This is a genomic window from Mycobacterium aquaticum (assembly GCF_002086485.1).
GTDB classification, from domain to species: Bacteria; Actinomycetota; Actinomycetes; order Mycobacteriales; family Mycobacteriaceae; genus Mycobacterium; species Mycobacterium aquaticum.
In genome coordinates, this window is sequence record NZ_MVHF01000008.1 from 170,991 (window position 1) to 219,431 (window position 48,441).

The 48,441-nt window shown below is 67.1% G+C and carries 41 protein-coding genes, 2 tRNA genes and 1 pseudogene (1 of these 44 cut by a window edge); 23 read left to right on the plus strand and 21 right to left on the minus strand.

Annotated elements, in window-relative coordinates; genetic code table 11:
* Together BST13_RS11385 and BST13_RS11390 are read left to right on the plus strand one after the other, a co-directional pair.
* On the plus strand, positions 1 to 346 hold the 3' portion of the coding sequence (locus BST13_RS11385; RefSeq protein ID WP_425437009.1) for a twin-arginine translocation pathway signal. Its footprint begins 173 nt before the window's first position; 346 of the gene's 519 nt are visible here — the last part of the coding sequence; the start codon falls outside the window, past its left edge; it ends in the stop codon at positions 344 to 346.
* A gap of 76 nt (positions 347 to 422) precedes the next feature.
* Positions 423 to 1,694, plus strand: a complete 1,272-nt coding sequence (locus tag BST13_RS11390; RefSeq protein WP_083163772.1) for a low temperature requirement protein A — start codon at positions 423 to 425, stop codon at positions 1,692 to 1,694.
* Here the strand turns inward: BST13_RS11390 and BST13_RS11395 are convergent.
* Positions 1,679 to 2,947: an MFS transporter gene (locus tag BST13_RS11395; RefSeq protein ID WP_083163774.1), complete on the minus strand. Its 1,269-nt coding sequence runs from the start codon at positions 2,945 to 2,947 to the stop codon at positions 1,679 to 1,681. The two genes, BST13_RS11390 and BST13_RS11395, sit on opposite strands and share 16 nt — an antisense overlap.
* A gap of 323 nt (positions 2,948 to 3,270) precedes the next feature.
* On the opposite strand from BST13_RS11395, the gene BST13_RS11400 reads away from it, so the two are divergent.
* On the plus strand, positions 3,271 to 3,864 hold the full coding sequence (locus tag BST13_RS11400) for a MerR family transcriptional regulator (RefSeq protein ID WP_083163777.1): 594 nt from the start codon (positions 3,271 to 3,273) through the stop codon (positions 3,862 to 3,864).
* Positions 3,865 to 3,867: 3 nt separating this feature from the next.
* Here the strand turns inward: BST13_RS11400 and BST13_RS11405 are convergent, their stop codons facing one another.
* From BST13_RS11405 to BST13_RS11420, 4 genes are read right to left on the minus strand one after another with little or no spacing between them, the layout of a single operon-like run.
* Positions 3,868 to 4,668, minus strand: a complete 801-nt coding sequence (locus BST13_RS11405) for an ABC transporter permease (protein ID WP_083163779.1) — start codon at positions 4,666 to 4,668, stop codon at positions 3,868 to 3,870.
* Entirely contained in the window at positions 4,668 to 5,507 is an 840-nt protein-coding gene (locus BST13_RS11410) for an ABC transporter permease (RefSeq protein WP_083163782.1), read from the minus strand. The genes BST13_RS11405 and BST13_RS11410 overlap by 1 nt, the downstream gene beginning before the upstream one ends.
* Entirely contained in the window at positions 5,486 to 6,685 is a 1,200-nt protein-coding gene (locus BST13_RS11415; RefSeq protein ID WP_083163784.1) for an ABC transporter substrate-binding protein, read from the minus strand. The genes BST13_RS11410 and BST13_RS11415 overlap by 22 nt, the downstream gene beginning before the upstream one ends.
* Positions 6,686 to 6,708: 23 nt before the next feature.
* On the minus strand, positions 6,709 to 7,797 hold the full coding sequence (locus tag BST13_RS11420) for an ABC transporter ATP-binding protein (RefSeq protein ID WP_083163787.1): 1,089 nt from the start codon (positions 7,795 to 7,797) through the stop codon (positions 6,709 to 6,711).
* A gap of 172 nt (positions 7,798 to 7,969) precedes the next feature.
* On the opposite strand from BST13_RS11420, the gene BST13_RS11425 reads away from it, so the two are divergent.
* From BST13_RS11425 to BST13_RS11440, 4 genes and pseudogenes are all read left to right on the plus strand, one after another.
* Complete coding sequence (locus BST13_RS11425) at positions 7,970 to 8,683, plus strand: DUF1906 domain-containing protein (protein WP_170064276.1); 714 nt, start codon at positions 7,970 to 7,972, stop codon at positions 8,681 to 8,683.
* A 514-nt stretch (positions 8,684 to 9,197) separates the two neighbouring features.
* On the plus strand, positions 9,198 to 18,422 hold the full coding sequence (locus BST13_RS11430) for a type I polyketide synthase (RefSeq protein ID WP_083163789.1): 9,225 nt from the start codon (positions 9,198 to 9,200) through the stop codon (positions 18,420 to 18,422).
* Positions 18,423 to 18,431: 9 nt separating this feature from the next.
* Entirely contained in the window at positions 18,432 to 18,824 is a 393-nt protein-coding gene (gene acpS / locus BST13_RS11435; protein WP_029371973.1) for a holo-ACP synthase AcpS, read from the plus strand.
* Positions 18,825 to 18,926: 102 nt separating this feature from the next.
* Positions 18,927 to 20,278, plus strand: a pseudogene (locus tag BST13_RS11440) (M20/M25/M40 family metallo-hydrolase); the annotation flags it as partial.
* Here BST13_RS11440 and bcp read toward each other — a convergent pair.
* Positions 20,253 to 20,726, minus strand: coding sequence for a thioredoxin-dependent thiol peroxidase (bcp, locus tag BST13_RS11445; protein WP_083163795.1), 474 nt, complete (start codon positions 20,724 to 20,726; stop codon positions 20,253 to 20,255). The pseudogene BST13_RS11440 and the gene bcp overlap by 26 nt on opposite strands.
* Before the next feature lie 104 nt (positions 20,727 to 20,830).
* Between bcp and BST13_RS11450 the strand changes: the two genes are divergently transcribed.
* From BST13_RS11450 to BST13_RS38240, 3 genes are all read left to right on the plus strand, one after another.
* On the plus strand, positions 20,831 to 21,058 hold the full coding sequence (locus tag BST13_RS11450) for a DUF3618 domain-containing protein (RefSeq protein WP_029371977.1): 228 nt from the start codon (positions 20,831 to 20,833) through the stop codon (positions 21,056 to 21,058).
* 850 nt (positions 21,059 to 21,908) lie between these two features.
* A complete protein-coding gene (locus BST13_RS11455; protein ID WP_083163797.1) occupies positions 21,909 to 22,610 on the plus strand; it encodes an LGFP repeat-containing protein in 702 nt (233 codons plus the stop codon).
* Positions 22,611 to 22,697: 87 nt separating this feature from the next.
* Positions 22,698 to 22,868: a hypothetical protein gene (locus BST13_RS38240; protein ID WP_170064277.1), complete on the plus strand. Its 171-nt coding sequence runs from the start codon at positions 22,698 to 22,700 to the stop codon at positions 22,866 to 22,868.
* 47 nt (positions 22,869 to 22,915) lie between these two features.
* On the opposite strand, the gene BST13_RS11460 is transcribed toward BST13_RS38240, so the two are convergent.
* Positions 22,916 to 22,988: transfer RNA gene (locus tag BST13_RS11460), tRNA-Lys, on the minus strand.
* 153 nt (positions 22,989 to 23,141) lie between these two features.
* On the opposite strand from BST13_RS11460, the gene BST13_RS11465 reads away from it, so the two are divergent.
* Entirely contained in the window at positions 23,142 to 24,362 is a 1,221-nt protein-coding gene (locus tag BST13_RS11465; protein WP_083163800.1) for a L,D-transpeptidase, read from the plus strand.
* Position 24,363: 1 nt separating this feature from the next.
* Here BST13_RS11465 and BST13_RS11470 read toward each other — a convergent pair whose 3' ends face one another.
* Both BST13_RS11470 and BST13_RS11475 read right to left on the minus strand, forming a co-directional pair.
* Positions 24,364 to 24,831 (minus strand): SRPBCC family protein, encoded by a 468-nt coding sequence (locus BST13_RS11470; protein WP_083163802.1) that lies wholly within the window; start codon positions 24,829 to 24,831, stop codon positions 24,364 to 24,366.
* A complete protein-coding gene (locus tag BST13_RS11475; protein WP_083163804.1) occupies positions 24,828 to 25,514 on the minus strand; it encodes a DUF899 domain-containing protein in 687 nt (228 codons plus the stop codon). The genes BST13_RS11470 and BST13_RS11475 overlap by 4 nt, the downstream gene beginning before the upstream one ends.
* A gap of 141 nt (positions 25,515 to 25,655) precedes the next feature.
* On the opposite strand from BST13_RS11475, the gene BST13_RS11480 reads away from it, so the two are divergent.
* A complete protein-coding gene (locus tag BST13_RS11480; RefSeq protein WP_083163806.1) occupies positions 25,656 to 26,432 on the plus strand; it encodes an SDR family oxidoreductase in 777 nt (258 codons plus the stop codon).
* 3 nt (positions 26,433 to 26,435) lie between these two features.
* On the opposite strand, the gene BST13_RS11485 is transcribed toward BST13_RS11480, so the two are convergent.
* The 3 genes from BST13_RS11485 to orn all read right to left on the minus strand — a co-directional run bounded on the left by BST13_RS11485 (position 26,436) and on the right by orn (position 27,884).
* Positions 26,436 to 27,032, minus strand: coding sequence for a class I SAM-dependent methyltransferase (locus BST13_RS11485; protein ID WP_083163808.1), 597 nt, complete (start codon positions 27,030 to 27,032; stop codon positions 26,436 to 26,438).
* Positions 27,033 to 27,121: 89 nt separating this feature from the next.
* Positions 27,122 to 27,194: transfer RNA gene (locus tag BST13_RS11490), tRNA-His, on the minus strand.
* 42 nt (positions 27,195 to 27,236) lie between these two features.
* Positions 27,237 to 27,884, minus strand: a complete 648-nt coding sequence (gene orn / locus BST13_RS11495) for an oligoribonuclease (protein WP_083163917.1) — start codon at positions 27,882 to 27,884, stop codon at positions 27,237 to 27,239.
* Between the two features lie 117 nt (positions 27,885 to 28,001).
* Here orn and BST13_RS11500 point away from each other — a divergent pair, with 117 nt between their 5' ends.
* Complete coding sequence (locus BST13_RS11500; RefSeq protein WP_083163810.1) at positions 28,002 to 29,579, plus strand: helicase HerA-like domain-containing protein; 1,578 nt, start codon at positions 28,002 to 28,004, stop codon at positions 29,577 to 29,579.
* A 78-nt stretch (positions 29,580 to 29,657) separates the two neighbouring features.
* Here BST13_RS11500 and cmrA read toward each other — a convergent pair whose 3' ends face one another.
* On the minus strand, positions 29,658 to 30,464 hold the full coding sequence (gene cmrA, locus BST13_RS11505; protein ID WP_083163921.1) for a mycolate reductase: 807 nt from the start codon (positions 30,462 to 30,464) through the stop codon (positions 29,658 to 29,660).
* 43 nt (positions 30,465 to 30,507) lie between these two features.
* On the opposite strand from cmrA, the gene BST13_RS11510 reads away from it, so the two are divergent.
* Positions 30,508 to 31,803 carry an MFS transporter gene (locus BST13_RS11510; RefSeq protein WP_083163812.1) on the plus strand — a complete coding sequence of 432 codons (1,296 nt, stop codon included), beginning with the start codon at positions 30,508 to 30,510 and terminating at the stop codon, positions 31,801 to 31,803.
* 9 nt (positions 31,804 to 31,812) lie between these two features.
* On the opposite strand, the gene BST13_RS11515 is transcribed toward BST13_RS11510, so the two are convergent.
* On the minus strand, positions 31,813 to 32,589 hold the full coding sequence (locus tag BST13_RS11515; protein ID WP_083163923.1) for an MmpS family transport accessory protein: 777 nt from the start codon (positions 32,587 to 32,589) through the stop codon (positions 31,813 to 31,815).
* Between the two features lie 78 nt (positions 32,590 to 32,667).
* Here BST13_RS11515 and BST13_RS11520 point away from each other — a divergent pair, with 78 nt between their 5' ends.
* The gene (locus BST13_RS11520) at positions 32,668 to 34,524 is read left to right on the plus strand and encodes an alpha/beta hydrolase family protein (protein ID WP_211296065.1); all 1,857 of its coding nucleotides are present in this window, start codon (positions 32,668 to 32,670) and stop codon (positions 34,522 to 34,524) included.
* Here the strand turns inward: BST13_RS11520 and BST13_RS11525 are convergent.
* Positions 34,521 to 35,117, minus strand: coding sequence for an SACE_7040 family transcriptional regulator (locus BST13_RS11525; protein ID WP_083163814.1), 597 nt, complete (start codon positions 35,115 to 35,117; stop codon positions 34,521 to 34,523). The genes BST13_RS11520 and BST13_RS11525 overlap by 4 nt on opposite strands.
* Positions 35,118 to 35,176: 59 nt before the next feature.
* Here BST13_RS11525 and BST13_RS11530 point away from each other — a divergent pair, with 59 nt between their 5' ends.
* The 8 genes from BST13_RS11530 (at position 35,177) to BST13_RS11565 (ending at position 44,861) form a co-directional block, all read left to right on the plus strand.
* The gene (locus tag BST13_RS11530; protein WP_211296068.1) at positions 35,177 to 36,739 is read left to right on the plus strand and encodes a carboxyl transferase domain-containing protein; all 1,563 of its coding nucleotides are present in this window, start codon (positions 35,177 to 35,179) and stop codon (positions 36,737 to 36,739) included.
* A 7-nt stretch (positions 36,740 to 36,746) separates the two neighbouring features.
* Positions 36,747 to 38,738 carry an acetyl/propionyl/methylcrotonyl-CoA carboxylase subunit alpha gene (locus BST13_RS11535; RefSeq protein ID WP_083163818.1) on the plus strand — a complete coding sequence of 664 codons (1,992 nt, stop codon included), beginning with the start codon at positions 36,747 to 36,749 and terminating at the stop codon, positions 38,736 to 38,738.
* Positions 38,735 to 39,898, plus strand: coding sequence for an acyl-CoA dehydrogenase family protein (locus BST13_RS11540; protein WP_083163820.1), 1,164 nt, complete (start codon positions 38,735 to 38,737; stop codon positions 39,896 to 39,898). Before BST13_RS11535 ends, BST13_RS11540 begins: the two co-directional genes overlap by 4 nt.
* Entirely contained in the window at positions 39,895 to 40,386 is a 492-nt protein-coding gene (locus BST13_RS11545; protein WP_083163822.1) for a MaoC family dehydratase, read from the plus strand. Before BST13_RS11540 ends, BST13_RS11545 begins: the two co-directional genes overlap by 4 nt.
* 25 nt (positions 40,387 to 40,411) lie before the next feature.
* Positions 40,412 to 41,218, plus strand: coding sequence for an HpcH/HpaI aldolase/citrate lyase family protein (locus BST13_RS11550; protein ID WP_083163824.1), 807 nt, complete (start codon positions 40,412 to 40,414; stop codon positions 41,216 to 41,218).
* 256 nt (positions 41,219 to 41,474) lie between these two features.
* Positions 41,475 to 42,566 (plus strand): pyruvate dehydrogenase (acetyl-transferring) E1 component subunit alpha, encoded by a 1,092-nt coding sequence (gene pdhA / locus BST13_RS11555; RefSeq protein ID WP_083163827.1) that lies wholly within the window; start codon positions 41,475 to 41,477, stop codon positions 42,564 to 42,566.
* A 52-nt stretch (positions 42,567 to 42,618) separates the two neighbouring features.
* Complete coding sequence (locus BST13_RS11560; RefSeq protein WP_083163829.1) at positions 42,619 to 43,677, plus strand: alpha-ketoacid dehydrogenase subunit beta; 1,059 nt, start codon at positions 42,619 to 42,621, stop codon at positions 43,675 to 43,677.
* Positions 43,674 to 44,861: a dihydrolipoamide acetyltransferase family protein gene (locus tag BST13_RS11565; protein ID WP_083163832.1), complete on the plus strand. Its 1,188-nt coding sequence runs from the start codon at positions 43,674 to 43,676 to the stop codon at positions 44,859 to 44,861. Before BST13_RS11560 ends, BST13_RS11565 begins: the two co-directional genes overlap by 4 nt.
* A gap of 6 nt (positions 44,862 to 44,867) precedes the next feature.
* Here the strand turns inward: BST13_RS11565 and BST13_RS11570 are convergent, their stop codons facing one another.
* The 6 genes from BST13_RS11570 to BST13_RS11595 form a co-directional block, all read right to left on the minus strand.
* Positions 44,868 to 45,620: an enoyl-CoA hydratase gene (locus tag BST13_RS11570; RefSeq protein ID WP_083163851.1), complete on the minus strand. Its 753-nt coding sequence runs from the start codon at positions 45,618 to 45,620 to the stop codon at positions 44,868 to 44,870.
* A gap of 133 nt (positions 45,621 to 45,753) precedes the next feature.
* Positions 45,754 to 46,098: a hypothetical protein gene (locus tag BST13_RS11575; protein WP_083163854.1), complete on the minus strand. Its 345-nt coding sequence runs from the start codon at positions 46,096 to 46,098 to the stop codon at positions 45,754 to 45,756.
* A 36-nt stretch (positions 46,099 to 46,134) separates the two neighbouring features.
* Positions 46,135 to 46,476, minus strand: a complete 342-nt coding sequence (locus BST13_RS11580) for a hypothetical protein (protein WP_083163856.1) — start codon at positions 46,474 to 46,476, stop codon at positions 46,135 to 46,137.
* A 91-nt stretch (positions 46,477 to 46,567) separates the two neighbouring features.
* Complete coding sequence (locus BST13_RS11585; RefSeq protein ID WP_083163858.1) at positions 46,568 to 47,155, minus strand: hypothetical protein; 588 nt, start codon at positions 47,153 to 47,155, stop codon at positions 46,568 to 46,570.
* Between the two features lie 29 nt (positions 47,156 to 47,184).
* Positions 47,185 to 47,790, minus strand: a complete 606-nt coding sequence (locus BST13_RS11590; RefSeq protein WP_083163860.1) for an MspA family porin — start codon at positions 47,788 to 47,790, stop codon at positions 47,185 to 47,187.
* 81 nt (positions 47,791 to 47,871) lie between these two features.
* Complete coding sequence (locus tag BST13_RS11595; RefSeq protein WP_083163863.1) at positions 47,872 to 48,420, minus strand: MspA family porin; 549 nt, start codon at positions 48,418 to 48,420, stop codon at positions 47,872 to 47,874.
* Positions 48,421 to 48,441: the final 21 nt, after the last annotated feature.

The following is a 48,441-nucleotide window of genomic DNA, read 5'->3' on the forward strand; positions in this document are numbered from 1 at the left end:
GACGGACGGCACCGTGGCGTTGCTGTCGTACAAGCCGGACAGCCTCGATCACGACTTCACCACCGCCAAGGCGCATCTCACCGGTGACTTCTTGTCGTATTACAACAAGTTCACCCAGGAGATCGTCACGCCCGCCGCCAAACAGAAGGCGGTGTCCACCTCAGCGGCCGTGGTACGCAGCGCGGTGATGGAGATGCACCCTGATTCGGCGGTGGTGATGGTCTTCGTCAATCAAGCGACCACGAGTAACCAGAACCCGGACGGCAGCTTTGCGGCCAGCACGGTCAAGGTAGGGCTGACCGAGGTCGACGGTAGCTGGCTGATCTCGTCCTTCGACCCGGTCTGACCGGCGCCGCCAAGCGGTGGAAAGCCTGCCGCCCCGGTACCGTCAGCGTCGACACCGACCGGGAGGACGCTACGACGTGACCGAGGGCGATTCGAATTCGCCGGTGCAGACCCACCGGATCCGCCGGATGTCGGGACGCGATCCCCATGAACGGCACCGGGTGTCCTCGCCGCTGGAGTTGTTGTTCGACCTGACGTTCGCGATCGCGTTCGGGGTGGCGGCCTCACAGTTTGCTCATCTGCTGGCCGAGGGACACGTGGGCGACGGGCTGCTGGGGTTCGGCTTCGCGGCGTTCGCCATCTGGTGGGCATGGATGAACTTCAGTTGGTTCGCGTCGGCATACGACACCGACGACTGGATCTACCGGCTGACGACCATGGTGCAGATGGTCGGGGTCATCATCTTGGCTCTGGGGCTCCCGCAGACGTTCGCCTCCATCGAGCACGGCGGCCACGTGAACAACAGCGTCATGGTCGCCGGGTATGTGGTCATGCGAATTGCCATGGTGGCGCAGTGGTTACGGGCCGCACGTCAGGATCCGGCTCGGCGTGCCGCCTGCCTGACGTATGCCACCGTCATCGTCGTCGCGCAAATCGGCTGGATCACCCAAATCTTGGTGAGCACGTCGGTGGGGGTCTTCGCGGCGGGCGCACTGGTGCTGATGGCACTGGAGATGTCCGGGCCGTTCTTCGCCGAGCGCCGCATGGGTGGCACGCCCTGGCATGCCCACCACATCGCCGAGCGGTACAGCCTGCTGGCCATCATCGCGCTCGGCGAGGGTGTGGTCGGGACGGTGGCATCGCTGTCGGCCGCGGTCGGTGAACACGGCTGGTCCGCCGACGCTGTCGTGCTCGCCGTGGCAGGCACGGGGCTCACCTTCGGCATGTGGTGGGTGTACTTCCTGGTGCCCGCGGCGGAGTTGCTGCACGCCCACCGCGAGGTCTCGTTCCTGTACGGGTATCTGCACCTGTTCGTGTTCGGCGCGATCGTGGCGACCGGCGCCGGGCTGCACGTCGCCGCGTTCTACGTCGAAGAGCAGTCCGAGTTGAGCACCGTGGCCACCGTGCTTTCGGTCGCGATCCCGGTCGCCGTCTACATCACCGCGATGTTCGTCATCTACACAATGTTGGTCGGCACGGTCGACGTCTTCCACACCGGACTGCTGGTGGGGGCGGGCGCGGTACTGGCCGCCGCGGTGGCGATGGCCGCTGCCGACATTCCGCTGGCGCCGTGCCTGCTGGTCGTGACGGCGGCGCCGATGGTGATCGTGGCCGGCTTCGAACTCGTGGGCCACCGGCACGCCAGGAAGATCGTCGCCAGACGGCTGGCCGATCAGCGCGGCGGGTGAGCCTCGAAGCCTTCCAGCAACATTCGCTCCTGCTCGACCCGCATCAGCTTTCTGGCCTTGCTGCGGGTGATGAGAATGCCGACGGTGGCCAGCACCCAGACTGCGTACTGAACAGCCCAGGCGACCCGGAACGAGGCGGCCGAATAGTCGCCGGCATGAGCCAGGATCAGCCCCATGGACTGCATGACCAGCAGCGCCGCCAGGAAACCGCCCATGTTCACCATGCCCTGAGCCGTCCCCAGCGTGGCGCTCGGGTTGAAGGTACGGGCGAAGTCGAAACCGACCATCGAACCAGGCCCGCCCACCGAGATGATCACGACGAGCGTCACCAACAGCCACAGCGGGGCGCGGCCGGGCAGCGCGAGCACGACCGTCCAGATCAAGGCATTGCTGCCGACGATGGCAAGCACCAACCGCGATCGTCGGTGCGGGTGGCGGCCCGTGAAGATCCCGATCGCAATGCCCGCGGTGATCGCGACGACGACCGAAAGCGTCAGCAGAGAACCGGCGACGGCGGTGGAGAGGCCCTGCGCGACGGTCAGATAGGGCACGCCCCACATCAGCGCGAACACCGTCACCGAGAACTGGGTGCCCATGTGGGTGAAGAAGCCCAGCCTGGTGCCGGGGCGCAGCCACACCGTCTTCACGCTCGCCAGGATGTCGTGGACGGTGGTGGTCTCGGCGGCGACGACCCGGCCGTGCGGGGTGTTGCGGACCAGCGCGAAGGCCAGTGCCATCGCAACCACTCCGAACACGGCGACGGACAGATAAGCCGGTGTCCAGCCGGAGCCGGTGAGCAGCGCGAGGAAGGGCACCGCGGACAACACCTGGCCGAGCTGCCCGCAGATGCCGGTCAACTGGGTGACCAACGGGACCTGTGACGGCTTGAACCAGTGCGGCACCAGCCGGAGCACCGATATGAATGTCACCGCGTCGCCGAGGCCGACGACGGCGCGGGCCGCGAAGGCCGCGGGCAGCGATTCGCTCAGTGCCAGTACCAGCTGTCCCGTGGCCATCAGCCCCGCGCCGGAGACGATGAGTATGCGCGAGCCGAAGCGATCGAGCAGCAGCCCGGCGGGCACCTGCGCGCCGGCGTAGACGATCACCTGCAGCACGACGAAGCTCGACAGCACACTCGGATTGGCGGCAAACCGGTCAGCGGCCTGCAAACCGGAAACGCCGAGAGTGGTGCGGTCGAGTACCGCGACGATGTACGCGAGCAGTCCGGTGGCCCAGACGATCCAGGGACGCACTCGCGGCCTTTCGTCGAACGGATTGTCTCAATGTCGTGCAACATGGTCGCGCACCTGGGCTGTCGCTTTCCAATTCTGGCCGGGTGAATTGACTCACCGCGTCCCGACATCGACATATGCCTAGTTGGCTGTGATTGCAGGGGCAGGTGTGGGTTCTTGTCGCCCGAACGACATACCTGCAGATGAAAGCTTTGATAGCTCATTCAACAAATGACTCTGTGACGACAGCGAAACTTCGCTCGGAGCTGATTGGCCGGGGTAGGGTGGAGCAATGTATCGCTGTCCGGTCCGGTGCGGGGACGGCCAGATTGACTGAGTATCGGTTGGATGATCTGGCGCGCATCTCAGGGATCAGCGCCCGGAACATCCGCGCCTACCGTGAGCGCGGCCTGCTCGATCCGCCCCGTCGTGTCGGTCGTTCGGCCTACTACGGGGATGCCCACCTGGCGCAACTGGCGGCCATCAGCCAGCTTCTCGGCAAAGGATTCAGCTCGGCACACATCGCCGAGTTTTTCGACGGGCTGCGCGGCGGCCGCAGCCTGGTCGACGTGCTGGGTATTCCACCGACAGCGGTGGGCCAACAGATTCGTCGGCTGCAGATCGCCCCGTCACATCCCGACGTCGGCACCCTCGTATCGCGCGGGCTGGCGCGCATCGTCGACGGCGCCGTGGCGCTGACCGACCCGGCGCTCGCCGAGATCGTCGACCAGGTAGCCGATCAGCCGCTCTGGGTCCACACCATCGCGCAGGTGGTCGCGGCGACCGATGCGGCCATCGATGCACTTGCTGCATCGGCGGTCGGCACGGTCGCCGAGAACTTGACCGCCCAGCCCAAGTCGGACAACCGCGAGTTGGCGCGTGCCGTGCTGTCGGGCGTGCTCGACCAGGCCGTCAAAGAGGCTGCCGCGATCGCGTGAGCGTCACACCCGCGACGTGGCGGGATCACCCCCGAAGCGCCCGGCCAGCCACACCGGGATGATGGCCAGCACGGTCAGGGCGGCGGCGACCACATTGATCACCGGAGCCTGATTCGGCCGGAACAAGTTCGCGAAGATCCAGATCGGCAGTGTCTGCACCGTCGGGCCCGCCGTGAACGTGGTGACGACGATCTCGTCGAACGACAGCGCGAAAGCCAGGATCGCCCCGGCCAGCAGCGCCCCGCGCATCAGCGGGAAGGTGACGAGCAGGAACGTCTGCCAGTCCGAGGCGCCGAGGTCCGCTGACGCGTCTTCGAGGTTGGTGCCCATCTGACGCAGCCTGGCCTGAACGTTGTTGAACACTATGACGATGCAGAACGTGGCGTGACCGATGATCACCGTCGCCAGCCCGAGCGTCATCGCCAAGGTCGAGGTGAACGTCGCGTTCAGCGCGATGCCGGTGACGATACCGGGCAGCGTGATCGGCAGGACCACAAGGAAACTCACCGTGTTGCGGCCGAAGAACCGGTAGCGCTGGACGGCGAACGCCACCATGGTGCCGAGCACCAGGGCGATGACCGTCGCGACCAGGCCGACCACGACGGAGTTGGCGAGCGCCTGCCACATGCCCGTGCTGTGTGCCGCTGCCGACCACCACGCCAGGGTGAAACCGCTCGGAGGGAACGCGAACGTGCGTGAGGCGTTGAACGCGTTGATGACCACCAGAACCAGTGGGGTGTACAGGAACACCATGACCACGACTGTCCAGATGCGAAGCCCGCGTCGTCCTGCGTTGGAGAACATCACACGTTCTCCAACGCACCGGTGCGCCGCATCGCCAGCAGGTAGGCGACGATGGCGACCAGCGGGATGGCCGACAGCGCCGCGGCCAGCGGCTGGTTGTTGGCGGTGACGAGCTGCCCGTAGATGATGTTGCCGAGCATCTGGGTCTTGCCGCCGACGATGGTGACCGCGATGTAGTCGCCCAGTGACAGGGAGAAGGTGAAGATCGAACCCGCCGCGATGCCGGGGAACACCAAGGGCGCCAAGATCAGTCGCAACGTGGTCAGGTCGGAGGAGCCGAGATCGGAGCTGGCGTCGATCAGCGAGTCCGGGACACGTTCGAACGCCGCATACACCGGCATCACCATGTACGGCAACCACAGGTAGGTCAGCGTGATGACAGTGGCCACCAGCCCGTAGCCAGGGGTGAAGCCCGTCGCCCACGACAACGGGCCTGCCGGCGACAGCAGCATGCGCCAGGCGTAGGCCTTCACGAGGTAGCTCGCCCACAGCGGAGTGGTGACGGCGACCACCAGGGCCAACCGCACGCGGCGAGAGGCGACCTTGGCCATGTAGAGCGCCAGCGGTACGGCCAGGGCCGCGCAGCACACCGTGACCGTGGCCGCCACGGCCAGGGTGCGCAACGTCGCGATCCGGAACACCTCGTCGGTCAGCACCCGCACGATGTTGTCGACGGTGAAAGTGCGCACCACCGCGCCGGTGAACTCGTCGGTGCTCCAGAACGCCGAAACCAGAAGAACGGCAAGCGAACCCAGATAGGCCACCACCAGCCAGGTGAGCGGCGGCGCCAGCAGGAACGCCAGCCGCACCCGACGGGTCAGCCCTTGACCTGTTGCCACTTGTCGACCCACTGGCTGTAGGCCGTGCAGTTGTTGCCGCTGCCGTCGACACACTGCGTCTGCGGTGTGGTCCAGTAGTGGATCTGTGCCGCGTAATCCGCGTCGGTGGCGTGGTAGATGTCGCAGAAATCCTTCTGGGTGGTGTGCTCGCACGCCTTCGTCTGCGCCGGCGCCTCACCGAAGTACTCCGCCACCTGGGCGTTGACCTCCGGCGAGGTGATCCAGTTCATCCACTTGTACATGCAGTTGGGGTGGGCGGCTTTCGACGAGATCATCCAGGTGTCCGACCAGCCCGTGGACCCTTCCTTGGGCAGTACGGTGTTGACCTGAACCTTGTTGTCACCGCCGATGGTGTTGGCGATCACCTGCCACGTGGTGCCGATGACCGTGGTGCCGGATTCGAAGGCCTGTACCTCCTTGGTGTAATCCGACCAGTACTCGCCGATGTTCTCGCGTTGGGCCTTGAGCAGATCTGTTGCGGCGTCGAGTTGTTCGGTGGTCAGCGAGTACGGGTCTTTGATGCCCAGCTCCGGTTTGGTCTTGGACAGGTACAGCGCGGCGTCGGCGATGTAGATCGGGTTGTCATAGGCGGTCACCTTGCCCTTGTATTTACCTGCGTCGGTGAACACCGCGGCCCACGAGTTGGGTGCGTCGCGCACGGCATCGATGTTGTACATCAACAGGTTTGCGCCCCAGCCGTGCGGGATCCCGTACATCTGCTTGTTCACGGAATTCCACGGCTTGTCCTTGAGGAACGGCGAGATCGTGGCGTAGTTGGGCACCAGGTCGGTGTTCACCGGCGACACGTCACCGGCGTAGATGAGCCGCAGCGTGGCATCTCCGGACGCCGAGACGCCGTCGTACTGGCCGCTGCGCATCAACTGCACCATCTCGTCGGAGGTGTTGCCGATCTTGACGTTGACCTGGCAGCCGGTCTGCTGCTGGAACGGCGTGACCCAGTCGACTTTCTTGTCGTTCGAGCCGTTTTCGGCGTAGCCGGCCCATGCGATGAGGTTCAACTGCCCCTCGCCGTTGCCGACCGAACTCAGCGGTTCGAGCTTCGGTGGCGCGTTACCGGTGGTTCCCGGGGTCTTGGACCCGGAGCATGCGGCGATCAGCGTCACGCACGCGGCGATCACCAATCCCGCACGCAGAGCTCGGATTCTCTGAGTTCTCATCGTCGGCTCCTTGATCTCGTGACTCAACCGTCGAGGTGGTGGACTGCGGATTGCGGCCAGGTCAGGGTGATGGCCGAACCGTGCGCCAGATCGCCGGGCAGGCCGGCGCTGGCCGTGAGGACGTTGGCCGCCAACGAGACTCCGGTGGCGGTTCGTGCCGCGACGCGGGTCAGCGGACCGGCATAGATGATCTCGGTCACCGTGGCATCGACGGCGCGGTGCCCCTCTGCCACGGGTGTGTTGTTGTGCTGCACAGAGATTCGTTCCGGTCGCACCGCGAGCGTCCCTGACCTGCCGAACACCGTCTCGGCGTCGGTGCCCTCGAGGACGTTGGAGGTGCCGACGAAGTCGGCGACGAACCGGTTGGCGGGCCGGTCATAGACCTCGCGCGCGGCGCCCACCTGTTCGATGCGGCCTGCGTTGAACACCGCGAGCCGGTCGCACAGGGTGAGGGCCTCGTCCTGGTCGTGGGTGACGATGACGAAGGTGATGCCGACCTCACGCTGGATCGCCTTCAGCTCGACCTGCATCTGCTCGCGCAGCTTGAGATCCAGCGCACCGAGCGGCTCGTCGAGCAGCAACACGCGCGGCCGACCGACCAGGGCCCGGGCCAGCGCCACCCGCTGACGCTGACCGCCGGACAACTGGGCAGGCCGACGCGGCGCCTGGTCGGTCAACCGCACCATGTCCAGCGCGTCGGCGGTGCGCTTGCGTCGTTCTGCCTTGGGCACGCCCTTGACCCGCAGTCCGTATTCGACGTTCTGGGCGACGGTCAGGTGGGGGAACAGGGCGTATTCCTGGAAAACGGTGTTGACGTCGCGTTTTCGTGCGGGCACCGATGTGACGTCGAGACCGCCGAGCCTGATGGTGCCCGCGGTGGGTTCCTCGAAGCCGGCGATCATCCGCAACACGGTGGATTTCCCCGATCCGGACGGGCCGAGGATCGCGAACAGTTCACCGTCGGCGATCGACAGGTCGGCCGACTCGACCGCGACCACGGGATGCCGGGCATCGCCGAAAACCTTGCGCACGCCGACGAGTTCGATGCGCGGTTGGATACCGGAGGGCGCGCCGGGGGTATCGGGCGGTGAGCTGACCATCCCCGAGGACATGGTGGGTCATCGTAGGGATTCGTCGGTCGTGGCGGGGCGCCATTGCCGATTTCGTACTGCGGAGCCGTTGTCGCGACGGATTCGGTGCCCTCGACGCCGGTGTGAATCCTGATAGCTATGTGACCAGTGGCGTTGATGTGAATATTGGGACAACTGTCGTAATCTGAGCCTCGTGTCGATGTCCCGGCGCGAGCTGCTCAGATGCGCCGCCGCTGCACCCGCGCTGCTCGGGCTGGGTGAGCTGGCTGCCGCGCCGCCCGCTGCCGCCGCGCCGCTGGGCGTCCTGCTCGATTACGCCGCAGGCGTCATCAAGGCCTCCGACGTCCGATCGGCGGGCGCGCTCGGTGCCATCCGCTACGTGTCCGATCGCCGGCCCGGCGGGGCCTGGATGCTCGGCAAGCCGATCCAGCTTTCCGAGGCCAGGGATCTTTATCAGAGCGGTTTGAAGATCGTGTCCTGCTATCAGTACGGCAAGCAGGACAGCGCCGACTGGTTGGGCGGGCAGGCCGCCGGCGTGCAGCATGCCAAACGGGGGTGGGAGCTCCACGTTGCTGCGGGCGGTTCTTACGGCGCGCCGATCTACGCGTCCATCGACGACGATCCGACACCCGAGCAGTACAAACAGCAGGTCGCGCCGTATCTCCGAGGCTGGGAATCGGTGATCGGCCACCAGCGCACCGGGGTCTACGCGAATTCCAAGACCATCGAGTGGGCGTTGCAGGATGGGCTCGGCTCGTACTTCTGGCAGCACAACTGGGGGTCGCCGGGAGGCGTCGCGCACCCGGCGGCACATCTCCATCAGATCGAGATCGACAAGCGCAGCGTCGGGGGAGTTGGTGTCGACATCAACAACATCCTCAAGCCCCAGTTCGGCCAGTGGGACTAAACATTACTGACTGGTAAGGTTTTCCAGCAAACTTTTTCGCGTCAGCCGTACGCTTCGCTTGACACTTTTGGTGCCATTGTCGACTGGCAACATGCCGTTCGACGGCGCCTCGGGAGACGCAAAATTTAGATAACGATTTGGTAACAATACTGCTTTGATCTGCACTGTTGGCCCTACTCGGCCGTAACCACCTGCCAGCAGGATGTTTGTACCGAATACGTTCTGCCGCTGTCGAACGCGGTGTTACGTTGGTGACGGTTACCCACGCGTAGAACTCGCCAGTAACCAATCTGCGGAGAATTTGCCCGCCAGTTCTTATGACAGTCTTAGTACGGCAGGGATGCACGCCCACCGTCCGGTCCGAACCGGATGGGAGGCCATCCTTGGCCGGATTCGACGCTGAATCGCCGATGGCCTGACGCCCGGGGGACACCCTCTGGGACCCCGACAGACATGGCAGGCATACGGCCACCCGTACGCGACAACACCCCAGCAGCACCGAGGAGAAGCGCCAGTGACGATCTACGAACACGACCGAGTGTCCGCCGACCGGAACGACGAATCCGGATCCAACGGACGGGCGGCCGATTCCGCTCAGGCCCTCGTCGACCGCCTCAACGCTGGCGAGCCCTACGCGGTCGCCTTCGGCGGCCAGGGCAGCGCGTGGCTGGAGACCCTCGAAGAGCTGGTGTCCTCGGCTGGTATCGAGGCCGAGTTGGCGACCCTGGCCGGCGAGGCTGAGCTGATGCTCGAGCCGATTGCCGCCGAATTGGTCGTCGTCCGCCCCATCGGCTTCGAGCCGTTGCAGTGGGTCCGCGCGCTGGCCTCCGAGGAGCCGGTGCCTTCGGCCAAGCAGCTGACCTCGGCCGCGGTATCCGTGCCGGGCGTCCTGCTGACCCAGATGGCCGCCATCCGTGCGCTGGCCCGTCAGGGTATGGACCTGACCGCCACGCCGCCTGTAGCGGTTGTGGGGCACTCCCAGGGCGTGCTGGCCGTCGAGGCCCTCAAGGCCGCCGGCGCCAAGGACGTCGAACTGCTGGCACTGGCTCAGCTGATCGGTGCCGCGGGCACGCTCGTGGCCCGCCGTCGCGGTATCACCGTGCTCGGCGACCGTCCGCCGATGGTCTCGGTCACCAATGCCGAGCCCGAGCGCATCTACGAACTGCTCGAAGAGTTCTCCCAGGACGTCCGCACGGTGCTGCCGCCGGTGCTTTCCATCCGCAACGGCCGTCGTTCGGTCGTCATCACCGGCACGCCAGAGCAGCTGTCCCGGTTCGAGCTCTACTGCACCCAGATCGCCGAGAAGGAAGAGGCGGAGCGCAAGAGCAAAGTCCGCGGCGGCGCGGTCTTCGCGCCGATCTTCGATCCGGTTCAGGTCGAGGTCGGCTTCCACACCCCGCGGCTGTCCGACGGCATCGAGATCGTCGGTCGCTGGGCCGAGACCGTCGGCCTCGACGTCACGCTCGCCAAGGCGATGACCGAGGCGATCCTGGTCGAGCAGGTGGACTGGGTCGACGAGATCACCGAGGTGCACGAGGCAGGCGCCCGCTGGATCCTCGACCTGGGTCCCGGCGACATCCTCACCCGCCTCACCGCCCCCGTCATCCGCGGGCTCGGGGTGGGCATCGTGCCCGCCGCCACCCGTGGCGGCCAGCGCAACCTCTTCACCATCGGCGCGGTGCCCGAGGTGGCCCGCCCGTGGTCCAGCTACACCCCGACCCTGGTGACGCTGCCCGACGGCTCGGTCAAGCTGGAGACCAAGTTCACCCGGCTCACCGGACGCTCGCCGATCCTGCTCGCCGGTATGACCCCGACGACCGTCGACGCCAAGATCGTCGCGGCCGCCGCCAACGCAGGCCACTGGGCCGAGCTGGCCGGTGGTGGTCAGGTCACCGAGCCCATCTTCAACGACCGCGTGGCCGAGCTCACCACGCTGCTGGAGCCCGGCCGCGCGATCCAGTTCAACACCCTGTTCCTCGACCCGTACCTGTGGAAGCTTCAGGTCGGCGGCAAGCGGCTGGTTCAGAAGGCCCGGCAGTCCGGCGCCCCGATCGACGGCGTGGTCGTCAGCGCGGGCATCCCCGATCTGGAAGAGGCCGTCGAGCTGATCGACGAGCTCAACGACGCGGGCATCAGCCACGTGGTCTTCAAGCCCGGCACCGTCGAGCAGATCCGCTCGGTGATCCGCATCGCCGCCGAGGCACCCACCAAGCCGGTGATCGTGCACATCGAGGGCGGTCGCGCCGGTGGTCACCACTCGTGGGAGGACCTCGACGACCTCCTGCTGACCACCTACTCCGAGCTGCGCAGCCGCTCGAACATCACCATCTGCGTCGGCGGCGGCATCGGCACGCCTGAGCAGGCCGCCGAGTACCTGTCCGGCCGTTGGTCCGCCGGCCACGGCTACCCGCTGATGCCGGTCGACGGCATCCTCGTCGGCACCGCCGCGATGGCCGCTCTCGAGGCCACCACCAGCCCGCAGGTCAAGGAGCTGCTGGTCGCCACGCAGGGCACCGATCAGTGGGTCGGCGCCGGAAAGGCCCAGGGCGGCATGGCTTCCGGGCGCAGCCAGCTCGGTGCCGACATCCACGAGATCGACAACACCGCATCGCGTTGCGGCCGGCTGCTCGACGAGGTCGCCGGTGACGCCGACGCCGTCGCGGCCCGTCGCGACGAGATCATCGCGGCCATGGCCAACACCGCCAAGCCGTACTTCGGCGATGTTGCGGAGATGACCTACCTGCAGTGGCTGCGCCGCTACGTGGAGCTGGCCATCGGTGACGGCAACAGCACCGCCGACACCAAGCGCGAGCACTCGCCGTGGCTCGACATCACCTGGCGGGACCGCTTCGAGCAGATGCTCAAGCGGGCCGAGGCGCGTTTGCACGAACAGGATTTCGGCCCGATCGAGACGCTGTTCGACAACGAGGCGCTGCTGGAGGATCCCAAGGCCGCGCTGGCCGCTCTGGTCGGCGCCTACCCGGATGCCGCGTCGGTGCAACTGCACCCCGCCGACGTCCCGTTCTTCACCGAGCTGTGCAAGACGCTGGGCAAGCCGGTCAACTTCGTCCCGGTCATCGACAAGGACGTGCGCCGCTGGTGGCGCAGTGACTCGCTGTGGCAGGCACATGACGCCCGCTACTCGGCCGATCAGGTCTGCGTCATCCCCGGCACCGCCGCCGTCGCGGGTATCACCCGCGTCGACGAGCCCGTCGGTGAGCTGCTGGACCGCTTCGAGCAGGCCGCCGTCGACGAGGCGCTGACCGCTGGAGTCCAGCCGGTGCCGGTGCTGTCCCGTCGTGCCCATCGGGCCGGCGTCAGCGGCCCGCTCGCTGTGCTGCTCGACGCCCCCGACGTGCTGTGGGCCGGGCGTACCGCCACCAACCCGGTGCACCGCATCGCCCCGCCCGCCGACTGGCAGGTCAATGAGAATCGTTCGGCGACAAACGCTTCGACCGGAGCCCGGCTCGAGGTGCTCGACGAGACGCACGTCGTGCTCTCGGTGCCGCTCTCAGGCACCTGGATCGAGATCAAGTTCAGCCTGACCGACGCCGTGCGCAGCGGCGGCGCCCCGATCGTCTCCGTCGAGGACGCCTCGACCGCCATGCGGTCGGTGCTGGCCATCGCTGCCGGGGTCAGTGGCCCCGACGCGCTACCGCCGGTGGTCGACTCGACCGCCACCGTGACCGTCACCTGGGATCCCGAGCAGGTCGCCGATCACACCGGTGTGACCGCCACCTTCGGTGCCCCGCTGGCCCCGACGCTGACGGTGGTTCCCGACGCGCTGGTCGGCCGGTGCTGGCCCGCGGTGTTCGCCGCCATCGGTTCGGCGGTGACCGAGGACGGGTTCCCGGTCGTCGAGGGTCTGCTGAGCCTGGTGCATCTGGACCACGCCGCGCAGCTGCTCGCTCCGCTGCCAACCGAGAACGCCGAATTGACCGTCTCCGCAACGGCTTCGGCTGCCCACGACACCGAGGTCGGCCGGGTTGTCCCGGTTTCGGTGGTCGTCAAATCGGCTGACGGGACCGTCCTGGCCACGCTCGAAGAGCGTTTCGCCATCCGCGGTCGCACCGGCGATGCCGAGCTGACGGACCCGATCAAGGCCGGTGGCGCGATCTCCGACAACGCCACCGACACCCCGCGCCGTCGTCGCCGCGACGTCACCATCGGAGCACCGGTCGACATGCGGCCGTTTGCCGTGGTCTCCGGTGACCACAACCCGATCCACACCGATCGGGCCGCCGCCCTGCTCGCCGGGCTGGAATCGCCCATCGTGCACGGCATGTGGCTCTCGGCCGCGGCTCAGCACGTGGCCACCGCGACCGACGGCAAGCCGGCTCCGCCTGCCAAGCTGGTCGGCTGGACCGCCCGCTTCCTGGGCATGGTCAAGCCCGGTGACCAGGTCGACTTCCGCGTCGACCGCGTCGGAATCGACGTCGGCGCAGAGGTTCTCGAAGTGCAGGCGCGCATCGGCTCCGATCTGGTGATGTCGGCGACGGCTCGGCTGGCCGCACCCAAGACCGTCTACGCGTTTCCCGGCCAGGGCATTCAGCACAAGGGCATGGGCATGGAGGTCCGAGCCCGGTCCAAGGCGGCCCGCAAGGTGTGGGATTCGGCGGACAAGTTCACCCGCCAGACCCTCGGCTTCTCGGTGCTGCACGTGGTGCGGGACAACCCGACCAGCCTGATCGCCTCCGGCGTGCACTACCACCACCCGGACGGCGTGCTGTTCCTGACGCAGTTCACCCAGGTCGCCATGGCCACGGTGGCGGCGGCGCAGGTCGCCGAGATGCGTGAGCAGGGCGCCTTCGTCGAGGGTGCGATCGCCTGCGGTCACTCCGTCGGTGAGTACACCGCGCTGGCCTGCGTGTCCGGCGTGTACGAGCTCGAAGCGCTGCTCGAGGTGGTGTTCGCCCGCGGCGGCAAGATGCACGACATCGTCGAGCGTGACGCACAGGGCCGGTCGGACTACCGACTGGCCGCGATCCGGCCGTCGCAGATCGACCTCGACGACGCGGACGTCAAGGACTTCGTCGCCGAGATCGCCGAGCGCACAGGTGAATTCCTGCAGATCGTGAACTTCAACCTGCGTGGCTCGCAGTACGCGATCGCCGGTACGGTGCGCGGCCTGGAAGCGCTGGAGGAAGAGGTCGAGCGGCGTCGCGAGCTCTCGGGCGGTCGCCGGTCGTTCATCCTGGTGCCCGGCATCGACGTGCCGTTCCACTCCAGCGTGCTGCGGGTGGGCGTCGATGACTTCCGTCGCAGCCTCGAGCGCGTGATGCCCAGCGACAAGGATCCGTCGCTGATCGTCGGCAAGTACATCCCGAACCTGGTGCCCCGGCCGTTCACCCTGGACAAGGACTTCATCCAGGAGATCCGCGATCTGGTCCCGGCCGAGCCGCTCGACGAGATCCTCGCCGACTACGACACCTGGCGGAACGAGAAGCCCAAGGAGCTGTGCCGCAAGATCGTCATCGAGCTGCTGGCCTGGCAGTTCGCCAGCCCGGTGCGCTGGATCGAGACGCAGGACCTGCTGTTCATCGAGGAGGCCGCAGGCGGTCTCGGTGTCGAGCGGTTCGTCGAGATCGGCGTGAAGTCGGCCCCGACGGTCGCAGGCCTGGCCACCAACACGCTCAAGCTGCCCGAGTACTCGCACAGCACTGTCGAGGTGCTCAACAGCGAGCGGGACGCGGCCGTGCTGTTCGCCACCGACACCGATCCGGAACCGGAACCTGAGGTGGACGAGGCCCCCGCGGCTCCCGCCGCCGAAGCCGCTCCTGCGGCCGCTGCGGCAGCCCCGGCCCCGGTCGCCGCATCCGGTGGTCCGCGACCCGACGACATCACGTTCGATGCCGCCGACGCGACCGTGGCGCTCATCGCGCTCTCGGCCAAGATGCGCATCGACCAGATCGAGGCGCTGGACTCCATCGAGCACATCACCGACGGTGCCTCGTCACGCCGCAACCAGTTGCTGGTCGACCTGGGCTCCGAGCTGAACCTCGGCGCCATCGACGGTGCCGCGGAAGCCGATCTGGGCGCGCTGAAGGGACAGGTGAGCAAGCTCGCCCGTACCTACAAGCCGTTCGGTCCGGTGCTCTCGGATGCCATCAACGACCAGCTGCGGACCGTGTTCGGGCCGTCGGGCAAGCGTCCGGCCTACATCACCGAGCGCGTCACCAAGACCTGGGAGCTGGGTGCCGGTTGGGCCAAGCACGTCACTGTCGAGGTCGCGCTGGGAACCCGTGAGGGCAGCAGCGTGCGCGGTGGCGACCTGGGTGGTCTGCACCCGGGTGCACTGGCCGACGCTGCCAGCGTCGACAAGGTGATCGACGCGGCCGTGGCCGCGGTCGGCGCCCGACGCGGTGTGCCGGTGTCCCTGCCGTCGGCCGGCGGTGCCGGTGGCGGCGTGGTGGACTCGGCCGCGCTCAGCGAGTTCGCGGAGAAGGTCACCGGACGTGACGGCGTGCTGGCCGCGACGGCCCGGACCATCCTGGGGCAGCTCGGGCTCGACAACGCCGTCACCGCCCCTGAGGCGGCCACCGACGCCGAGCTGATCGACCTCGTGACCAGCGAACTCGGTTCGGACTGGCCGCGACTCGTGGCCCCGGCGTTCGACGCCAAGAAGGCCGTCGTGTTCGACGACCGGTGGGCCAGCGCCCGTGAGGACCTCGTCAAGCTGTGGCTGGCCGACGAGAACGAGATCGATGCGGATTGGCCGCGACTGTCCGAGCGCTTCGAAGGTGCCGGGCATGTGGTTGGTACGCAGGCGAATTGGTGGCAGGGCAAGGCTCTTGCCGCGGGTCGCAACGTGCATGCGTCGCTGTTCGGTCGCATCGCGGCCGGCGCCGAGAACCCGGGCACGGGCCGTTACCGCGACGAGATCGCGGTCGTGACCGGTGCGTCGAAGGGTTCGATCGCCTCCGCGGTGGTCGGGCAGCTGCTCGACGGCGGTGCCACCGTCATCGCCACCACCTCGCGCCTGGACGACGACCGGTTGGCCTTCTATAAGAAGCTCTATCGCGACAACGCCCGCTTCGGTGCCACGCTGTGGGTGGTCCCGGCCAACATGGCGTCCTACTCCGACATCGACAAGCTGGTGGAGTGGGTCGGTAGCGATCAGGTCGAAAGCCTTGGGCCGCAATCTATCCACCTCAAGGACGCGCAGACCCCGACGCTGCTGTTCCCGTTCGCCGCGCCCCGTGTTGCCGGTGATCTGTCGGAGGCCGGTTCGCGGTCCGAGATGGAGATGAAGGTGCTGCTGTGGGCCGTGCAGCGGCTCATCGGTGGGCTCTCCACGATCGGTGCCGAGCGGGACATCGCCTCGCGCCTGCACGTGGTGCTGCCGGGCTCGCCCAACCGTGGCATGTTCGGCGGTGACGGTGCCTACGGCGAGTCCAAGGCGGCACTCGACGCGCTGGTCAACCGCTGGAGCGCCGAGGCGTCGTGGGCCGAGCGGGTCACCCTGGCGCATGCGCTGATCGGTTGGACCAAGGGCACGGGCCTGATGGGTCACAACGACGCCATCGTCAGCGCCGTCGAAGAGGCGGGCGTGACCACCTACACCTCAGCGGAGATGGCAGCGATGCTGCTGGACCTGTGCACGGTGGAATCCAAGGTGGCCGCGGCGAATTCGCCGATCAAGGTGGACCTGACCGGTGGTCTGGGCGACATCAAGATCGACATGGCCGAGCTGGCGGCCAAGGCCCGCGAGGAAATGACCTCTGCGGCTGCGGATTCCGACGACGACACGGATGAGGGCATCATCGCCGCACTGCCGTCGCCGCCGCGCGGATACGCTCCGGCACCCGCGCCGGTCTTCGAAGACCTCGACGTGGACCCGGCCGATCTGGTGGTCATCGTCGGCGGTGCCGAACTCGGCCCGTACGGCTCGTCGCGTACCCGCTACGAGATGGAGGTCTCCGGCGAGCTGTCGGCGGCCGGTGTGCTGGAGCTGGCGTGGACGACCGGACTGGTCAAGTGGGAGGACGATCCCAAGGCCGGTTGGTACGACACCCAAACCGGTGAGCTGGTCGACGAATCGGAGATCGTGGAGCGTTACCACGACACCGTCGTCGAGCGCTGCGGCATCCGCGAGTTCGTCGACGACGGTGCGATCGATCCCGATCACGCCTCGCCGCTGCTGGTCAGCGTCTTCCTGGACAAGGACTTCTCGTTCGTCGTGTCCAGCGAGGCCGACGCCCGGGCGTTCGTGTCCTTCGACCCCGAGCACACCGTGGCCCGGCCGGTGCCGGACTCCGGCGACTGGCAGGTGATCCGCAAGGCGGGCACCGAGATTCGCGTTCCGCGTAAGACCAAGCTGTCGCGGACCGTCGGCGCCCAGATCCCCACCGGGTTCGACCCGACGGTGTGGGGCATCACCCCGGACATGGCGAGCTCCATCGACCGGGTGGCGCTGTGGAACATCGTGGCGACCGTGGATGCGTTCCTGTCCTCGGGCTTCACGCCGACCGAGCTGATGCGCTGGGTGCACCCGAGCCTGGTGGCCTCCACGCAGGGCACCGGCATGGGCGGCATGACCTCGATGCAGACCATGTACCACGGCAACCTGCTGGGCCGGGCCAAGCCGAACGACATCCTGCAGGAGGTGCTGCCGAACGTCGTTGCGGCACACGTCATGCAGTCCTACGTCGGCGGCTACGGCGCGATGGTCCACCCGGTCGGCGCCTGCGCCACCGCGGCCGTCTCGGTCGAGGAAGGTGTGGACAAGATCCGCCTCGGCAAGGCCGACCTGGTGGTGGCCGGCGGCTTCGACGATCTGACCCTGGAAGCCATCATCGGCTTCGGTGACATGGCGGCCACCGCCGACACCGAGATGATGCGGGCCAAGGGCATCAGCGACTCGAAGTTCTCCCGCGCCAACGACCGGCGCAGGCTCGGGTTCCTCGAGGCGCAGGGTGGTGGCACCATCCTGCTGGCTCGCGGTGACCTCGCCGCCAAGATGGGTCTGCCGGTGCTGGCCGTGGTCGGCTACGCGCAGAGCTTCGCCGACGGTGTGCACACCTCGATCCCGGCCCCTGGCCTGGGTGCCCTGGGTGCCGGCCGTGGCGGCAAGGACTCGGCGCTGTCGCGTTCGCTGGCCAAGCTGGGTGTGGGTGCCGACGACATCGCGGTGATCTCCAAGCACGACACCTCGACGCTGGCAAACGATCCCAACGAGACCGAGCTGCACGAGCGGCTGGCCGATTCGATGGGCCGCTCGGCGGGTGCGCCGCTGTTCATCGTCAGCCAGAAGTCGCTGACCGGGCACGCCAAGGGCGGCGCGGCCGTGTTCCAGATGATGGGTCTGTGCCAGATCCTGCGCGACGGCATCATCCCGCCGAACCGCAGCCTGGACTGCGTCGACGACGAGCTGGCCACCTCCGGCCACTTCGTCTGGGTGCGCGAGCCCCTGGACCTGCGCGGCAAGTTCCCGCTCAAGGCCGGCCTGGTGACCAGCCTCGGGTTCGGTCACGTGTCGGGTCTGGTCGCGCTGGTGCATCCGGAGGCGTTCATCGCGTCGCTGGATCCCGCTGAGCGGGAGGACTACCGCAAGCGGGCCGAGCAGCGCACGCTGGCCGGTCAGCGCCGGTTGGCCTCGGCCATCGCAGGTGGGCGTCCGATGTACGAGAAGCCTGCCGACCGCCGATTCGACCACGACGGGCCGGAGAAGCCTCAGGAAGCGGCCATGCTGCTCGACGCGGATGCCCGGCTCGGCGAAGGCGATCTGTATGTCCGCTAAGGTCGCTGCGTGGCGATAGTCGGAGTAGGCATCGATCTGGTTTCCATACCGGATTTCGCCGAGCAGGTTGATCGGCCAGGCACGGTTTTCGCCGAGACGTTCACGCCGGGTGAGCGCCGGGACGCCGCGGACAAGAGTTCGTCGGCGGCCCGGCACCTGGCGGCCCGGTGGGCCGCCAAAGAGGCGGTGATCAAGGCCTGGTCGGGCTCGCGGTTCTCCAAGCGTCCGGTGTTGCCGGAGGACATCCACCGCGACATCGAGGTGGTCACCGACATGTGGGGCCGCCCGAAGGTCCGGCTGTCGGGTGAGATCGCCCGGCACCTGGAGAACACCACCATCCATGTGTCGCTCACGCACGAGGCGGACACCGCTGCCGCCGTCGCGATCATCGAGGAGCCCTAGCCGTAGCTCCGCGAGTGTGCGCGCCTGCTGCCCGACACGCCGTGTCTGGTCAGCATTTCGCGCACGCTCGCTGGGCTTCACGGTGACGCTAGTGTCATCACCATGACTGACGTGGTGCAGCGGGTACAGCAGGTATTGCCGTCGGTGCGGGCCGATCTGGAGGATCTGGTTCGCATCCCCTCGGTGTGGGCCGACCCGGCCCGCCGCGACGAGGTGGCGCGCAGCGCCGAAGCCGTCGCAAAGTTGTTGTCCGATGCGGGTTTTCCCGATGTCAAGATCGTCAGCGAAGGCGGCGCGCCTGCCGTCATCGCGCACTACCCGGCCCCGCCGGGAGCGCCCACGGTCCTGCTGTACGCCCACCACGACGTGCAGCCCGAAGGCGATCCCGCTCAATGGAATTCCGCACCGTTCGAACCGCAGGAGCGCGACGGCCGGCTCTACGGTCGCGGCACCGCCGACGACAAGGCGGGTATCGCAACGCATCTGGCCGCGATCAGGGCTTTCGACGGCACGCCGCCGGTCGGAGTGACGGTGTTCGTCGAAGGGGAAGAAGAATCCGGTTCCCCGTCATTGGGGGCACTGTTGGACGCCCACCGTGATGCCTTGGCCGCCGACGTCATCGTCATCGCCGATTCGGACAACTGGAGCACCGAAACACCGGCGCTGACGGTGTCACTGCGAGGGCTCGCGGATTGCGTCGTCGAGGTCGCCACCCTGGACCACGGATTGCATTCGGGCCTGTGGGGCGGAGTGGTGCCGGACGCGCTGACCGTGTTGGTGCGGCTGCTGGCCAGCCTGCACGACGACGCGGGCAACGTCGCGGTCGCAGGCTTGCACGAGGCGTCCGCCGCAGACGTCGACCGCGGCGAGGGCTGGGTCCGCCAGGAATCCGGACTGCTCGACGGCGTGTCCGAAATCGGTTCGGGCTCAGTGGTCCAACGCATGTGGGCCAAGCCCGCCATCACGGTGATCGGTATCGACACCACGCCGATCGACAAGTCCTCGAACACCCTCATCCCGCGCGCCCGCGCCAAGATCAGCATGCGGGTGGCACCCGGCGGCGACGCTCGTGCGCACCTCGAGGCGCTGACGCGTCATCTCCAGGAACACACTCCATGGGGTGCGCAGGTGACGGTGACGCCTGGCGACGTCGGGCAGCCGTACGCGATCGACGCCAGCGGCCCGGTGTACGACGCGGCCCGCGCCGCGTTCCGGCAGGCCTGGGGCACCGATCCGGTCGACATGGGCATGGGTGGCTCGATCCCGTTCATCGCCGAGTTCGCCGCGGCGTTCCCCGCCGCGACGATCCTCGTGACCGGCGTCGAAGACCCCGCAACCCAGGCCCACAGCATCAACGAGAGCCTGCACCTCGGCGTGTTCGAGAAGGCGGCAACCGCCGAGGCGCTGCTTCTGGAGCGGCTCGGACAGCTAGACCGATAGGTCGCGGCGCAGCTTCGCGACGTGGCCGGTGGCCCGCACGTTGTACTGCGCGACGGCGATCTTGCCCTTCTCGTCGACGACGAAGGTCGAGCGGATCACGCCCTGAACGGTCTTGCCGTACATGGTCTTTTCGCCGTACGCGCCCCATTCGGTCAGCACCTTGCGGTCCGGATCCGACAGCAACGGGAACGTGAGGCCTTCGTTGTCGCGGAACTTCGCGAGCTTCTCGGGCTTGTCCGGCGAGATCCCGATCACGTCGAGACCGGCGCCGTTGAGTTCGGCGAGGCTGTCGCGGAAATCGCAGGCCTGCTTGGTGCAGCCCGGCGTGGACGCGGCAGGGTAGAAGTACACGATGACCTTGCGGCCCTTGTAGTCGGAAAGCTTGACGATGTTGCCATCGGCGTCAGGCAGGCTGAACGCGGGGGCGGTGGCACCCACCTCGAGACGCGGGGTTGGCGGCATGCGCGAAAATTCCCTTCTGGTCGACCGGTGCCGTTCAAACAGAGCAGGCTGATCTAGGGTAGTTCGGCAGGGCAGCACGACACGGAGCGGCTTGGAGGAGCACAGTGGCGAACCGGGACCCGGAGAGCATCAAGCGCGAGATCGATCAGGCTCGCGATCAGTTGGCGCTGACCGTCGACTCCCTGGCCGAGCGTGCGAATCCGCAACGGCTCGCCGACGACGCCAAGGCCGCGGTGATCGGATTCCTGCGCAAGCCCGCCGTGACGGCTTCGCTGGCCGGGGCAGGCCTGCTGGTGGTCTTCGTCGTCATCCGCCGAGTCAAGAACCGCTGACGGGCCGCACTGCGGTCCATCTGACGCGCCGCAATGCGGTGCGGGGTGATTCGCCGCTCAGCGGCGGCGGCCCGGCAGGAGCCAGTCTGCCAACGAGAAACCCGGCGGATTGGCGGTGCGGCCGAGGCGACTGCAGCTATGCACCATCAGCGGCCGTTGCGCAGCAACATCGGAACGATGCGAGGGGTGAGCATTGTCCGCACCGGCACTCGGGGGCATAGCTAACACCTCGCTTTCTCGCAATCAGCGCCGATGTCTCGTGATCTCGGCAGTTCAGCTAATTGCAGAGTATCAGCATTCTCACCCTCTGACCAGCGAATCAATGCACTGACGGTCGCCGAACAGTAACTATCGTCAGCGTCAACCAATTGTGGTACGGCCTGCCGCAAGGTGATGTTCGTCGTCCGTTAGCACAGTTTCGATGCCGGGCGATGAATCCGATCGAGGCTGGATGTACGCGGCTATTCGCAATCGCCAGCCGATTGCTGACAATGGGCAGTCGGGCGCCAGGTGTGGTTCGGCCACCGTTTCGCCCATCGTGATCGATTTTGCTGTGAGATTGCTCTGGGTCTGATGCTCGAGTTCAGAATTCTTCGTCCAGCTACATGAATCAGCGGCGTCAATTTGCATTTCCGCTGTTGCGCAAGGTAATTCCGCTGACTCTCCGGCGAACGGTGCCCGAAGCTCCGAGTGAATCCCGGGTGGGTCGTGAACGGCTGTTATTGCTCAAGTGGTTGCTACCGGGTGGGTCGCCAGCTAAGGTCAAATGCGAATCTTGGCCGGGGGAGACGCGCCGGGATTCGAGCGGAATCGCAACACGGGCCTGCCGTGTGACAAGGGGAGATCTGCAATGCAGCAAACATATTTGAGATTTGCCGGCATCATCGCAGTTGCCGCTACTGGCGCTCTTGGCGTCGGGTGTTCGAACAATTCCACGGGGTCGGGGAGCGAGACCAGCCGACCTGCCAGCGAAGCCACCACCGGAGCGGAATCCGGTACCGCGGCCCCGGGTGAGTCACATGCTCCTGGTGCCGAAGGAACCGCCACCCCTGGTGCGTCCGCCGAACCAGGCGCGCCCGGCAACGCAGGAACGCCGGGTGCCCCAGGCGCTCCCGGTGAGCCGGGCGCCCCGGGTGCACCGGGCGCTCCCGGCGGCCCCGCACCCGGCGCGCCGAATACCGGCCCTGCGGACAGCACCACGATCGTCACGCCCAACGGCTCATTCGTCGTGCAGGGCATCATCCTGCAGAAGTACAACGCGACCGGCGGCGCGAGCAGCCCGCTCGGCCTGCCGACAGCGAGTGAGGCGCCCGCACCCAACGGTGGTCAGTTCAGCACCTTCAACGGCGGTGCGATCTACTGGACGCCGCAGACCGGGGCGCACATCGTATGGGGCGGTATCCGGGACGCCTGGGAGCGCGACGGCGGCGCAGGCGGCCGCCTGGGGTACCCCACGTCGGACGAGGAGACGATCCCCGGCGGATGGCAGTCGCAGTTCCAACACGGAACCATCACCTACACCGACGGTCAGGCCAAGGTCGAGGCTCGCTGACCCGCTTCTGACATCTTCCGACGACTCGCATCGGTGCGCCAGTGGTGCCGGTGCGAGTCGCCGTTCACCCACCCATCTGGAGGTCACATGGCGCACGTGAGTGACGAAACCCTCAACGAGCTACGCCGAGAGCTCAACCGTTTCAAAAGTGAGCAGTACCGCGACCGCGGCTATGCCGCAGCCCATCTCGCCGGCGCTGTGGAAATGCTGCTGGAGGAAGCCGAGCAGAGTGTCGGCGAGCGCTATCACGCCGGTTGACGTCCGCAAACGAAAAAAGCCCCAGGGTTACTGGGGCTTTTCGTTTGTGCGCCGTCAGGGTTTCGAACCCCGGACCCGCTGATTAAGAGTCAGCTGCTCTACCAACTGAGCTAACGGCGCGCGCATGGAACGATAACAGGCCATGCGCCCAAGGTGAAATCCGCTGGTCCTGCTGGCTTGTTCGGGACCGTGCGTAAGCCGTCGATCGGACATTCCCTTAGACTATTGCCAGAATTCGTCGGTTTGCTGACGTCATGCGAGGTGGAGCGAGAAATGTGGCAGGTGCAGGCATTGACCCGGCCGGGGCGAAAACGGCTCCGCCGCGCGGCCGTTGCCCTGGCTCCGGCTGTGATCTTCGGCATATCGGCGTGCACGGGTGCCGTCTCGGCGCCGCCACCGCCCGTGATCGCCGACAAGGGCACGCCATTCGGCGATCTGCTGGTGCCGAGGGTGAATGCCTCGGTGACCGACGGAGCGGTCGGCGTGGCGGTCGACGCCCCGGTGACCGTCAGTGCGGAGAACGGCGTGCTGGGCAGCGTCAGCATGGCCGACGCCAACGGCACCCCGGTGGCGGGCAAGCTCAGCGCAGACGGCCTGACGTGGTCCAGTACTGATCCGCTCGACTTCAACGAGCGCTACACCCTCAGCGCTCAATCACTGGGTCTCGGTGGGGTGGCCAACCGGCGCATCACCTTCCAGACGCATTCCCCGGCGAACTTGACCATGCCCTATGTGCTGCCCAATGACGGCGAGGTCGTCGGCATCGGCCAACCCATCGCGGTGAGGTTCGACGAGAACATCACCGACCGGCTGGCCGCGCAGCGTGCCATCACCGTCAAGACCGAGCCGCCCGTCGAGGGCGCCTTCTACTGGCTGAGCAATCGTGAAGTGCGTTGGCGCCCAGCCACGTACTGGAAGCCCGGCACGGCGGTGGACGTGACCGTCAACACCTACGGTGTGCGGTTGGGGGATGGGCTGTTCGGACAGAAGAACGTCGCCAACCACTTCACCATCGGTGACGAGGTCATCGCGACCGCGGACGACAACACCAAGACGCTGACCATTCGGCGCAACGGCCAGGTCGTCAAGACCATGCCGATCTCGATGGGCAAGAACAGCACGCCGACCAACAACGGCACCTACATCATCGGCGATCGCTTCAGTCACCTGATCATGGATTCGTCGACCTACGGCGTTCCGGTCAACTCGCCCAACGGGTATCGCACCGAGGTCGACTTCGCCACCCAGATGTCCTACAGCGGCATCTATGTGCACGCGGCACCGTGGTCGGTGGGCAGCCAGGGCTACAGCAACACCAGCCACGGATGCTTGAACGTGAGCACCGCCAACGCCCGCTGGTTCTACGAGAACACCAAGCGGGGCGACATTGTCGAGGTGGCCAACACCGTCGGTCCGGTGTTGCCGGGCACCGAAGGCCTGGGCGACTGGAACATCCCCTGGGACCAATGGCGCGCCGGCAACGCCGGAACGTGACCTACTTGACCGAACGGTCCAGCGCGGCAAGCGATTCGACGAGGAAATCCTTGCCGAACGGGGGCATGCCGACCTGGTCACGGAAGCTCTGCGGCGTACCGGTCCAGTCGTAGGTCAGGGTGACGTCGGTGGCGTCGCCGTTGGGGGCCAGGTCATAGCGCCACCACCAGCCGCCCGGATTGTGCTTTCCGGCTTCGTCGAGCTGACCGGGAAACCACGCGATGGTGCGGTCCTTGTCGAATTCGCTGACCAGGTTGTGCATGATGTAATGCCCGCCGGCCTGCGGCAGGAACATGTTGATCGCGAAGATCTGCCCGGTGCCGGTGATGGGCTTCGGATCGATCGCGTCGCGCACCCAGTCCCCGGGCTCGGTGTCCTTGTGCCGGGCCGGATCCGACAGCACGGCGAAGACCGCCGTGGGTGCGGCGGCGATGGTGTGGGTGACGACGTAGCGCTCGGGTTCGGTCACTGGGATTCCTTTCCGTAGAAGCGGGCGATATCCGGGCTGTCGAGCCACCCCGAATAGGTGGGCCGTTTCGGCCACCCCTCGGGGGAGTCCTGCCACTGTTCCTGCCTGCCCCACGGCAGCAGGTCGATGAGCGCGAAGCTGTGGCTGAGCTGTTCGGTGCCGCGGCCGTTGGTGTGCCAGGTCCGGTAGACGGTATCCCCGTCGCGCAGAAACACATTCACGGCGAAGCCATCACCGGGAGCAGCATCCATATCGGTGCCGAACGAACTCTCCGACGACGAGTACCACTGCATCTTGTTGCCGACCTTGTCCCGGTAGGCCAGAGCCTCCTCGATGGGCCCGTTGGTGACAATGACGAAGCGGGCATCGTAGTTGTCGAGAAACTCCAACCGGGTGAACTGGGAGGTGAACCCTGTGCAGCCGCCGCACTGCCATTCGGCGCCGTCGGTCCACATGTGGTGGTAGGTGATGAGTTGCGAACGGCCCGCGAACACGTCGGCGAGCCGGACAGGTCCCTCGGCGCCGACGAGCGTGTATTCGGGCAGTTCGACCATGGGCAGGCGACGCCGCTCGGCGGCGATCGCGTCCAGTTCCCGGGTGGCGGCCTTCTCGCGGCGACGCAGGTCGCCCAGCGCAGCGCGCCAGGTCTGCTCGTCGACCACCGGTGGCATGGCTGTCGTCATCGGATGCTCCTTTGCTACGTGCTTTACACGACGCGGGTCTCTCGTATTGACCCGCCGCGCGTCCGGAACTCATCGCGCACGGTACTGTCCGACGGCGAAGGGTTACCTAACATCGGACGTCAGAAAGAGGGGGCAACCTGGATGAGTGGCCATCAACCGGATACCGCCGGGCTGCGACTTCTCGTGGTCGGCGCCTCCTCGGGCATCGGTCATGCCGTCGCGATCAGCGCCGCGGAGCGCGGAGCGAAGGTCGCGGTGGCGGCCCGCCGCGTCGAGCTGTTGACCTCGCTGGCCGAATCGATCGGCGGGTCGGCGTTCGAGCTCGACGTCGAAGACTCCGGGGCCATCACCCGCGTGGTCGACGCCGCGGCGCAGAGCCTCGGCGGGCTCGACGGTGTGGTGTTCACCAGCACGGTGGTGCCGTTCGCCTATGTCGAGGACACCGACGTCGCCACGTGGTTGCACGCGTTCAGCGTCAACACGGTCGGCGCCAACAACGTGCTGCGGGCCGCGCTGCCGCATCTGTCCGACAACGGCGTGATCCTGATCGCGTCGAGCCATGATGTGGGCCGGCCCCGCGCCGGGGTGGCTGCCTACGGCGCCAGCAAGGCCGCGCTCGACGAGATCCTGCACTCCTGGCGCAGTGAGCATCCCGAGCTCTCGATCCTGCGGGTCGGTATCGGCCCGACCGAGGACACCGAGATCCTGCGCGGCGCCGACCGCGATCTGCTGGCTCAGCTGTACGACTCGTGGGTTGAGCACGGCCAGTTGCCCAAGCGGATGTCGGCACTGCGCGACGTCGCCAACACCTTGGTATCCCTGGTCAGTACCGCACACGAAAACCCCAGTGTGGTACCGGAATTCGTGCAGTTGGCGCCGAGGATCCGACGGTCGGCGAAATCCGAAGCGGCACACTGACGGCTAGATCGGCGCCTGCCAGGTGATCAGGGCACGGCCGTAGAGCAGCCGCCGTACGGCCGCGCCGGGAAGTGCCTGACGGGCCTTGGCGCGCAACTGGCCGAACGTTTCCGGCGGAGGCCATTTGATGGGGGCCGAATGCTCCCATTTGCCCTTGGCGCGGTTGACGACGGCGCACGCCGCCCACGCCGGGACGTGCCAGGCGATTTCCCGCAGCGACGGCTTCACGAACGTCGTCACCGCGACCGTGCCGCCGGGACGGACCAGAGACGCGAACCGGCTGAGCGCGGCACCGCTGTCGTCGAAATGGTGCAGCGCGGCGTTGGACACCACCGCGTCGAATGCGTGCGCGGGCAGGTCTGTCGACATGACGTCGCCGTGGATCCAGTTGACCGGCGCGGCGGGGAAGCGGATCTGGGCCCGGTCGAGCACCGGTTCGTCGATGTCCACTGCCATCACGTCCGGCACCCGCTGGGCCAGCCGGGCGGCCAGGAAGCCATCGCCACACCCGACGTCGAGAACGGTGTGGGCATCCTGCGGGACCTTCGAATCGAGCAGTCCGTCGTAGTGAATGTTGATGTTCCACGGTTGGTTGTCCACTACTTCGTGGATACCAGGTTCTGTCGGGCGCTACCGGGGCTGGAACCAAAAACGCCGCCTACTTGCGTAGACGGCGTTCCCGGTATCGGGGTGGCTGACGGGACTCGAACCCGCGACAACCAGGATCACAACCTGGTGCTCTACCAACTGAACTACAGCCACCATCGCCGCTTTCGCCTTTCGGCACACGCGGCGTCGTAGATACTAGCCGCTCGGGCGCTGGAGTGCCGAATCGTTATCCCCGGCGTTGTCCGAATCCGGCCCCAGTGTGCTGGCCACGGCCGCAATATCGCTGGTAGACGGCCCGGGCGGGGCGACGAAGGCCGTCGCGCGGTAGTACTTCAATTCCCGGATCGACTCGTGGATGTCGGCCAGCGCGCGGTGTGCGAGGCCCTTTTCGGGCTGGCCGAAGTAGATCCGCGGGTACCAGCGCCTGCAGAGCTCCTTGATCGAGCTGACGTCGATCATCCGGTAGTGCAGGTAATCGTCGAGTTTGGGCATGTCGCGGGCGATGAAGCCACGGTCGGTCGCGATGGAGTTGCCGGCCAGGGGTGCGGTCTTGGCCTGTTTGACGTGGCCACGGATGTAATCGAGCACCATCTCCTCGGCGGTCGCCACGTCGACGGTGGAGGCGCGGACCTCTTCGATGAGCCCCGACCGGGTGTGCATCTGGGTCACGATGTCCACCATCGAGTCCAGCGCCGCGTCGTCGGTATGGATGACGACGTCCAAGCCGTCACCCAGGATGTTCAGGTCCGCATCGGTGACCAGCACCGCGATCTCGATGAGCCGGTCGTTCTTGAGGTCGAGGCCGGTCATCTCGCAGTCGATCCACACCAGTTCGTCTCGCACGAAGGTCCACAGTATGCCCAATCCCGACAAGCGGTCGTCCGCACCCACCACGCAGGCGGATTGCCCAGTAGTGTCAGGTCCCGATTGGCTCGTTCGCGTATACGGGAGGACCGCGGCATGACCACCGAATCGACAGCAACCCCCGCGCAGCAGATCGCCGCCGGCTACGCCGTCGGGGGACAGGCGTTGGAGCTCGGGACGGTGGTCGTCGACGGGACCGTCGACCCGGGCGCTCAGATCCGCATCCCGCTCGCGACGATCAACCGGCACGGGTTGATCGCGGGTGCCACGGGCACCGGCAAGACCAAGACCCTGCAGGTGATCGCCGAGCAGCTGTCGGCGGCCGGGGTGCCGGTCGTGATGGCCGATGTGAAGGGTGACCTGTCGGGGTTGTCGAAGCCGGGGGAGGCGGGCGACAAGACCGCGCAGCGCGCCAAGGACACCGGTGACGACTGGGCCCCGACTGCGTTCCCGACGGAGTTTCTGTCGCTGGGCACATCGGGTGTCGGGGTGCCGGTGCGGGCGACGATGACCAGCTTCGGCCCGATCCTGCTGTCAAAGGTGTTGGGCCTCAACGCAACCCAAGAATCGACGCTCGGCCTGATCTTCCACTGGGCCGATCAGAAGGGGCTGTCGCTGCTGGATCTGAAGGATCTGCGGGCAGTCATCCAGTACCTCACCAGCGACGACGGCAAGCCCGAGCTCAAGGCGCTCGGCGCGGTGTCGCCTGCCACGGCCGGGGTGATCCTGCGAGCGTTGGTGAACCTGGAGGCCGAAGGCGGCGACACCTTCTTCGGCGAGCCTGAGCTGGAACCGAAGGACCTGATGCGCGTCGACGCCCAGGGCCGTGGCGTCATCACGCTGCTGGAACTGGGCGCGCAGGCGGCGCGTCCGGCACTGTTCTCCACCTTTTTGATGTGGGTGCTGGCCGACCTGTTCACGACGCTGCCGGAGATCGGTGACGTCGACAAGCCCAAGTTGGTGTTCTTCTTCGACGAGGCGCATCTGCTGTTCGCCGACGCGTCGAAGGCGTTCCTTGATCAGGTCGAGCAGACGGTCAAGCTGATCCGTTCCAAGGGGGTCGGGGTGTTCTTCTGTACCCAGTTGCCCACCGATGTGCCCAACGATGTGCTGTCTCAGCTGGGTGCGCGCGTGCAGCATGCGCTGCGGGCCTTCACGCCCGACGATCAGAAGGCGCTGTCCAAGACAGTGCGCACCTATCCCAAGACCGATGTCTACGACCTGGAGAAGGCGCTGACGTCGCTGGGTATCGGTGAGGCGATCGTGACGGTGCTCTCCGAGCAGGGCGCGCCGACGCCGGTGGCCTGGACAAGGATGCGGGCGCCGCGCTCGTTGATGGGCGCCATCGGCGACGACGCGATCAAGGCGGCCGCGCAGGCCAGCCAGCTGCAGGCGACCTACGGGCAGACCGTGGACCGCGAGTCGGCCTACGAGATCCTCAACGCCAAGCTGAACGCCGTCCCTGCGCCGGAGGAGGGCGATGCCGGTGGCTTCGCCGGTGTCGAGGCGTCCGGTGAGGTGGAACCGATGCCCGCGCCGGCTCAGCGTGCCGAGCCTGGCATCGTCCAGCAGGTGCTGGCGAGCTCGGCGTTCAAGAGCGCGTTGCGTTCGGCGGCCACGGTCGCCGGGCGGGAGATCACCCGCAGCATCTTCGGCGTCGGCCGCCGCCGCTGATGTGCGCCGATTTCGACGTAAGGGTCGTGATCTGAGTCGATCAACAACCTTGGCGTCGAAATCGGCGGCACGCGGAAACTAGTCGCCGCCCAGCTTCTTGTAAACGGCACCGACGATCGGTGTGACGATGGCGCGCGGGGCGTAGCCGCTGGCCACCGACATGGCCTTGGACGTGACACCGGGCACGACGCGCATCTTGTTGTGCTCCAAGCCATCCAGTGACAGCTTCGCGGTGTACTCGGTGGAGATCCACAGGAAATCGGGGATCAGCCGTTCGACCAGTGACTGCTCGGACGGATCGGGCAGCTCGGTGCGCACGGGCCCGGGCGCCAGTACGGTGACGTGCACGCCGGCGCCTTTCACCTCGCCGCGGAGCGACTCGCTGAAGGTGTTCGCGAAGGCCTTGGTGGCCGCGTAGGTAGCGTTGTTGGGAATCGGCGAATTGCCTGCCGCCGAACCGGAAATCAGGATTCCGCCGGCTCCGCGTTTGACCATGCCCGGCAGAACTGCGAGGACGAGGTCGTGCACGCCGAGGACATTGAGTTGAACCTGCGCCTTTTCGCCTGCGGGGTCGAGGTTGACGACGGGGCCGAACGTCGCCGTGCCCGCGTTGGCGCACAGGATCGAGATCTCGCGGGACGCCAGCTCGTCGCACAGCGTCGCCCGGGCCGCCGGGTCCGCGAGGTCGACACCGCGTACCTCGACGGTCACGCCATAGCGCTCGGTGAGTCGCTGCGCCAACGTGTTCAGCACGTCCTCGCGCCGTGCGGTGATGATGAGGTGGTGTCCGCGGGCGGCGAGTTCGGTGGCCAACGCCTCGCCGATGTTCTGCGAGGCGCCGGTGACTACGGCGCGGGCGTCCGGACTGGGTGCGGGAACTGGCATGGGGCTCATCCTAGAAGTAGCCAGGAGCCATAAAGTGTCGGTCATGATCAACCCCAGGCGGGCGCGGGTGGTCGCGTGGGCCTTGTGGGACTGCGGCGCGACGGGCCTCAACGCGATCGTCGTCACCTTCGTTTTCTCGGTGTACCTGACCGGCAGCGTCGGGGCGGGCCTGCCCGGTGACACGACGCCGGCGAGCTGGTTGGGCCGGGCCATGACTGTCGCGGGTCTGGTGGTGGCGCTGTTGGCGCCTGCCACCGGAATCTGGGTCGACGCGCCCCAGCGCAGGCGCCGGGTGCTGGCGGTGATGACCGGCGCGGCGGTGGTCTTGACCTCGGCGATGAGCCTGATCCGCGACGACAACCGCTACCTCTTACCGGGCTTGGTGTTGTTGGCGTGTACGGCGGCCTGCAACGAGCTCGCCACCGTGCCCTACAACGCCATGCTGCGGCAACTGTCCACACCGGAGACCTCGGGGCGGATCTCGGGATTGGGCCTGGCGCTGGGGTACGGCGGCAGCGTCGTGCTCTTGCTGCTGGCCTATGCCGGGTTCATCGCCGGTAACGGCGACACCCGTGGGTTGCTCGACATCCCGGCCCAGGACGGTCAGAACGTCCGGGCGGTGATGCTGCTCACCGCGGCGTGGTTCGTGCTGTTCGCGCTGCCGATATTCGTGGTGGTGCCGAGGGTGACCGACGCGCCACCGGTCGAACGCGTGGGCCTCTTCGGTGCCTATCGCAAGCTGTGGGACGAGATCCGCAGTGAGTGGCGTCGCGATCACAACGTCGTCTACTACCTGCTGGCGAGCGCGGTGTTCCGCGACGGGCTGGCCGGCGTGTTCGCGTTCGGCGCTGTGCTCGGCGTCAACGCCTACGGCGTGTCCGAAGCCGACGTGCTCCTGTTCGGCATGAGTGCGTGTGTGATCGCGGCGTTCGGGTCCGTCGTCGGCGGCATGCTCGACGACCGGGTCGGTTCCAAGCCGGTCATCGTCGGTTCGTTGGCGTGCCTGATCGCGGTGGGTCTGACCCTGCTGTCCCTGTCCGGTCCGGTGGCCTTCTGGGTGTGCGGCCTGCTGCTGTGCCTGTTCATCGGTCCGACTCTGTCGTCTGCGCGCACGATGATGTTGCGGATCTCCGCCGAGGGCAAGGAAGGCGTGGCGTTCGGCCTCTACACGACGACCGGGCGTGCCGTGTCGTTCCTGGCGCCGTGGCTGTTCTTCACGTTCATCGACGCGTTCGGCGCGGACCGGGCCGGCATGGGCGGGCTGTGCCTGGTGCTGGCGATCGGCCTGGCGGCCATGCTGGCCGTGCGCACGCCGCAGCACGTGCACGACCCGGTGTGAGCGCGCAGGTCAGGGCGCCGCGCCGGCACACACCGTCAGGCCGGTCCCGGTGCGCTGCACGGTCTGCACCCCGTTGACGGTCACCGAGCAGCTGATCTGCGGGCCGAAGTTGATGATCGTGATGCTCGCGCTCTGGGAGGCCGGCTGCGGCAGCTCGACCTGCTTGCTCCACGGCAGCATCACGTTGAATTCCGTCTGCAGCATGTTGCCGGTGTCGATGTAGGTGATGTTGATCGCCCGGCCCTCTCCGGTGACCGAGTAGGTCACGGTGTCGGTGGCGCCCGGCGCCGACGATGTCGTGGGCGAGGTCGGCGTGGTGATCGGTGGTGCCACGGTCGGACTCGGAGTGCGCGACGTCGTGGTCGGTGTGCTGCGGGTGGTGGTCGCGCTGGGCTGCGGGCTCACCGGTGGGGCGACGACGGTTTCCTGCTGCGAGCTGTTGATGATGACCAGGGCGATCACCAGGCCGACGACGAGCAGCACCGCCACTGCCGCGAGGATCCACAGCCACATCCGCGGCCCGTCGTCGTCAGGCTCCGGCTCAGGCGGCTGACCCGGCGGCGGGTAGCCCGTGCCGTACTGGCCGGTTGCATTGGGGCCGTACCCATAGGAAGGGTAGGGGGGCAGCTGCTGGGTCGGATTCGACATCGAGTTCGGCACGGCAGGGTAACCGGGTGGCTGGTACGGAGGCTGGTCGGCGTAGGCCGGCTCCGGATAGTCCACCGGGTATCCGCTGCCGAGCGGTTGGGTCGGATCAGAACCCTCGCGGCGTGGTGAATCGGTCATGCCCACCTCATGGCAGCAGGGTACCTGTGCGGGCGCTCAGTGTGCTCGCACAGACATTGGCGGAGAGGAGTACGGGGAGTGGAGCGGCACGTTCGGGTGAACTACGGCGCGTCGTTGTCGCCGGATGCGACGGCGTTCGCGCACCTGGTCGACGACGGTGGCTATCCGCGCGCTGTGCAGAGGTTCCTGCGGGGCTGGCGGGCCAGCTCGTCTCGTGACGTGGAACTGCCCGTCGTGGGTCCGGTGACGCGGGTCATCCACTCGGCCGACGGGCACTGGCTGGCCTGTGAGGTCGCGCCCGAGGGCGGCACCCGTAGCCAGATCTGGGTGGTGACAACCGATCCTGACGACCGCGACGCCCGCCGCGTCGACATCTGGCCGCCTGACGCGCCCGAGGGCACCGCCGAACTGATCGGTTGGGACGGCACTGCGGTGGCGGCGATCCTCACCGGTGACGACGGCGTCGGCAGCTCGTGCCTGATCGACCCGGCCACCGGTGACACCACCGTGCTGGACCGGCGGTCCGGGGGCCGGCTCGTCGACTCCTGGGCAGGCGCGTCGCTGGTGCGGGTCGGTCCGCGCGGCTACCGCGAGCTGATCATGCTGTGGGGGCAGCGGGAGATCGCGCTGCTGCCGTTCGACCCCGGGTCCACCACCGACGCAGGCGTGGTTCTCGACGACCATCAGCCGCGCCGGATGCGCAGCGGTCTGGAGGGCGAGACCGCGCTGATCGAACCGGCCAAGAACTACCCGCTGGGCAGCTCGGAAGGCTATGTCCGGGCGCTCATCCGCAGTGAGAACGGCGCGTCCCACGCCCGGCTCATGGAGGTCACGGTGACCGCCGAAGGCGTGTCGTATCACGTCGTCGCCGAACGGCCCGGCTATGAGCTCGACGAGTTCGTGGTCAGCGACGACCTGTCGACGGTGGCCATGTTGTGGAACATCGACGGGTGCAGCGAACTGCAGATCCTGGAATACGCCGACGAGACCCTGGCCGAGCCGATCCCGCTGCCAGGCATGGTGGCCAGCGAATTGAGCATCAGCGCAGGCGGTTCCATGGTCGCGATGACCGTCCAGGGGCCGTCCCTGCCGCCGACCGTGGAACTGGTCGACCCGCGGACGAGGGAATGGGAACGTATCGACCGCGAGCCCAGCCTCGGACCGCTCACCGGCACACCGACTTTGGAGCGGATCACCGCGCACGACGGACTGGAACTCAACGCCTGGCTGTACCGGCCCGACCGGGAGCCGATCGGCGCGATGATCTTCCTGCACGGCGGCCCGGAAGGACAGGCACGGCCCGACTACAACGAGTTCTATCCACGGCTACTGGAGGCCGGGATTGCGGTGCTGACGCCGAATGTGCGCGGATCAGGAGGGTTTGGCAGGGCATTCATGCATGCCGACGACAGGGAACTGCGGTTCGCCGCCATCGACGATGTGGCCGACTGTGTGAAGTATCTGGTCGAGCGCGGACATGCCCGGCCCGATCGCATCGCGTGCAGCGGCTGGTCCTACGGCGGGTATCTCACGCTGGCGGCCTTGACCTTTCATCCCGAACTGTTCGCCGCGGGCATCAGCATCTGCGGGATGAGTGATCTGAATACCTTCTACCGCAACACCGAACCGTGGATCGCCGCTGCCGCACATCCCAAGTACGGGCATCCGGTTGCCGATCGCGAACTGTTGGAGCAGCTGTCGCCGTTGGCGCGGGCACACGCGCTGACGGCCCCGCTGCTGTTGGTGCACGGCGCCCACGACACCAACGTGCCCGTGGGGGAGTCCCTGCAGATGTACGACGCGCTGCGTGAGCTGGGCCGGACGGCGGAACTGCTGATGTTCGACGACGACGGCCACGAGATCGTCAAACGGGAGAACCGGGCGGTGCTGGGCGCGGCGATGACGAAATGGCTGCTCGCGGCGTTCGCCGACTAACGGGTGGCGTGCAGCGCCGCCAACGTCATCCGGCGCAGCACCTCACGTGAACGAGCCTTGGAGCCAGCGGGTTTCACGCTGTACGGGGTGGAGTTGAGCAAGCCGAACGCGGCGTGCGCCATCACGCGGGCGTCGTCTTCGGCCAACTGCGGGTCGAGCCGGGTCAGCACCGACACCCAGATCTCGACGTATTGGCGCTGCGAGCGGCGGACCTGACGCGCTGCGGTGTCGGGGAGATGGGCCAGGTCGCGGTCCTGGATGCGGATCAGGTCGGGTTCGTCGAAAACGAAGTCCAGGTGGAAGTCGACGAGGTCGTCGAGCGCCGTGCGGGCGTCGTCGTCTTTGGCGATGACGTCGCGCGCACCGGCGAGCAGTCGCGTGCTGATGCCGACCAGCAGCTCCACCAGCATCGCTTCCTTGTTGGGGAAGTGCCGGTAGATCGCAGGCCCGCTGACACCGACGGCTGCGCCGATGTCCTCGAGTCGGACCGCGAGGTAGCCACGTTCGGCCACCAGGCGTTCCGCAGCTGCGATCAGTTGGCTGCGGCGATCGGATTTGGCCTGACTGCGTCGGGTGACGGCACTGTTCGTCATGACGCCTCCGGGGTAGACAACTCGGTTAATCGTGACTAACATACCACGAGTTAGTCGCCATTAACTCAAATGGAGCTGCCTTGTCATCGCATACAGACGACCACCTGGCGTTGGTCGCGCAGCTGCGCACCAAACTCGCCGCTGCGGCCCTCGGTGGTCCGGAACGGGCCCGGGAACGACACGTCAGCCGGGGTAAGCTGCTCCCGCGCGACCGGGTCGACGGCCTGCTCGACGCGGGCAGCCCGTTCCTGGAGATCGCGCCGCTGGCTGCCAACGGCATGTACGACGACGAGTGCCCCGGCGCCGGGTTGATCGCGGGAATCGGCCGCGTGTCCGGCCGTGAATGCGTCATCGTCGCCAACGACGCAACCGTCAAAGGCGGTACGTACTACCCGATCACGGTCAAGAAGCACCTGCGGGCACAGGAGATCGCGCTGCAGAACCAGCTGCCGTGCATCTATCTGGTGGACTCCGGTGGCGCGTTCCTGCCGCGGCAGGACGAAGTGTTCCCCGACCGTGAACATTTCGGCCGGATCTTCTACAACCAGGCCACCATGAGCGCCAAGGGCATCGCCCAGATCGCGGCCGTGCTCGGATCGTGCACCGCAGGCGGCGCGTACGTGCCCGCCATGAGTGACGAGGCGGTGATCGTCCGCAACCAGGGCACCATCTTCCTGGGCGGCCCGCCGCTGGTGAAGGCCGCGACCGGCGAGGTCGTGACCGCCGAGGACCTCGGCGGCGGCGATCTGCACTCCAAGATCTCCGGCGTCACAGACCATCTGGCCCACGACGACCGCGACGCGCTGCGCATCGTGCGCAACATCGTCTCGACGCTGGGCCCGGCCCAGCAGCCGCCGTGGGCGGTGGAGCCCGCGGTCGACGCTGTCGCCGATCAGACCGAGCTCTACGACGTCGTCCCGGTCGACCCCCGGGTGCCCTACGACGTGCACGAGGTGATCACCCGGATCGTCGATGACGGCCGGTTCACCGAGTTCAAGGCCGAATACGGCACCACGCTGGTCACGGGCTTCGCCCGCATCCACGGCCACCCCGTCGGCATCATCGCCAACAACGGTGTGCTGTTCGGTGAATCCGCGCTCAAGGGCGCACATTTCATCGAACTGTGCGACAAGCGCAAGACGCCGCTGCTGTTCTTGCAGAACATCTCCGGCTTCATGGTCGGCCGCGATTACGAGGCCGGCGGCATCGCCAAGCACGGCGCCAAGATGGTGACCGCCGTGGCCTGCGCGCGGGTGCCGAAGCTGACCGTCGTGATCGGTGGCTCGTACGGTGCAGGCAACTACTCCATGTGCGGCCGGGCGTATTCGCCGCGCTTCCTGTGGATGTGGCCCAATGCCCGTATCTCGGTGATGGGCGGCGAGCAGGCCGCTTCGGTGTTGGCCACGGTCCGCGGTGAGATGACCGATGAGCAGGCCGAAGAGTTCAAGGCGCCGATTCGCGCGCAGTACGAGCACCAGGGCAATCCTTACTACTCGACCGCGCGGCTCTGGGACGACGGTGTGATCGATCCGGCGGACACCAGAACCGTGCTCGGACTTGCTCTTTCGGTTGTCGGCCAGGCTCCGTTGGAGCCGGTCTCCTACGGCGTCTTCCGGATGTGAGGCAGAGATGACGACTTTCGACACAGTGCTGGTCGCCAACCGCGGCGAGATCGCGGTGCGGGTCATCCGCACCCTGCGCGAGATGGGAATCCGCTCGGTCGCCGTGTTCAGCGAGGCCGACGCCGGCGCGCGGCATGTCCTCGAAGCCGATGTCGCGGTGTGCATCGGCCCGGCAGCGGCACGGCAGAGCTACCTCAACATCGCGGCTGTTGTCGACGCCGCCCGTCGTACCGGAGCGCAAGCCGTGCACCCGGGGTACGGATTCCTTTCGGAGAACGCCGAATTCGCCGCTGCCCTGCAGGCAGCAGGCATCGTGTTCATCGGCCCGCCAGCCACAGCGATCGCGACCATGGGCGACAAGATCGCCGCCAAGGCCGCAGTATCGGCATTCGGAGTCCCTGTCGTACCTGGCATTTCGCGCCCGGGCCTCACCGACGACGACCTGATCGCCGGTGCCCCCGAGGTCGGCTTCCCGGTGCTGGTGAAGCCGTCCGCCGGTGGTGGTGGCAAGGGCATGCGGGTGGTGCACGAGGCGGCTGAACTGCCGGGTGCGCTGGCCTCCGCCCGCCGCGAGGCGGCCGCCGCCTTCGGCGACGACACGCTGTTCCTGGAGCGATTCGTGTTGCGGCCCCGGCACATCGAGGTGCAGGTCCTCGCCGACGGCCACGGCAACGTGATCCACCTCGGCGAGCGTGAATGCAGCCTGCAACGCCGCCACCAGAAGGTCATCGAGGAGGCGCCGTCCCCGCTGTTGGATCCCGCCACCCGGGCCCGGATCGGCGCGGCCGCATGCGATACCGCGCGCAGCGTCGATTACACCGGTGCGGGCACCGTGGAATTCATCGTCTCGGCCGACAAGCCGGACGAGTTCTTCTTCATGGAGATGAACACCCGGTTGCAGGTCGAGCACCCGGTCACCGAGATGGTCACCGGTATCGACCTGGTGGAGCAGCAGATACGGATCGCTGCCGGAGAGAAGCTGGCGCTGAGCCAGGACGACATCGTGATGACCGGGCACGCTGTCGAAGCCCGCGTGTACGCCGAAGATCCAGCCAACGGTTTCCTGCCGACCGGCGGACCGGTGCTCGGGCTGAGCGAACCCACCGGCGCCGGTGTCCGCGTGGACTCGGGTTTGGCGGCCGGAACCGTGGTTGGCAGTGACTACGACCCGATGCTCGCCAAGGTCATCGCCTACGGCGACGACCGAGCCGATGCGCTGCACACGCTGGACCGGGCGCTGGCCGACACCGCGGTGCTTGGCGTCACCACCAACACCGAGTTCCTGCGCTACCTGCTGGCCGATCCCGATGTCGCTGCCGGCCGGCTCGACACAGGCCTACTGGACCGCCGCGCACCCGATTTCACACCGGCCGCCGTCGGAGACGAACAGATGATCGCGGCCGCGGCGTACCTGTGGCTGCGGCACTGGTCGGAAGCGGGGGACAGCCTCTGGCAGGCGCCGTCCGGCTGGCGGGGCGGCGGACGGGCGCCCGCGGCGTTCCGGCTGCAGACCAGCGGCCGCACCGATCACGTGTATCTCACCGGAACCCCGGACCGGGCCACGGCGACCGTCGAGAACGGTGGAAACCACACCGCCAGTGCCGCTTTCGCCGACGGACTGCTGGCCGTCACGCTGGACGGTCTGCGCACCGAGTACCTGGTCGCTGCCACCGACGGCCGGCTCTGGCTGACCGGTGGCGGGCGCGTCTGGACGGTCGAAGAGGTACGCGAGGCGCCGGTGCGTCCCGATGACGAGCACAGCGGGGACGCCGAACTCACCAGCCCGATGCCGGGTTCGGTTGTCGCCGTTGGGGTGAACCACGACGATGCGGTCGCTGCCGGCGCCATGGTGGTCACCGTCGAGGCCATGAAGATGGAACATGCGTTGACCGCCCCGGTCGACGGCACCGTCGAACTACTCGTCGCCGTGGGCGACCAGGTCAAAGTGGGTCAGCCGCTGGCCCGAATCACCGCTGCAATCGAGGAGACCCAATCATGACTGACTTCTTGTCCACCGGAACCCTGCCCGATCACTACGAGCAGCTGGCCAAGACGGTCCGCGACTTCGCCCAGAGCGTGGTCGCCCCGGTCAGTGCCAAGCACGACGCGGAACACTCGTTCCCCTACGAGGTCATCGACGGCATGGCCGACATGGGCCTGTTCGGCCTGCCGTTCCCCGAGGAGTACGGCGGCATGGGCGGCGACTACTTCGCACTGTGCCTCGCGCTGGAGGAACTCGGCAAAGTCGATCAGAGCGTGGCCATCACGCTTGAGGCCGGCGTGTCCCTGGGTGCGATGCCGGTGTACCGCTTCGGAAACGACACGCAGAAGCAGGAGTGGCTGCCTCTGCTCGCCAGCGGCAAGGCGCTGGGCGCGTTCGGTCTGACCGAGGCCGGCGGCGGCAGCGACGCGGGAGCCACCAAGACCACCGCGAAGCTCGACGGCGACAGCTGGGTAATCAATGGCTCCAAGCAGTTCATCACCAACTCCGGCACCGACATCACCAAACTCGTCACGGTCACCGCGGTCACCGGCGAGAAGCCCGGTGGCAAGAAGGAGATCTCGTCGATCCTGGTGCCGGTCCCCACACCGGGCTTCACCGCCGAACCGGCCTACAACAAGGTCGGCTGGAACGCCTCGGACACCCACCCGCTGAGCTTCGACGACGTCCGGGTGCCCGCCGAGAACCTGCTCGGCGAGCGCGGGCGGGGCTACGCCAACTTCCTGCGCATCCTCGACGAGGGCCGCATCGCGATCGCCGCGCTGTCGGTCGGTGTCGCACAGGGTTGCGTCGACGAATGCGTCAAGTACGCCAAGGAGCGTCAGGCCTTCGGCGCGGCCATCGGCACCTACCAGGCCATCGCCTTCAAGATCGCGCGCATGGAGGCCCGCGCGCACACCGCCCGGGCCGCCTACTACGACGCCGCCGCGCTGATGCTCGCGGGCAAGCCGTTCAAGAAGGCCGCTGCCGTGGCCAAGCTGGTCGCCAGCGAGGCCGCGATGGACAACGCGCGTGATGCCACGCAGGTGTTCGGCGGCTACGGCTTCATGAACGAATATCCGGTGGCGCGGCACTACCGCGACAGCAAGATCCTCGAAATCGGTGAGGGCACAACCGAAGTGCAGCTGATGCTGATCGCGCGGGAGGCCGGTCTGTGAGTGATGAAAAGCGAGTCATCGAACAGCGCGGACTCTGGTTCGAAGAGTTCGAGATCGGGGTGCGCTACCTGCATCGGCCGGGGCGCACCATCACTGAAGCCGACAACGTTCTGTTCACCACGCTGACCATGAACACCCAGGCCCTGCACCTGGATGCGGCCTTCTCGGATGCGTTGCCGCCGTTCAACGCCCGGCTGGTCAACTCGATGTTCACGCTGTCGACGCTCGTCGGCCTGTCGGTCGCTCAGCTGACTCAAGGCACCATCGTCGGCAACCTCGGATTCTCCGAAATCGCCTTCCCCAAGCCGCTTTTCCACGGCGACACGCTGTATGCCGAAACCGAGATCACCGAGAAACGCGTGTCCAAGAGCCGGCCCGGGGAGGGCATCGTCACGTTCGCGCACACCGGGCGCAACCAGCATGGTGACGTCGTCGCGACCGCATCGCGCAAGACGATGGTGCGCATGCGGCCGGAAGGTGAGGCCTGATGGCAGCGCGGACGCGAGGAGCAAAATGACACTGTCGAACACCGGACCCGGCTGGCTCTTCTGTCCCGCCGACCGGCCCGAGCGATTCGAAAAGGCCGCAGCGGCAGCCGACGTCGTGATCCTCGATCTCGAGGACGGCGTCGCGGCCAAGGACCGCGAAGCCGCCCGCCGGGCACTGATCGACACACGACTGGACCCGGCCCGCACCGTGGTGCGGGTCAACCCGGCCACAACCGCCGACCACCAACTCGACCTCAAGGCCGTGGCCGCGACCGACTACACCACGGTGATGCTGGCCAAATCCGAGCACGTCGACCAGGTGCGCGCGTTGGCGCCGTTGGAAGTGGTGGTCCTCATCGAGACGCCGCTGGGCGCGCTCAACGTCGTCGACCTGGTGCAGGCCGACAACGCGTTCGCGGTGATGTGGGGCGCCGAGGACCTGTTCGCGGTAACTGGTGGCACCGCCAACCGGTGGCCCGACGGCAGTTATCGCGACGTGGCCCAGCATGTCCGATCGCAGACGCTGCTGGCGGCCAAGGCGTTCGGCAAGGTGGCACTCGACTCGGTGTACCTGGACATCAAGGACCTCGACGGACTGCGGGCGGAAGTCGACGACGCGGTCGCTGTCGGGTTCGATGCCAAGGTCGCGATCCATCCGTCCCAGGTCGCGGTGATCCGGGCGGCTTACACCCCCACCCACGAGCAGATCAGGTGGGCGCGAGCCGTCCTCGATCGAGTGGCGAGTGAGCGTGGGGTGTTCCAGCACGACGGCCTGATGGTCGACGCGCCGGTCCTGCGGCGTGCTGAGCGCATCGTCGCCCTGGCGCCCTAGTTCTCCGTCTGCTCGCGGCACTTGCTGTAGCCGACACGCCTCCAATCCGTTATCAGCGTTGACCGCGAGCACATCTGATTCGGGCGCATAATGGCGGTGATGCCCCAGCGCTGCGACGTCCGAGCGATCGTCCGGCTAGCGCCACACCCAGGCGACTAGCCGGCGGCCTCTCACCAGGGGTTTTGTTTGTACCGCCGCCGCGCTGAGCACCTCGCGGAACGACGGCGAAACATGCCGTCACCGAACAGGAGGCGGTATGGCTGAGCCATATGCGACGCCGCAGAGCGTCGATCTGGATCCGGTGCGGCTGGTCGAGGCCGACGGGTCGCCAACACCCGAGACGCGCTACAGCCGCGATCTGCCGCCAGAAACGCTGAGCTGGCTCTACGAGTCGATGGTGGTGACCCGAGACCTGGACACCGAGTTCATCAACCTGCAACGGCAGGGCGAACTCGCGCTGTACGCGTCGTGCCGAGGCCAGGAGGCCGCTCAAATCGGCGCCGCGGCCTGCCTGCGCAAAACCGACTGGCTGTTCCCGCAGTACCGGGAGATCGGCGCCTTCTTGCTGCGCGGCATCGCGCCCGGGCAGATCGGTGCGGTGTGGCGGGGTGCCTGGCACGGTGGCCTCGAATTCACCAGCCACTGCGTCGCCCCGGTTGCCATCGCGATCGGCACCCACGGTCTGCACGCGGTGGGTGCGGCAATGGCCGCCGAGCGGCTCGGTGAGGACTCGGTGACGGTCGCCTTCATGGGTGACGGCGCCACCAGCGAGGGCGACGCGCACGAGGCGTTCAACATGGCGTCGGTGTTCAAGGCGCCGTGCGTGTTCTTCGTCCAGAACAACCAGTGGGCCATCTCCGTCCCGGTCGGCCACCAGATGGCGGGACCGTCCATCGCCCACCGCGCCGTCGGCTATGGCATGCCCGGCATCCGCGTCGACGGCAACGACGTGCTGGCCTGTTACGCGGTGATGGCCGAGGCTGCCGAACGTGCGCGCCACGGCGGCGGCCCCACACTGATCGAGGCCGTCACCTACCGCATGGGTCCGCACACCACGTCCGACGACCCCACCCGCTACCGATCCACCGAGGAGGTACAGGACTGGCTGGCCCGCGATCCGATCACCCGCTATCGGACCTATCTGGAATCCGTCGGGGTGTTCAGCGAACGCCTGCAGGAACGGGTCGCCGCGCGGTCGCACCGCCTGTGCGCCGAGCTGCGCGACGCCATCGTCGGTGGAGCCGATCACGATCCCGCCGAGTTGTTCGACACCGTCTATGCCGAGATCACGCCGGAGCTCGCGCGGCAACGCGATGAATTGCTGGCTGAGTTGGCGAAGGAGGCGTGATGACGCGCCGCGGACGCGAGGAGCAGCAAGATGACCGGACGCGAGGAGCAAAATGACTCAGATCATTGACCGGCCTGCCGCGCAGGGTGATTCGCACGAGCCGTGGGGACCGATCCTCCGGCCGGTCCCGGCCACCACCGAACTCACGATGGTGCAGGCGATCAACCGCGCGTTGCACGACGCGATGGCGGCCGACGATCATGTGCTGGTGTTCGGCGAGGATGTCGCCACCCTGGGTGGGGTGTTCCGGGTGACCGAGGGTTTGACCGAAACATTCGGTGCCGAACGGTGTTTCGACACGCCACTGGCCGAGTCGGCCATCATCGGCCTGGCGATCGGCATGGCGATCCGCGGGTTCACCCCGGTGCCGGAGATCCAGTTCGACGGCTTCAGCTACCCGGCCTTCGATCAGATCGTGAGCCATCTGGCCAAGTACCGGATGCGTACCCACGGTGATGTCAATCTGGGTGTGACGGTACGCATTCCGTCGTTCGGCGGGATCGGTGCGGTGGAGCACCACTCCGAATCCACCGAGAGCTACTGGCTGCACACCGCCGGTCTGAAGGTCGTGGTTCCGTCCACGCCGTCGGACGCATATTGGCTGTTGCGACATTCGATCACCTGTCCGGACCCGGTGATCTATCTGGAACCGAAGCGTCGGTACTGGGCACGTGAAGCCGTCGACACGGCCACCCCGGGGCTGCCCCTCGGGCGGGCGGCGGTGCGGCGCACCGGAACCGACGTCACGGTGATCACCTACGGCGGGTTGGTCGCCACCGCACTGAGTGCGGCCGATCTTGCGGCCGAACGTGGCTGGAGCCTGGAGATCGTCGATCTGCGTACGCTCAACCCGCTGGATTTCGACGCGATCGCCGAGTCGGTGCGCCGGACCGGGCGCGCTGTGGTGATGCACGAGGGTCCACGCACCCTCGGGTTCGGGTCAGAGCTGGCCGCCCGCATATCGGAGGAGCTGTTCTACGACCTCGAGGCGCCGGTGTTACGCGCCACCGGTTTTGACACGCCGTATCCGCCGGCCCGGCTGGAGAAGCTGTGGTTGCCCGGGGTGGACCGGTTACTCGACTGCGTCGAACGTGCGATGGTCCAGCCGTGAACCGGGAATTCCTGGTTCCCGATCTCGGTGAGGGACTTCAGGACGCCACCATCACCGGCTGGAACGTGGCAGTCGGCGACACTGTCGCGTTGAACCAGACGCTGTGCACGGTCGAGACCAACAAGGCCGAAGTCGAGATCCCCAGCCCCTATGCGGGGCAGGTGCTCGAACTCGGCGGGGCGGCAGGCGACACGTTGGCCGTCGGCGCGCTGCTGGCGAGGATCGAGACCAGCGAATCCGCCCCGGCCGGCACTCCCACGAACGGCACCGGCACACCGCGTAAGGCCGTCCTGGTCGGCTACGGCGCCGACGATTCGATGGATGCCAGCCGTCGTCGGGCCCCGGTGCCGGAATCCGGACGGCCGCGAGCGAAACCGCCGGTGCGCAAGTTGGCCGCCGAACTTCACGTTGACCTCACCGCGCTGGCACCGGGATCCGGTCCCGAGGGCATCATCACCCGCGACGATGTGCTCGCGGCGGCCGACGGCAACGAATTGCTCGACGTGCGCGGCGTCCAGGCCGAGATGGCACGGCGAATGATGTTGGCACACAGTGAGATACCTGATGCACACGCGAGCGTCGAGGTGGATTGCACTGCGCTGCTTGCTCTGCGGGACCGAATCGTCGCCGCGGACAACCGACTGCCCGTCACCCCGTTCGTCCTCACCCTGCGGATGCTGGTGATCGCTCTGCGCAGGCACCCGATCCTGAACTCGACCTGGGTGGTCACCGACGAGCGTCCGCGCATCCATCAACATCCTGCCGTGCACCTCGGTTTCGGCGTCGCCGCTCCTCGCGGCCTGCTGGTCCCCGTCGTCGCCAATGCCCAGCGTCTCACCACTCGCGAACTGGCCCAGACGGTTTCGCAACTCATCGACGGGGCGCGGGCCGGATCGCTGACGCCGCAGCAACTCACGGGCTCGACATTCACGGTGTCGAACTACGGTGCGCTCGGGCTCGACGACGGGGTTCCGGTGATCAACTACCCGGAGGCGGCGATTCTCGGTATGGGGTCGCTGCGGCCGCGGCCGGTGGTGATCGACGGAGCCGTGACGGCCAGGCCCACCATGACCTTGACCTGTGCCTTCGACCACCGGATCGCCGACGGGGCACAGGCCGCCGGGTTTCTGGTCGAGCTGCGGAACCTCATCGAGACGCCGGAGTTGGCGCTGCTCGACCTGTAGACCGCGCTACTTGCGCTTCGCCGCTGCCAGCCGACTGGCGAACTCGGGTGATTCGATGGAGGCTGCTTGCGGCCCCAACTCGGTGTCGACTGCGATCCGATGCTGGTCGATGTCGATGACACCGGGATTGGCAGTGGCCCGCATCGATGCCTTGGTGGCGATGACGACGTCTCGCGGCGCGCTCGCGGGGCCTGCCGCGAGTTCACGGGCCGCGCCCACCGGATCGCCCGAAATGCTCAGCGCCAGGCCGTGGCGCAGCGCCGCATCGGCGTCGAACCGCATTCCGAAGAGCAGCGCGGCCCGCGCGACCTGGGGCCCGACCGCCCGTTGCAGCATCCAGGTGGCGCCCCCGCCGGGATGGATGCCGAGCTTCTGGAAGCGGGGATCGAACAGTGCCCCGGGCCCGGCGATCCGGACGTCCGCGGCCAGCGCGAGGTTCAGGCCTGCCCCGACCGCGGCGCCGTTCACCGCCGCGATGGTCGGCAACGTGCAGTGTGCGATGGCCAGGAAGCCGTCGTAGATCTTGCGTAAACCGTCCTCGGTGGCGGCGCCCAGTGCGGTCAGATCCGCGCCGGCGCAGAAGGCTTTGCCGGCCCCTGTGACGATGACGGCGTGCACGCCGGGGTCGGCTTCGGCGGTGTCGACGGCTGCCCTCAGGGCCGCTGACATTTCAAAGGTGACGGCATTGCGGCGCTCGGGATCGTTGACAGTGATGAGTGCGATGCGGTCGGAGATGTCGAGCAGGACGGAATCGGCCATGGCGTGAGCGTAGCCCTTTGTGTACCCCGAGTAGTCGACGCGGCATGTTCCTACCCGATAATGAAAGGATGTTGGCCGACAACGGCGTCCGCGTCGTGGATGGGATCTTCTGACCCGTGTTGGACACGAATCATCACGGCGAACCGGCCGAGACCACGCCGTGGCATGAGCGCCCCACTGCGGTCGCGCTGGCCAGTCTCGGAGGAATTGTCGCGATTGCGGCGGTGATCGTGGCGGTTGTCATGACCTCGCGGCACTCCAGCGAGCCACCCCCAGCTTTCGACTCACCGGGATCGACCACTGCCACGACGTCGGCGACGTCGTCGACCAGCACGTCGTACCCACCCCCGCCGGGCGCTGTGACCACGTCCGATACCCCTCCACCGCCACCGGTCGAGGCTCCGCCGCCGGTCGAAGAGGCGCCTGCGACCACCACGGCTCCTGCGACGACCACGATGACGAATCCGTACCAGAGCACGACAGCGCCCAATGGCGCTGCGTTCTGACGGTCAGCTCAGCCGAACCCGATGCCGATACCGCCCCAGACACCCGAGTCGTCGGGTTCGTTGGGGCATGAAACATCCACGTACACAGTGGTATTGGATGGCACGGCGCCAGGGGAGCGGTCGGGGTTGTGCACCGCGGTGACCTTGCAGCGCGAGAGGGGCTCCGTGCTGACGCCGCTGACCCAGTTGATCTGGACGTTGTAGCCCTGGGCGGTGAGATCGGCAATGGTGTCGGCGGCTGATTGGGCCCCTGCGCGAGGGTCAGCAGCAGCGGCGGCGGCGTAGCCGAGCGATATGCCAAGGGTGGCGGCGATTATCGCGAAAAGAGCGCGTTTCGGTCGAACCGACATCGCGGCCTCCCGAGGGCTGGACTGCGTATGCGCTGTCCAGCATAAACGTTCGGACAGCGTCCGGATATAAACCGAACGCTGCCCGAATGTGTCACGGAGCCGGCGGTGCGCCAGGAGGCGGGATCACCGGTGCACCCGGGGCCGGTGGCGGCCCTGCGGGATTCGCCGGATCCGGCAGATTCTCACCGAGTCCCTGCGGGATATTCGTTCCCGGTGGGGGAGCGGTGCCCGGAAGAGGTTCACCCAGTTGCTCTTTGGGGGTCTGGCCGAGCATCCCGCCATGCAGGTTGCCGTTGCGGTACAACGAGCGGATCCCCCGGAGCCAATCGAGCCCGGAGACGTCGGCGTTCTCCTGGCCCGGAGCGACGCCGACGACGGTGCCCTGACCGGGCGCCGATGGCTTCTCGTTCTGCGGGAAGAAGTTCCCGTTGTTGAACGCCCGGAGGTTTGGCGCATTGGTGGGCGGGCCCGCCCCGGGTGCCGAGGGAACCGTGTACTGCCCGAGCAGGGCGCCCGGGCTCATGTCGATCCCGTCTGGGACACCGAGCTTTCCTGGCGCACCCTCGGTTCCGTTCTGCGCCAGGACCGACAGCCCATTCGGCCCGAGCGGCGCGCCGACCGCGAACAGCCCGGCTGCGGCGAGGGTGGCCATGGTGTTCTTGACCGAGTTCTCGCTCATGCCTTCGTGTTTCGCTTTCACTCAGATCGTCAGACGGCTTTGGTGACGCCGTAGTAGGCGACGACGTCGTCGGTGTCGGTGGTGGAGCTGGTGAGGGTGGCGTAGGAGCGTAGGAAGGATTGTCCGACGCAGCCGTCGACTTTGATGTGGACGTCTTTGAGGGTGACGCGCACGGGGGCGGCTTTGAAGGATTTCTTGTCCACCGAGACGTTGGTGACGGTGCCGGGTTTGGGGTGGATTTCCAGGGTGCCGGACAGCGGCATGCTCACGCCGGTGGGGATGATGCCGGCCAGGGTGGAGCCGGAGGTGCTCAACCCGATCGACCCGACGAGGCGGACTTGGCCCAGTTCGATGCCGCAGCCGATTTGGTAGCCGGTGTCGAGTGTGCCGCCGGTGAGTTGGGTGGAGCCGCCGCCGGTGACGGTGCCGGTGAAGGTGCCCGCGACCAGGTATTCGCGGGAGGAGGCGGCGGTGGTCAGGGGGGCGACGGGGAGTTGGCTTTCGTTGGTGGCGGCGACGGTGAGTTTCCAGCCGTCGGGGGTGGTCACGACGCCGGGTTCGGCGGAGGCCAGCGGTGCCACGGCGACCGGGGCCAGCAGGGCCACTGCTGCCAGGGTGGCGAGACGATTGAACATGCGGGAACGTGTGCCTCTCGTGGGTGTCGAAACCGGGGAGTGTTCGGTGTGCGTCATCGGTGTCGGGTACTGGGTGCCTGGTTAGACGGCTTTGGTTACGCCGAGGTAGGTGACGACGTCGTCGGTGTTGTCGGTGGAGCTGGTCAGGGTGGAGTAGGTGCGGATGAACGACTGACCGGCGCATTGGTCGAACTTGATGCGCACTCCGGTGATGGTCACGCGGGTGCCCTTGCCCTTGAACGACTTTTTGTCGATGGGGACGATGGTCACGGTGCCGGGTTTGAGGTAGACCTTGCCCTGCAGGCTGACGCCGAAGCCGGCGTTGACTTCGTTGGCGGAGCCGGTGAAGGGGATTTTGATGCCGGGGGTGAAGCTGACGCCGGGGTTGATTTCGGTTTCGTCGGTGATGATGCCGCAGCCGATCTGGGCGCCGGCTTCCAGGGTGCCGCCGGTGAGTTTGGTTTTGCCGGAGCCGGTGACGTTGCCGGTGAAGGTGCCGCCGACGAGGTATTCGCGGGAGGACACCGCGGTGGTCAGCGGGGCGACCGGGAGCAGGGTTTCGTTGGATCCCACGACGGTGACGTGCCAGCCGTCGGGGGTGTCGAGGACTCCGGGGGGTGCCGAGGGCACGGCGCCGGTGTCGGCTCCAAC

Excerpts from the sequence above, each read along its gene's own strand:
- BST13_RS11405 (WP_083163779.1), bottom strand. The coding sequence starts at position 4,668 with ATGTTCTCCAACGCAGGACGACGCGGGCTTCGCATCTGGACAGTCGTG.
- BST13_RS11415 (WP_083163784.1), bottom strand. The coding sequence starts at position 6,685 with ATGAGAACTCAGAGAATCCGAGCTCTGCGTGCGGGATTGGTGATCGCC.
- BST13_RS11420 (WP_083163787.1), bottom strand. The coding sequence starts at position 7,797 with ATGTCCTCGGGGATGGTCAGCTCACCGCCCGATACCCCCGGCGCGCCC.
- bcp (WP_083163795.1), bottom strand. The coding sequence starts at position 20,726 with ATGCCGCCAACCCCGCGTCTCGAGGTGGGTGCCACCGCCCCCGCGTTC.
- BST13_RS11455 (WP_083163797.1), top strand. The coding sequence starts at position 21,909 with ATGCAGCAAACATATTTGAGATTTGCCGGCATCATCGCAGTTGCCGCT.
- BST13_RS38240 (WP_170064277.1), top strand. The coding sequence starts at position 22,698 with ATGGCGCACGTGAGTGACGAAACCCTCAACGAGCTACGCCGAGAGCTC.
- BST13_RS11465 (WP_083163800.1), top strand. The coding sequence starts at position 23,142 with ATGTGGCAGGTGCAGGCATTGACCCGGCCGGGGCGAAAACGGCTCCGC.
- BST13_RS11475 (WP_083163804.1), bottom strand. The coding sequence starts at position 25,514 with ATGACGACAGCCATGCCACCGGTGGTCGACGAGCAGACCTGGCGCGCT.
- BST13_RS11480 (WP_083163806.1), top strand. The coding sequence starts at position 25,656 with ATGAGTGGCCATCAACCGGATACCGCCGGGCTGCGACTTCTCGTGGTC.
- BST13_RS11500 (WP_083163810.1), top strand. The coding sequence starts at position 28,002 with ATGACCACCGAATCGACAGCAACCCCCGCGCAGCAGATCGCCGCCGGC.
- cmrA (WP_083163921.1), bottom strand. The coding sequence starts at position 30,464 with ATGCCAGTTCCCGCACCCAGTCCGGACGCCCGCGCCGTAGTCACCGGC.
- BST13_RS11510 (WP_083163812.1), top strand. The coding sequence starts at position 30,508 with ATGATCAACCCCAGGCGGGCGCGGGTGGTCGCGTGGGCCTTGTGGGAC.
- BST13_RS11515 (WP_083163923.1), bottom strand. The coding sequence starts at position 32,589 with ATGACCGATTCACCACGCCGCGAGGGTTCTGATCCGACCCAACCGCTC.
- BST13_RS11525 (WP_083163814.1), bottom strand. The coding sequence starts at position 35,117 with ATGACGAACAGTGCCGTCACCCGACGCAGTCAGGCCAAATCCGATCGC.
- BST13_RS11535 (WP_083163818.1), top strand. The coding sequence starts at position 36,747 with ATGACGACTTTCGACACAGTGCTGGTCGCCAACCGCGGCGAGATCGCG.
- BST13_RS11540 (WP_083163820.1), top strand. The coding sequence starts at position 38,735 with ATGACTGACTTCTTGTCCACCGGAACCCTGCCCGATCACTACGAGCAG.
- BST13_RS11550 (WP_083163824.1), top strand. The coding sequence starts at position 40,412 with ATGACACTGTCGAACACCGGACCCGGCTGGCTCTTCTGTCCCGCCGAC.
- pdhA (WP_083163827.1), top strand. The coding sequence starts at position 41,475 with ATGGCTGAGCCATATGCGACGCCGCAGAGCGTCGATCTGGATCCGGTG.
- BST13_RS11560 (WP_083163829.1), top strand. The coding sequence starts at position 42,619 with ATGACTCAGATCATTGACCGGCCTGCCGCGCAGGGTGATTCGCACGAG.
- BST13_RS11570 (WP_083163851.1), bottom strand. The coding sequence starts at position 45,620 with ATGGCCGATTCCGTCCTGCTCGACATCTCCGACCGCATCGCACTCATC.
- BST13_RS11580 (WP_083163856.1), bottom strand. The coding sequence starts at position 46,476 with ATGTCGGTTCGACCGAAACGCGCTCTTTTCGCGATAATCGCCGCCACC.
- BST13_RS11585 (WP_083163858.1), bottom strand. The coding sequence starts at position 47,155 with ATGAGCGAGAACTCGGTCAAGAACACCATGGCCACCCTCGCCGCAGCC.
- BST13_RS11590 (WP_083163860.1), bottom strand. The coding sequence starts at position 47,790 with ATGTTCAATCGTCTCGCCACCCTGGCAGCAGTGGCCCTGCTGGCCCCG.